This window comes from Serratia sp. PF-27, from assembly GCF_030053255.1.
GTDB classification, from domain to species: Bacteria; Pseudomonadota; Gammaproteobacteria; order Enterobacterales; family Enterobacteriaceae; genus Serratia; species Serratia bockelmannii.
The window spans coordinates 1-56,631 of the sequence record NZ_JASGBT010000019.1 but is presented as its reverse complement, the minus strand read 5'-3'; the positions used below and the strand labels follow the sequence as shown (position 1 = coordinate 56,631).

The window sequence follows — 56,631 nt, the reverse complement described above, 5'->3', positions numbered from 1 at the left end:
ACACGCAGCTTATCGCCTGCTGGCCGGAAAACGCCACCAGCCTGTACAGCGCGTTGGAAGCGGGCCATATCTTCCCGGTGGAAGAGCAAGAAACCCTGTCCGACGGCACCGCCGGCGGCGTCGAGCCGGGCGCCGTGACCTTTCCGCTGTGCCAACAGCTGATCGACCGCAAAGTGCTGGTTAGCGAGGCAGAGATCAAACACGCGATGCGCCGGATAGCCGCCAGCGATCGCTGGATTATCGAAGGCGCGGCCGGCGTGGCGCTGGCGGCGGCGATCAAACTGGCGCCGGAATACCAGGGTAAAAAGGTGGCGGTGGTACTGTGCGGCAAGAACATCGTGCTGGAGAAATACCTCAAGGCCATCGCCGATGCACATCCTTAATCGGCAGCAAATCCTCGCCGCGTTCGACGCCGAGACCATAACGCCGCTGCTGAAGCAGGGTTTTATCGCCTACTCGCAACAGCGAGTGCAACAACCGCCGGTGCAGCATTTCCTGTTCGAGCGTGCCGCCGGCGACTGCTGCATCAAGTCCGCCTGGCTGGAAGGTGACGAACTGTTCGTGGTCAAGATCTCCGCCGGTTTCTATCGCAACGCCGAACACGGCCTGCCGAGCAATCAGGGGCTGGTGATGGCGTTCTCCGCCCAGACCGGCGAACCGCAGGCGCTGCTGCAGGATGAAGGTTGGCTGACCGCGTTGCGCACCGCCCTGGCCGGCCGCATCGCCGCCGAGCTGTGCGCACCGCCGCATATTCAGGCGATCGGCATGGTCGGCACGGGTCTGCAGGCGCGGCTGCAGCTGCAATGCCTGAAACCGGTGACCGATTGCCGAGACGTATGGGTGTGGGGACGAGACGAACAGGCGCTGGCGGCGTATCGGCGCGATGCCGAAGCCGAGGGTTTTCGGGTGCGGGTTACGCAGAATGCGGCGGAACTGGCAGCGCACTGTCGGCTGATCGTGACCACCACGCCCAGCCGCGAACCGATATTGCAGGCGGCGGATATTCGGCCCGGCACGCACATCACCGCCGTGGGCGCCGACGCGCCCGGCAAACAGGAACTGGCGACCGATTTGGTGGCCAACGCAGACGCGCTGCTGGTCGATGCCCTGACGCAGTGCGCGGACTATGGTGAGATCGCGACGGCTTATCGGCAAAACAGGCTGATTTCAACGCCAATCGTCGAAATGGGCGCCGTCTTGGCGCAGGGAGGGCGGGTACGACGCGAGCCGCAGCACATCACCATCGCCGATCTCACCGGCTTGGCGATTCAGGATCTGCAGATCGCCAAAGGGGTGTTGGCGAAAGTATAAAGGGGCGCCGCAGCGCCCACGCGTTATCAGGCGTTGAGCACGAACTTCTCGATAGCGCGCGCCACGCCGTCCTCTGTATTGGCGCTGGTGACAAACTGCGCCACCGCTTTCAGTTCGGGAATGGCGTTGCCCATCGCTACGCCGACGCCGGCATATTCGATCATCGCCGTATCGTTGGCCTGATCCCCCAGCGTCATGATGTTTTCCCGCGCCACGCCCAAATGCTCGGCCAGCATTCTCACCCCGGCGCCCTTATCGACGTTCTTGTGCAGGATCTCGAGGAAATAAGGCGCGCTTTTCAGGATGGTATAACGCTCGCGCGTTTCCGCCGGGATGCGCGCGATAGCGCGGTCCAACAGCTCCGGCTCGTCGATCATCATCACTTTAGGGAAACGCATCTGGCGATCCATCTCTTCCACACTGCGGTATTTCAGCGGAATGCCGGTCATTTCCGCCTCGTGTATGGTGTACTTGCCGATATCCTTGTTCGGGGTATACAGGGTATCGAAATCAAACGCCTGGTAGTGAACGCCGAACTCGCGCGCCATCTGCTCAAAGTGCAGATAATCCTCAAAGCCCAGCGTTTCTTGCAGAATGCAGGCGCCGTCAACCGCACGCAGCACCAGCGCGCCGTTATAGGTGATACAGAAATCGCCGGGGCCCTGAATGTCCAACTGGCGCAGATAATCCTGCACGCCGACATAAGGCCGCCCGGTGGCCAACACCACATGCACCCCTTTGCGCCGCGCCGCCGCGATAGCCTGCTTTACCGCCGGCGTGATTTGGTGCTGCGGATCCAGCAACGTGCCGTCCATGTCGATCGCAATCAGTTCAATAGCCATTCAACGCTTCTCCCAGTGGTTTTTTCCCATGCTAACGCGTTTCAGCCTCGGCTGTCAGCGCCAAAAAAGGCGCAAAAAAAATCCGCGCAGGTCGCCCGGCGCGGATTTTCACAGCCATTAACGCATCAGATATCGATGTTCGCCGCTTTCAGGGCGTTTTCTTCGATAAAGGCGCGGCGCGGTTCAACCGCATCGCCCATCAGCGTGGTGAACAGCTGATCGGCAGCGATGGCATCCTTGACGGTCACGCGCAGCATACGGCGGCTTTCAGGATCCATGGTGGTTTCCCACAGCTGCTCCGGGTTCATCTCGCCCAGACCTTTATAACGCTGCACCGACAGGCCGCGGCGCGACTCTTTCACCAGCCACTCCAACGCCTGCTCGAAGCTGTCTACCGGCTGACGGCGTTCGCCGCGCTCGATGAACGCGCCCTCTTCGACCAGCCCGCGCAGCTTCTCGCCCAGCTGGCAGATCTTGCGGTATTCGCCGCCGTGGATGAAGTCGAAGTCCAGCTTATAGTCGGTATCCACGCCGTGGGTGCGGATGCGCAGCGCCGGCTCGAACATCTGGCGCTCGCGGTTCTCGAAGATAACGAAGTCATAGCTGCTGCCGTGCTGCTCTTTGTCGTTCAGCGCCTGCACCAGCGAAGCAATCCAGGTTTTCACCTTGGCTTCATCGCTGAGATCGCCTTCGTTCAGCGTTGGCTGATAGATCAGGCTGTTCAGCAGCGCGCGCGGGTAGCGGCGCTCCATGCGGCCGATCAGCTTCTGCACGCCATAGTGCTCAGCCACCAGTTTTTCCAGCTGTTCGCCACCGAGCGCCGGTGCGCTGGCATTGGTGTGCAGCGTAGCGCCGTCCATCGCAATAGCGATCTGGTACTGATCCATCGCCTCGTCATCTTTGATGTACTGCTCTTGCTTACCTTTCTTCACCTTGTACAGCGGCGGCTGTGCGATGAACACGTGGCCACGCTCGATGATTTCCGGCATCTGGCGATAGAAGAAGGTCAACAGCAGCGTACGGATGTGCGAACCGTCGACGTCGGCATCGGTCATGATAATGATGCTGTGATAACGCAGCTTGTCCGGGCTGTACTCGTCGCGGCCGATGCCGCAACCCAGCGCGGTGATCAGCGTCGCCACTTCCTGCGAGGAGAGCATTTTGTCGAAACGCGCTTTCTCGACGTTGAGGATTTTCCCCTTCAGCGGCAAGATAGCCTGGTTCTTGCGGTTGCGCCCCTGCTTGGCAGAGCCGCCCGCGGAGTCCCCTTCCACCAGGTACAGTTCGGACAACGCCGGGTCGCGTTCCTGGCAGTCCGCCAGCTTGCCCGGCAGGCCGGCCAGATCCAGTGCGCCTTTGCGGCGGGTCATCTCACGCGCTTTACGCGCCGCTTCGCGCGCGCGCGCCGCGTCGATGATTTTGCCGACCACGATTTTCGCGTCGCCTGGATTCTCCATCAGGTAATCCACCAGCTTCTCGTTCATCAGCGTTTCAACCGCGGTTTTCACCTCGGAAGAGACCAGCTTGTCCTTGGTCTGAGAAGAGAACTTCGGATCCGGCACCTTCACCGAGACCACGGCGATCAGGCCTTCACGTGCGTCATCGCCGGTGGCACTGACCTTGGCCTTCTTGCTGTAGCCTTCCTTCTCCATGTAGCTGTTCAGCGTACGGGTCATCGCGGTACGGAAACCGACCAGGTGCGTGCCGCCGTCGCGCTGCGGGATGTTGTTGGTGAAGCAGTAGATGTTTTCCTGGAAACCGTCGTTCCACTGCAGCGCCACTTCCACGCCGATGTCGTCTTTCACGGTCGAAAAGTAGAACACGTTCGGGTGGATCGGGGTTTTGTTCTTGTTCAGGTACTCGACAAACGCCTTGATGCCGCCTTCGTAATGGAAGTGGTCTTCACGGTCGGTACGCTTGTCCTTCAGGCGGATAGACACGCCGGAGTTGAGGAAGGACAGCTCGCGCAGACGCTTGGCCAGAATGTCATACTCGAACTCGGTCACATTGGTGAAGGTCTGGTGGCTCGGCCAGAAGCGCACCATGGTGCCGGTCTGCTCGGTTTCGCCCACCACGTTCAGCGGCGCCTGCGGCTCGCCGTGGCTGTAAGTTTGTTCGTGCACTTTGCCTTCGCGGCGGATCACCAGCTCCAGTTTCTCCGACAGGGCGTTAACCACCGAGACGCCCACGCCGTGCAGGCCGCCGGAAACTTTATAGGAGTTGTCGTCGAATTTACCGCCGGCGTGCAGCACGGTCATGATGACCTCTGCGGCTGAAACCCCTTCTTCCGGGTGAATGCCGGTCGGAATGCCGCGGCCGTCATCCTGCACCGATACCGAGTTGTCAGCATGGATGGTGACCTGAATGTCACTACAGTGGCCCGCGAGCGCTTCGTCGATAGCGTTGTCCACAACCTCGAATACCATGTGGTGCAGACCGGTGCCGTCATCGGTATCGCCGATATACATGCCCGGGCGCTTGCGCACCGCATCCAGCCCTTTTAATACCTTGATACTTGAGGAGTCATAAGAATTCGACATCAACGTTTCTCGCTCATTTTAGTCCTGTGGTTGAACCTCTATTTTACCCTGTTCCACGCGGAACATCTTGCCCTTTTCACCGGCCATGTCGGTCACTTGTTCAGCGCTGACTGCGCTGACAAAAACCTGGGCCTGGGTGGCTTTCAGGCGATCGGCCAGCAACCGGCGACGGCCGGTGTCCAGCTCGGAGGCAAAATCATCAATCAGATACAGGCAACGCCGCCCGCTCTGCCGGGTGAGAAACTCACCCTGCGCCAAGCGCAACGCGCACATCAGCAGCTTAAGCTGACCGCGCGATAACAAATCCTCTACCGGCGTGCCGTCGGCACGAATGCGAAAGTCCGCTTTATGCGGCCCCACCGCGGTATAGGTCAACGCCCTGTCGCGCTCAAACTGGCGCTCCAGCAGCTCGCCGTAGTCGCTCTCTTTGTCCCAGCCGCGTTGGAAGGAGAAGCTCAGGCCGAATTCAGGCAGAAACTGCGCACAGGTCGCGGTGATATCCGCGGCGATCGCGTCGCTGTATTCCGCCCGCCATTCGCTGATGCGCTCCGCGAGCGGGATCAGTTCCTGATCCCAAGCGCGGATCTGCGCATAGCGACTCACCTGGCGCAGCGCGGCATTGCGCTGCTTCAGTAACCGTTTCAGGTTGCTCCAGGCGGTGAAAAAACCGGGTTCGTTATGAAAACAGCCCCAGTCCAGGAAGGCGCGCCGGAATTTCGGCCCGCCGTTCAGCAGGGTAAAACCTTCGGGGGTGATCAGCTGCATGGGCAGCAGCTGCGCCAGCTCGGCCACCTTGTGGCCGTCGCTGCCATCGATGCGTACTTTGCTGTCACCCTGACGGCTCTTACTCAATCCTACCGACAGCTCGCGCTCCGCACCTTCGATGCGGCCATGCAACACGAACTCCGGTTGGTCGTGGCGAATCACCCGACCAGCCTGCAGGCTGCGAAAGGCACGGCCGTGGCCGAGCGTATACACCGCTTCCAGCACGCTGGTCTTGCCGCTGCCGTTGGCGCCAACCAGGAAGTTGAATCCCGGCGCTAGCGCCAAATCCGCCGCCTCGATATTGCGGAAGTCTTTAATCAATAAACGCGTCAGAGCCATGCAATCTCTTTACCGATGACGGTGCTGTAATTCAAGGTAACGAGACTACAACCGCATCGGCATGACAACGTAGGCCGCCGCCTGGCTGGCGCCGTCTTCGATCTGCACGCTGGAGACCGAGTCGGTCAACAGCAGGCGCACGTCTTCACACTTGAGCGCGTTCAACACGTCCAGCACGTAGCTGACGTTGAAACCGATCTCCATCTCCGCGCCGTCGTAGCTGACGTCGAGGATCTCTTCCGCCTCTTCCTGCTCCGGGTTGTTGGCGGTGATCTTCAGCTGGTTCTGGCTGACGTACAGCCGCACGCCGCGGAATTTCTCGTTCGAGAGAATAGCCGCGCGGGCAAACGCCTGCTTGAGCAGATCGCAGCCGGCTTCCAGCGTTTTATCCGGGTTCTTCGGCAAGACGCGACGATAGTCCGGGAAACGGCCGTCAACCAGCTTGGACGTGAAGATGAAATCGCCGACGTGGGCGCGGATGTTGTTGCTGCCGATCTGCAACTGCAGCAGCGAATCGCCGCCGTCCAGCAGGCGCACCAGCTCCATCACCCCTTTACGCGGCACGATCACCGAATGCGACGGCAGCTGCTGGCCGATCGGCATCGAGCACACCGCCAGGCGGTGGCCGTCGGTCGCGACGGTGCGCAGCTCTTCGCCTTCGGTTTCAAACAGCATGCCGTTCAGGTAGTAACGCACGTCCTGATGGGCCATCGAGAACTGGGTAGCTTCGATCAGGCGCTTCAGCGTCGCCTGCGGCAAGGTAAATTCCACCTCGCTCTGCCAGTCATCCAGGTTCGGGAAATCCGCCGCGGGCAGCGTAGACAGTGAGAAACGGCTGCGGCCGGACCGCACCAGCATGCGCTCGCTCTCCAGCGTGACGGCGATCTCCGCCCCTTCCGGCAGGCCACGGCAGATATCAAAGAATTTGCGCGCAGGCACGGTGGTCGCGCCCGGCTCATGCGGTTGGGACAGGGCGACGCGCGCCACCATCTCCATCTCCAGATCGGTGCCGGTCAGCAGCAGGGAGCCTTCCGTCACCTGCAACAGCAGGTTGCCCAGGATCGGCAAGGTCGGGCGGCCGCCCAGCGGGCTGCTCACCTGTTGCAGCGGTTTTAGCAGATGCTCACGTTCAACGATAAATTTCATAGCGCTATGAAGATAATGTTCTGATTAAATTGGAGAAATCTTCTTTGATGTCGTGACTTTCCTCACGCAGCTGCTCGATCTTCCGGCAGGCGTGCAACACCGTGGTATGGTCGCGGCCACCAAACGCATCGCCGATTTCCGGCAGACTGTGGTTGGTGAGTTCCTTCGCCAGCGCCATCGCCATCTGGCGCGGGCGGGCAACGGATCGCGAACGCCGCTTGGACAGCAAATCCGCGACTTTAATCTTGTAATACTCCGCCACCGTCTTTTGGATATTGTCGATGGTGACCAGCTTTTCCTGCAGCGCCAGCAGATCGCGCAGCGCTTCGCGCACGAAATCAATGGTGATAGCCCGGCCGGTAAAGTTGGCGTTGGCGATCACGCGGTTCAATGCCCCTTCGAGCTCACGCACGTTGGAACGCAGGCGCTTGGCGATGAAGAACGCCACTTCGCCCGGCAGGCGAATGTCGTTTTCGTCGGCCTTTTTCATCAGGATCGCCACGCGGGTTTCCAGCTCCGGCGGCTCGATCGCCACCGTCAGCCCCCAACCGAAGCGGGACTTCAAGCGATCTTCCACCCCATTGATCTCTTTAGGGTAGCGATCCGAGGTCAGGATGATCTGCTGATTGCCTTCCAACAGGGCGTTAAAGGTATGGAAGAACTCTTCCTGCGAACGCTCCTTGTTGGCGAAAAATTGGATGTCATCGATAAGTAAGGCGTCGACCGAACGGTAGTAGCGCTTAAACTCTTCGATGGCATTATTTTGCAACGCTTTGACCATGTCCTGCACGAAGCGTTCCGAGTGCATGTAGACCACTTTGGCGTTGGCCTTGCGCGCCATGATGCCGTTGCCGACCGCGTGCAGCAGGTGAGTTTTACCCAGGCCGGTACCGCCATACAGGAACAAAGGGTTGTAGGCGCCGCCCGGATTGTCCGCCACCTGGCGAGCCGCCGCGCGCGCCAGCTGGTTGGACTTACCCTCGACGAAGTTGTCGAAGGTGTGTTTAGGATTGACGTTGGAGCGGTAAGAGAGCTCGGGCTGCGCCGCCGCGTTGTCCCAGCTCGGGCGCAAAGGTGCAGCCGTACGCGCCGCCGGGGCCGCAGGGGCGCTGCTGACGCTGGCGGTCACGGTCTGGCTGATCACCTGCGTGATCGGCTTGCTGCCGACTTCAAAACGCAGCAAAGGCGCGTCCGTGCCGCAGAAATCATTCAGCAGACCATTGATGTTGTTTAAGTACTTATCGCGAACCCAATCCAGCACAAAACGGTTAGGCGCGTACAGCGCCAGGGTGTTGTCACTCAGTTCCGCCTGCAATGGGCGAATCCACATACTAAATTCTGTGGCAGGTAACTCATCCTGCAATCGGGCAAGACACTGCTGCCAAAGCGAAAGTGACACGGCGGACTCCACTCGAACAAGATCAATAAAGAAAAGAAACGGGCAACTTTTTTATAACTCATGATTTTTGACACATACCCGGCATCGGCTGTTTGCCTGTGGGGGATGCGAACCGCCTTTCACGGTTTGTGTCCCTCACGATCCCGGCATGAGGGATCGCGATCGGAATGACGGATCATAGCGCAATCCGAGCAAGAGATCCTCCCCTTCCTCACAGATTAGATCCATTTTATCCACAGGCCGCGGCCGGCGGCGATCTTTTCACCGCCAACGCCGAATGACCGCGCAGATCCCGGCCGCTGCGCCGCGTTTTTTACATTGTCAACCGGTTATACCCTGTTATCCACGTCGGATCCTGGGATCGCGCGCAAAGGATCTCACGGGGATCCTTGCGATTTCACCCCGAGTCCGTATAATCTTCGCCCTACGTGTGATACCTGGTTCCTTATGGTGCGTCATTAGCCAGACAGGATTCTGCGGTGACCACGGGCCAAGACCGGATTTTGTTCCGTTATTGGCAGACAACCAGGTAGGCTGGCGCGATGCGAATTGACTCAGGACTGTACAATTATTACAATCCCGCTTCTTTATGTATTGCGATTGAGGCGTCGGTCATCTTCACGCCGAGTAGCCAAACGCGTTTACTGATCAGTAATTATTTTAAGTTTAGGTAGAAATCGCTATGAAACGCACTTTCCAACCGTCCGTATTGAAGCGCAACCGTAGCCACGGTTTCCGTGCTCGTATGGCCACCAAAAATGGTCGTCAAGTTCTGGCCCGCCGTCGTGCGAAAGGCCGTGCTCGTCTGACTGTTTCTAAGTAATAAAGCTAACCCGCTGAGTGGTTAAGCTCGCTTTTCCCAGGGAGTTACGTTTGTTAACTCCCACTCATTTCACTTTCGTCTTCCAGCAGCCACAACGGGCTGGCACGCCGCAAATCACCATCCTCGGCCGCCTGAACCAGCTGGGGCATCCCCGCATCGGTCTTACCGTCGCCAAAAAACACGTCAAACGCGCGCACGAGCGTAATCGGATCAAACGCCTAACCCGCGAAAGCTTCCGCTTGCGTCAGCACGAATTACCGGCGATGGATTTTGTCGTGGTGGCCAAAAAGGGGATAGCGGATTTGGATAACCGCGCGCTGACGGAAGCTTTGGATAAATTATGGCGTCGCCACTGTCGCCAGGCTCCCGCATCCTGATCGGGCTGGTGCGGGCCTATCAGCTCGTCATCAGTCCGCTGCTAGGGCCTCGTTGTCGCTTCCAGCCGACATGCTCTCATTACGCAATTGAGGCATTAAGCAGGTTTGGCATGATAAAAGGCAGTTGGTTAGCATTGAAACGCGTATTAAAATGCCACCCTTTGAACCCAGGTGGCGATGATCCGGTGCCGCCAAAAACCGACGATAACAGAGAACACTAACGATGGATTCGCAACGCAATCTTCTCCTCATCGCTCTGCTGTTCGTGTCTTTCATGATCTGGCAGGCATGGCAAACGGACAACGCTCCGCAGCCGGCCGCACAGACCACGCAACAGACTTCGAACGCAGTAGCCGGTGATGCCGCCAGCCAGGCCGTGCCAGCCAGTGGTCAGGGTAAGCTGATTACCGTGAACACCGACGTGCTGTCACTGACCATCAACACCCGTGGTGGCGATATCGAGCAGGCTAAACTGTTGGCCTACCCGGATACTCTGGGTTCATCGACTCCGTTCCAACTGCTGGAAACCACTCCGTCGTTCGTCTATCAGGCACAAAGCGGCCTGACCGGTAAAAACGGCCCGGACAACCCGGCCAACGGCGAGCGCCCGCTGTATCAGGCGGCGCAGGACAGCTACACCCTGCCGGAAGGCCAGGACGAGCTGCGCATCCCGCTGACCTACACCGATAAAGACGGCGCGATCTACACCAAGACCTTCGTGCTCAAACGCAATCACTATGCGGTCGGCGTGGATTACAGCATCGACAACAAAGGCGCGACGCCGCTGGAGCTGACCCTGTTCGGCCAGCTGAAGCAGACCACCGAATTGCCTAAGCACCGCGACACCGGCAGCAGCAACTTCGCGCTGCACACCTTCCGCGGCGCGGCGTACTCGTCCAGCGAGGACAAGTACCAGAAATACGCGTTCGACAAAGACGAAAACCTGAGCGTCACCACCAAAGACGGTTGGGTCGCCATGCTGCAGCAGTACTTCGCCACCGCGTGGGTACCGGCGACCAAGGGTGACAACACCTTCTACACCGCCAAACCGGGTGACAACCTGTCCACTATCGGCTTCAAATCTACCCCGGTCGTGGTGCAGCCTGGCGCTCAGCAGCAGCTGAACGCGACCCTGTGGGTCGGCCCGGAGCTGCAGGATCAGATGGCCCAGTTGGCGCCGCACCTGGACCTGACCGTGGATTACGGCTGGCTGTGGTTCATCTCCCAGCCGCTGTTCAAACTGCTGAAGTTCATCCACGGCTTTATCGGTAACTGGGGCTTCTCCATCATCATCATCACCTTCATCGTGCGCGGCATCATGTACCCGCTGACCAAGGCGCAGTACACCTCGATGGCGAAAATGCGCATGCTGCAGCCGAAGCTGCAGGCGATGCGCGAGCGCATCGGCGATGACAAACAGCGCATGAGCCAAGAGATGATGGCGCTGTACAAGTCGGAGAAAGTGAACCCGCTCGGCGGCTGCCTGCCGCTGATCATTCAGATGCCGATCTTCCTGGCGCTGTACTACATGCTGATGGGCTCGGTCGAGCTGCGCCACGCGCCGTTCGCCCTGTGGATCCATGACCTGTCGGCGCAAGACCCGTACTACATCCTGCCAATCCTGATGGGCGTGACGATGTTCTTCATTCAGAAGATGTCGCCAACCACCGTGACTGACCCGATGCAGCAGAAAATCATGACCTTCATGCCGGTGATCTTCACAGTGTTCTTCCTGTGGTTCCCGTCCGGTCTGGTGCTGTACTACATCGTCAGTAACCTGGTGACCATCCTGCAGCAGCAGCTGATTTACCGTGGTCTGGAAAAACGCGGTCTGCACAGCCGCGACAAGAAAAAAAGCTAAGCGTATTGTAGGGGTTCGGCGCGCCGACCCTTGCAGTCACCCCAAAGGCGGTCATTAGACCGCCTTTTTGCATCTTAATCGTCAGAGAGAACCGTTATGAGCACCACCGATACCATCGTTGCCCAAGCCACCCCGCCGGGACGCGGCGGCGTCGGCATTCTGCGCATTTCCGGAAGCAAGGCCAAAGACGTCGCCCAGGCGTTGCTCGGCAAGCTGCCGAAGCCGCGCTACGCTGACTATCTGCCGTTCCGCGACGCCACGGGCGCCACCCTCGATCAGGGCATCGCGCTGTGGTTCCCGGGGCCGAACTCCTTTACCGGCGAAGACGTGCTGGAACTGCAGGGTCACGGCGGGCCGGTGATCCTCGATCTGTTGCTCAAGCGTGTGCTGGCGCTCCCTGACGTGCGCATCGCACGGCCCGGCGAGTTCTCCGAGCGCGCATTTCTCAACGACAAACTCGATTTGGCGCAGGCCGAAGCGATTGCCGATCTGATCGACGCCAGCTCCGAGCAGGCGGCGCGTTCGGCGATGAACTCGCTGCAGGGTGCGTTCTCCACCCGCATCCACCAGCTCGTGGAAGCGCTCACTCACCTGCGAATCTACGTGGAAGCGGCGATCGACTTCCCGGATGAGGAAATTGATTTCCTGTCCGACGGTAAAATCGAGGCGCAGCTCAACGACGTAATGGCGGATCTGGACAACGTGCGCGGTGAAGCGCGCCAGGGCAGCCTGCTGCGCGAAGGGATGAAGGTAGTGATAGCCGGGCGCCCCAACGCCGGTAAATCGAGCCTGCTCAATGCGTTGGCCGGGCGCGAGGCGGCGATCGTCACCGATATCGCCGGCACCACCCGCGACGTCTTGCGCGAACATATCCATATCGACGGCATGCCGCTGCACATCATCGACACCGCCGGCCTGCGCGACGCCAGCGACGAAGTTGAGCGTATCGGCATCGAACGTGCATGGAATGAGATCGAACAGGCCGACCGAGTGCTGTTTATGGTTGACGGCACCACCACCGCCGCCACCGAGCCGGCTGAGATCTGGCCGGAGTTTATGGCGCGCCTGCCGGGCACGCTGCCGATCACCGTGGTGCGCAACAAGGCCGACATCACCGGTGAAACGCTGGGTCTGACAGAAGTGAACAACCACTCACTTATTCGCCTGTCGGCCCGCACCGGCGAAGGCGTCGATGTGCTGCGCGATCATCTTAAACAGAGCATGGGCTTCACCAGCAACATGGAAGGCGGCTTCCTGGCGCGCCGTCGCCACCTGCAGGCGCTGGAACTGGCGGCACAGCACCTGGTGCAGGGCAAAGAACAGTTAGTGAGCGCTTACGCGGGTGAGCTGTTGGCCGAGGAGCTGCGCCAGGCGCAGCTGGCCTTGAGTGAAATCACCGGCGAATTCACCTCCGACGACCTGCTGGGCCGCATCTTCTCCAGCTTCTGTATCGGTAAATAACGCCGCCAGACGCCTTCACGGCCGGGACAAGCCCTTGTTCCGGCCGTTTTTTTCCGCGCTCGCTCTGCGCGCCGGCTCACAGAGCCGCCCCCGTCCCCCGCGCTATACTGGCGCGTCAGGAATCTCTCTCAGGAACGAGTCAACATGGCATTGACCCTCAAGGTACTGCTGGAAAACCGCCGCGCCGCCGGCGCTAACCCATTATTGCAGGCCAAGGCCGGGCTAAGCCTGCTGATTGAGGATGAGACGACGTCCATACTGTTCGATACCGGCCCCGACGACAGCTTTCTGCACAATGCGGCGCTGATGGGCGTCGATCTTTCCCGCATCACCGCGACGGTGCTCTCCCACGGCCACTATGACCACTGCGGCGGCGTCGCCTGGCTGCCCGATAACAGCCGCATCATCTGCCACCCGCAGGTCGGGGATGAACGCTATGCGGCGCTGAAGGTGCTGGGCCACACCCGCAAAATCAAAAAGCTCTCTTTGGATATCGACTACTCGCGCCACCGCATGCACTACAGCCGCGAACCGCTGGCGATCGGCAATCGCTTTATGTGGTCAGGCGAGATCGCGGTGCCCGCCCCGCGCGCCTACGGGGTGATCGCCGGGGAGAACGCAGCGGTGGATTACGTGATCGACGAAGGCGTGCTGATTTACAAATCGGATCGTGGTCTGGTGATCGTGACCGGCTGTGGGCACCGCGGGATCGTCAATATCGTGCGCCATTGCCAGAAAATCACCGGGATCGATCGCATCCACGCCTTGATCGGCGGTTTTCATCTGCGCTGCGCTTCCCCGCGCACGCTCTGGCGCGTCCGCCGTTTTTTGCGGCAGCATCAGCCGGAAAAGATCATGGGCTGCCACTGTACCGGCGCCTGGGGCCGGCTATGGCTGCCGGCAGGGACCTCGCCGGCCACCGGCGATAGCTGGATCCTGGAATAACGTCTGCGCCGGTCAATCGGCAACAAATCGGATAAAACGCATAGTGTTTTTTGATGATAAATCCTCAACTTAGTCTTAATCTAACACCCCTGCGTTCTTAGCGACCCTCTGTCATGGAGTGAACAATGGCGTGTCATTTTGCCCGATGGACCCCGGCCTCCGCTGTCCTGGATACCCAGAGACTCTCCGACGAAGTGATAGCCGCCACCCGCACCTTTTCCGTTAAGCGCCGCACGCGCTACCTGCAAGGGCGCATTCTGCTCGCCGAAATGATGTTCTACCTGTACGGCTTGCCGACGCTCCCCCTTATAGCCACCACGCCGACCGGCCGCCCCTGTTTCGCCGATCATCAGCTGCCCGATTTTAGCCTCGCCTACGCCAGCAACACCGTGGGTGTACTGCTTAGCGACGAGGGCAAGGTCGGACTGGATATCGAAGTGATGCGGGCGCGCGGCACCCGGCAAAGCGCGCTGCAACACGCGCATCAGACACCGGCAGAAAGTGCCTGGATCGGTGCGCAGGACGATCGGCTGGAGGCAGAAACTCAGCTGTGGAGCATCCGGCAAAGCGTGCTGAAAATTTCCGGCCTCGGTAACAGCGGCCAGTCTACGCTGCGTCTGCATCCCTTCTCCGGCCACCTGCGCTCCAGTGCCACGCCGGACGTTCAGGTAATGAGCGACGCCGACGAATACCTGAGCTGGGCCTGCGCCGGCAGCCCTGGGCTGGATCGCCTGCTGTGCTGGCGCTACGAAGAGCGCGGTGGACTGCACAAAGACGGGGAAATCTCACCGCGCAGCCCGGCGGCGTCCTCGCGCTTCGTTAAACTGACGGGCCTGAAGACGCCCGGTTAACGCGGCGCAAAGCGGATAACGCTGTCTTTACCGCTCGAGTCGCTGGATTAAATTGTAAAGACAGCTAAATGTTGAGCAATCGCCTATTCTCGACCCGCGCTTTAGCCTACTATTCGCCCATGTTGTACGCTGAATCTGCTCATTCGAAAGGGAGAATCATCATGTCAGACCAAGCCTTAAAAATCGTCACTCTGCTTGGCAGCCTGCGTAAAGGCTCTTACAACGCCATGGTGGCCCGCGCCCTGCCAGGGCTGGCTCCGCAGGGCGTCACCATTGAAGCGCTACCTTCCATCCGCGATATCCCACTGTACGACGCCGACATGCAACAGGGTGAAGGCTTCCCTGCCGCTGTCGAGGCGATCGCCGAACAGATCCGCCAGGCCGACGGCGTGATCATCGTCACCCCTGAATATAACTATTCCGTGCCCGGCGGGTTGAAGAACGCCATCGACTGGCTGTCTCGCTTGCCGAATCAGCCGCTGGCCGGCAAGCCGGTCGCCATTCAAACCAGCTCGATGGGGCCGATCGGCGGCGCGCGCTGCCAATACCATCTGCGCCAGATCCTGGTATTCCTCGATGCGATGGTAATGAACAAGCCTGAGTTTATGGGCGGCGTGATCCAGAGCAAGGTCGATGAACAGGCCGGTGAACTGAGCGATCAGGGAACGCTGGACTTCCTGACCGGCCAGCTGTCCGCGTTCAGCGATTTTATTCGCCGCGTGGAGTGACCGTCTCGCGGCGCCCACCGGGCGCCGCAACAGGACATGAAGTCCGTCAATTCATTGAAAATTAAAGCCATAGCATCATGTATTTTTTCATTTTAGCGTTATTTTTTGTTTCCATCACCAGTCCCGCTTTCGCCGCAGACATGCGTTATCCCGCCGGTGAAGAACCGCTGGAGCTGCCGGCACACAGTGCGCTCAACGCCCAGCTGTCGCGATCCGCGCAAAACCAGGAAGACAAAAAGCTGGGCGCCATGTCGCTGTACCTGACACTGATGCGCGAAGACGGCCGCAATGTCTGGGCGCCCTACCAGTTGGCGGTGTCGTCGGCAGAGAAAGGGCAAACCGAGCTGGCGGAACGCTACCTGCAGCTGAGCGCCGACCGCGGCCTGTGGTACTACTACAACCTGCTGGAGGACGACGCCTTCAACAGCATTCAACATTCCGCCACCTACCAATCCATTTTGGCCGCCACCAAAGCGCGCTATCTGCAGCACGCTCGCCGCTATGAAGGCAAAGCCAGCTACGCGATGCCGGACGGCGAAGCGCCGCCCGAAGGCTGGCCAACGGTGATCTTCCTGCATACCTACGGCAAAGCCGCCGCTATCAGCCCCGAAGAACGGCTGCTGTTCGGCGAAATGGGCGTAGCCTACATCGAGATCAACGGCACGCAGATGCTGTCGGAAAACAGCTTCCGCTGGTCGAATTACAGCGATGAGAGCACCCAAACCGCCATTCAGCGTACGCTGCAACAGCTGGCTCCGCAGCTAAAGCTGAATACCCAACGGATTTACCTCAGCGCCCGCGGCCAGGGTGCACTGCACGCCGCCAACCTGATCGCGAAGTACCCGCAGTTTTACGCCGGCGCGCTCCTGATCGCCCCCAACGGGGAGATCAAGCCGGCCCAGCAGTCGCTGGCGGCGCAAAAGAAAATCGTGATGGCGTATTACGATCGGCAGAACTTCAGCGAGCAGGCGCTGGCGTTGCACTTCGCCAATCTGTTTGGAGAGGATAACCAGGTAGAGACGCTGCACTTCGCCCAGGGCGAGGATGCCGCCGGCAGTTGGCAGGCGCGCTTCAGGCGGCCGTTGCAGTGGGTGTTGGACCAGGCGCCGGACGCGACGCCGGGAGTCTAGCGTTCAGGGCCGACAGACGTCGGCCCTTTGGCTGTCAATGGCCGTCGACAAAGACGATTTTCAGTACGAACAGCAGCGCCACCACCACCACGCACGGGCTGATTTCACGCCAGCGGCCGGTGCCGAGCTTCATCACGCAGTAGGAGATAAAGCCGAGCGCGATACCTTCGGTGATCGAGAAACTGAACGGCATCATCACCGCGGTGACAAATGCCGGTACCGCTTCGGTCAGATCGTCCCACTTCACCCGCGCCAGGCTGGAGGTCATCAGTACACCGACATAGATCAGCGCGCCGGCGGCAGCGTAAGCCGGCACCATACCCGCCAACGGCGACAGGAAGATCACCAGCAGGAACAGCAGGCCAGTGACCACCGCCGTCAAACCGGTGCGGCCGCCGACGGCGACGCCGGACGAGCTTTCGATGTAAGCGGTCACGGAAGAGGTACCCGCCAGCGAACCGGCCACTGAGCTGATGCTGTCAACGTACAACGCCTGCTTCATACGCGGGAATTTGCCCTGGTTGTCGGTCAGGCCGGCTTTATCGGTAACGCCGATCAGGGTGCCGGAAGAGTCGAACAGGTTCACCAGCATAAACGAGAAGATAACCCCGGCCAGCCCGATGTTCAGCGCGCCGGCCACGTCGACCTGGCCCACCACCGAGGTGATACTCGGCGGCAGGGAGAACAGGCCACCGTATTTCACGTCGCCCAGCATCCAGCCGATCAGGGTGGTGACCACGATCGACACCAGCACCGCCGCGTGGAAGTTACGCGAAGAGAGCACGGCGATGATGAAGAAGCCGAGCGCCCCCAGCAGCACGTTGTGCGAGGTCAGACTGCCGATGGTCACCAGCGTATCCGGGTTAGCCACCACGATGCCGGCGTTTTTCAGCCCCATCATGCCGATGAACAGACCGATGCCGCTGGTAATGCCGACCCGCAGGCTGACCGGAATGTTAGCGATCATCCAATAGCGAATGCGGAAAATGGTCAGCAACAGCAGGCCGACCGCCCCCCAGAAGATGGCGCCCATGCCCACCTGCCAGGAGATGCCCATCGCGCCGACCACCACGAAGGCGAAGAAGGCGTTCAGGCCCATCGCCGGCGCCAGCGCCACCGGCAGGTTCGCCAGCAGGCCCATAAAGATGCTGCCGAAGGCGGCGATCAAACAGGTGGTGACAAATACCGCCTGGGTATCCATGCCCGCCGCGCCCAAAATTTGCGGGTTAACGAACACGATATACACCATGGTGAGAAAGGTGGTGATACCGGCAATCGTTTCCGTACGCGCCGTCGTGCCATGTTGCTTGAGTTTAAACACACGCCCAAGCAAGCCTTGCTCAGCGTCAAGGCCAGATACTGGTTTGGTCATTATCAGAATTCCGAAAATGGGAATGGACAGTCGCCGGCTATCCTATAACAAAAAGTGGGGCTTTTGATGTCGGTCACAGGTTTTTTTCGCCGTCTTTACGGCTAAACGCGTCAACGGCTTGTATTTACAGGCATTCATCCCCCTTGCCGCCCGCTGCGTTGCCGTTTGCCGGCACGGCCGATAAAATGGCCTATCGCCCCTCTATCCCTATCCGTTAAAAACAGGAGCCCGCATGTCTTCGACCTTTATCGATAAGCTGGCGTTGATCGCGCTGAAAGATGACAAAGTGGCGCTGGTGCGCTCACACAATAAGACGCTGTTTTATATGCCGGGCGGAAAGCGCGAAGCGGGCGAAACCGACGAACAGGCGCTGTGCCGCGAAATCGACGAAGAGCTGACCGTTGCGCTGCTGTCGCAATCCATCGCGTTTTACGGCGAATTCACCGGCCCGGCGGACGGCAAGCAGGACGGCACCCAGGTGCGCATTCGCTGCTACCAGGCCGACTTTACCGGGCAGCTGCAGCCGGCCGCCGAAATCGCCGAGCTGAAGTGGTGCGACAGTCGCGATCTGCCGCAGTGCTCACACGTCGCCGCGCTGATTTTGCACGATCTCAAGGCGCGTAACCTGATCAAGTGATCGCTGAGCGGCCTCAGCGGCGTTAACCCGAAGGAACCTGTCCCGCATGAATCAGATTGACTGCATTTTGTTCGACTGCGATGGCACGCTGGTAGACAGCGAAGTGCTGTGCAGCAAAGCCTATGTGCACATGTTCGCCCACTACGGCATTCATCTGTCGCTGGAAGAGGTATTCAAGAAATACAAAGGGGTGAAGCTGTACGAGATCATCGATCGGGTCAACGCCGAGCAGGGCACTGACCTGGCCAAAGAGACACTGGAGCCACTGTATCGGCAGGAAGTGGCGCGGTTGTTCGACAGCGAACTGCAACAGATTGCCGGCGCCCGTGAGCTGCTGGCGCAGATAACGGTGCCTGTCTGCACCGTCTCCAACGGGCCGGTCAGCAAGATGCAGCATTCGCTCGGCCTGACCGGCATGCTGCCTTATTTTGATGACCGGTTATTCAGCGGCTATGACATTCAGCGCTGGAAGCCGGATCCGGCGATCGTGTTTCACGCCGCCGAACAGATGCAGGTGCCGGTGACGCGCTGCATCCTGGTGGACGATTCGCCCGCCGGCGCGCAGGCCGGCATCCATGCCGGCATCCCGGTCTTTTACTTCTGCGCCGATCCGCATAACCCGCCGATTGACCACCCGCTGGTGACCACGTTTGACGACCTGGCCCAACTGCCCGCGCTGTGGCGCGAACGAGGCTGGCGGCTCACGGCCGATTAACTGGCCGGCAACGGCGGCTTGTTGCGCCACCAGCGCCAGGACCGTTTCAGCGCGCGGGTTTGCGCGCCGAAGCGGCGGTTGACCGCGTTGGCCAGCAGATCGAGCGCCAGGCAGAACACGAAGTAGACCAGCGCCACGAACAGAAACACTTCCATTGGATAGACCATGCTGCGGTTGTTGACCTGGGTCGCCAGGAAGGTCAGTTCGCCAACGCCGACGATATAAGCCAGCGAGGTGTCCTTGATCAGGGAGATCCACTGGTTGATGAACGACGGCACCATCATGCGCAGCGCCTGCGGCAGCACGATCATGCGCAGCGTCTGCCAGCGCGTCAGCCCCAGAGAAAGCCCAGCCTGCCACTGGCCGGGGCCGATCGCGGCGATGCCGGCCTTCACTGCATGGGCCAGATAGGCCGAGGCGATCAGCGCCAGCGCGCACACCACGGTAGTGATTTCCGGGATCTCGACGCCAAAGACCATCGGCAGCAGGAAATAGGTCCAGAAGATCAGCATGATGACCGGAATGGCGCGGAAAAAGCCCAACACCGCCGCCAGCAGCCCGGCGGCGACGCCGCGTGACATCGCCAGCGCCACGCCGAGTAAGGTGCCGAGCACCGCCGAGGCCACGCCGGCCATCAGGCTGATCGCCAACGTCAGCGCCGCGCCGCCCAGCGGCCCGTCCGGCCAGGTGCCCCACAGCAGGTAACCCAGGTTGTCGTGAATCACGCTGAAATCCATCTCAATGTCCTCCCAGCGGTTTACGCTGTTGTCGCCACATGCCCCAACCTTCCAGCAGCGCGATGATGGCGATATACAGCACTGTCGCCACGCCGAACGCCTGGAAAGTGCGCAGGGTTTCGGTTTCGACCTGACGCGAGGCGTAAGAGAGTTCGGCAACGCCGATCGCCATGGTCAGCGACGAGTTCTTGATCACGTTCATGTATTGCCCCAGCAGCGGCGGCAGCGCGATTTTCAGCGCCTGCGGCAACACCACGTAGCGCATCGCCTGCCAGCCGGTCAGTCCCAGCGCCTGAGCGGCATATTTCTGCCCGCCGGCGACGCCGCGAATGCCGGAGCGGATCTCTTCGGCGATAAAGGCGGTGGAGTAGAGCGTCAGGCCAAAGAAACCGGCGAGAAACTCGAACGACGGCCACTCAAGCGGGCCGACCTGATGTGAGCTGTTCAGCCACTGCATGGCGGCGGACGGCAGGATCTGCCCGGCGGCGAAGTACCAGAAGAACAGCTGCACCAGCAGCGGCGTATTGCGAAACAGCGAGCTGTACCCCATCGCCAGCCAACGCAACGGCCGCAGGCTGCTGTCGCGCATCGCCGCCAGCACAAAGCCCAGCAACGTGGCCGCCAGGCCCGCGCAGGCGGAAAGCCACAGCGTCAGCAGAAAGCCATGCCACAGCCAGCTCAGGTATTGCGGCGCCAGCAGCCAGTCCAGGTTCATGTTCAATCCTTGTCTTGCAGAATGCATCAGGGGCGCAGCAAGCTGCGCCCCTCCGTGCCTATCTCACCGCAAGCGGTTAAGTCAGGCTTTTGGTTGCTGATCCAAAGGCGCGATTTTGAAATCGCCGCGCGGTTGAGCGGATTGGGTTTCCGGCCCGAACCAGCGATCGTAAATCTTAACCGCTTCGCCGTCGTTTTCCAGCTTGATCAGCGTCTCGTTCACCGCAGCGGTCAGGCGATCTTCGCCCTTGGGAATGCCGACCCCCTGATACTCTTTGGTCAGGCTGAACGGCGAAATTTCAAACTCCGCCTTTTGCGCCGCCGGCAGGTTGCCGAGCAGGCCGACCAGCTTGGCGTCGTCCTGAGTGATCGCCTGCACGTTGCCGTTACGCAGCGCCACGAACGCCAGCGGGGTATCATCGTAGGAGATCACTTTCGCCGTCGGGAAACGCTCGCGCAGGGTGATTTCCTGCACCGTGCCCTTGTCCGCGCCGATGCGCAGTTTCTTGATGTCTTCCGGCGTTTTCAGCACGCCTTTACGGGCGATGAATTTCTGCCCAGTGGCGAAGTACGGCACGCTGAAGTTCACTTCCTTGGCGCGCTCGTCGGTAATGGTGAAGTTGGCGGCAATCAGGTCAACCTTCTTCGACACCAGCAGCGGAATGCGGTTGGCCGGGTTGGTGGCGCGCAGCTCCACTTTCACCCCCAGCGCTTTGCCGATCGCGTCGGCGACGTCCACATCGTAGCCCACCAGCTTCTTGCTCTGCGGATCGATGTAGCCGAACGGCGGGTTACTGTCGAACACCGCGATGCGCACCACGCCGGCTTGCTTGATATCGTCAAGTTTGTCCGCGTGCGCGGCGCCGGCGGCGAAACCGGTCAGACTGGCTAACAACGTTAAGGCCAAAGCGCGATGTTTCATAGAAAGCTCCTAAGTGGTTGATGTCCTGCTGGCGGATAAGCTAGCAAGCGCCACATAGGTCAGGAAATAATATAAAAAGCTATATTTATAACCTTTTTATCTTTACGCGTTTAAGATGGAATAAAGGCGCGGGAAACCGCGCCTTGGGAGGATATTACCCGGAAAGGGTTAGTCATCTTTTTCGTCTTTACCGCCCGGAGACAGCAGCTTTTCCAGGGCGTCGCCGCCCAAATGACGGAAATCCTGCCCTTTGACGAAATAGAAGATAAATTCGCAGATGTTCTGGCAGCGATCGCCGATACGCTCGATAGAACGGGCGCAGAACAGCGCGGTCAGCACGCTCGGAATGGTGCGCGAATCTTCCATCATGTAGGTCATCAGCTGACGCACGATGCCTTCGTATTCCTGGTCGACCTTTTTATCTTCCCGGTAAATACGGATCGCCTCGTCCAGATCCATGCGCGCGAACGCGTCCAGCACGTCGTGCAGCATCTGCACCGTGTGGCGCCCCAGCGACTCCAGGCTGACCAGCAGCGGCTGGTGCTGGTGCGAGAACTTCTCCAGCGCGGTGCGGCAGATCTTGTCCGCCACGTCGCCGATGCGCTCCAGCTCGGAAATGGTTTTGATGATCGCCATCACCAGACGCAGATCGCTGGCGGTCGGCTGGCGCTTGGCGATAATGCGCACGCAGGCTTCATCGATCGCCACTTCCATCATGTTGACCTTGGCGTCGCCTTCGATCACGCGCTTGGCCAGCTCGCCATCCTGATTGTGCATCGCGGTGATGGCGTCGGTCAGCTGCTGCTCCACCAGCCCGCCCATGGTCAGCACCTGGGTGCGGATATGCTCGAGCTCTGCGTTGAACTGGCCGGAAATGTGTTTGTTTAAATTCAGGTTATCCATGATGCTTCCTATCAACCATAACGGCCAGTGATGTAGTCTTCAGTCTGCTTTTTCTGCGGCGCAGTGAACAGGTTATCAGTATCACTGAACTCGATCAGCTCGCCCAGATACATAAATGCGGTAGAGTCGGAGCAGCGCGCCGCCTGCTGCATGTTGTGCGTCACGATCACCACGGTGTAATCAGCCTTCAGCTCGCTGATCAGCTCTTCAATCTTGCCGGTGGAGATCGGATCCAGCGCCGAGCAAGGCTCATCCAGCAACAGCACTTCCGGACGAATGGCGATGCCGCGGGCGATGCACAGACGCTGCTGCTGGCCGCCGGAGAGGCTGTAGCCGCTCTGGTGCAGCTTGTCCTTGGTTTCATTCCACAGCGCCGCTTTGGTCAGCGCCCACTGTACGCGCTCGTCCATATCGGCACGCGACAGCTTTTCAAACAGGCGAACGCCGAAGGCGATGTTGTCATAAATCGACATCGGGAACGGCGTCGGCTTCTGGAACACCATGCCGACCTTGGCGCGCAGCAGTGCGATATCCGAGTTGTCGGTCAGGATGTTCTGGCCGTCCAGCAGGATGCCGCCTTCCGCACGCTGTTCCGGGTACAGCTGGTACATCTTGTTGAAGGTGCGCAGCAGGGTAGATTTGCCGCAGCCGGACGGGCCGATAAACGCGGTGACCTTGTTCTTGGCGATATCCAGCGTGATGTTCTTCAGCGCATGGAATTTGCCATAGTAGAAGTTCAGATCGCGTACCTGAATTTTGCTGCTGGAAGCGTCAGTAACCATACTCATCAAGACTTCTCTCTTTTCATCAGCGCCGCCAAAGCGGCGCTCAAAATTTTATGAATGCTTTTTCTTGGCGAAAACCACGCGCGCCAGGATATTCAGTAACAGTACGCACAGGGTGATCAACAGCACCCCGGCCCAGGCCAGCTGTTGCCATTCGGCGAACGGGCTCATGGCGAATTTGAAGATGGTCACCGGCAGGTTGGCGATCGGCTGCATCAGGTCGGTGCTCCAGAACTGGTTCGACAGCGAGGTGAACAGCAGCGGTGCGGTTTCCCCCGCGATGCGCGCAATCGCCAGCAGCACGCCGGTGATGATGCCGGACACCGACGCCTTCAGCGTGATGGCGGAAATCATGCGCCATTTCGGCGTACCCAGGGCATAAGCGGCCTCGCGCAGCGTATCCGGTACCAGTTTCAGCATGTTCTCGGTGGTACGAATGACGATCGGCACCTGCAGCAGCGCCAGCGCCACGATGCCGGCCCAGCCGGAGAAGTGTTCCATCTTCGCCACCACGATGGTGTAAACGAACAGGCCCACCACGATCGACGGTGCGGACAAAAGAATGTCGTTGATAAAGCGGATCACTTCCGCCAGCCAGGATTTACGGCCGTATTCCGCCAGGTAGATGCCGGCCATGATGCCCAGCGGCGTACCGAAAAGGGTCGCCCACAGGATCAACAGGCCGCTGCCGGCGATAGCGTTGGCCAAGCCGCCGCCTGCGGTATTCGGCGGCGGGGTCATCTCGGTGAACAGCGCCAGCGACATGCCGTCGAAGCCTTTGGTGACGGTGGCGATCAGGATCCAGATCAGCCAGAACAACCCGAACGCCATGGTCGCCATCGACAGGAACAGCGCGAGGCGGTTTTTCTGCCGGCGCCAGGCCTGCATTTTGCGGCGGCTTTCCGCCAGAACGACTGCGTTTTGCATATCCATCGTCGCCATGTTAACGCCCCTCATTCTTGGCCAGACGCATGATCATCAGTTTCGACAGCGCCAGCACGATAAAGGTGATAACAAACAGAATCAGGCCCAGCTCCATCAACGCCGCGGTGTGCACGCCGGACTCAGCTTCGGCGAATTCGTTGGCCAGCGCCGAGGTGATGCTGTTGCCCGGCATATACAGCGAAGCGCTGTCGAGCTGGTAGGTGTTGCCGATGATAAAGGTCACCGCCATGGTTTCCCCCAGCGCACGGCCCAGGCCCAGCATCACGCCGCCGATGACGCCGTTTTTGGTGAACGGCAGCACGATGCGCCAGATGACTTCCCAAGTGGTGCAGCCGATGCCGTAGGCCGACTCTTTCATCATTACCGGCGTCTGTTCGAACACGTCGCGCATCACCGCAGCGATGTAAGGAATGATCATGATCGCCAGGATCACCCCGGCGGCCAGGATACCGATGCCGAAGGCCGGGCCGGAGAACAGCTCGCCGACGATAGGAATGCCTGACAGCACGTCGCCCACCGGCGTCTGGAAGTATTCGGCGAACAGCGGGGCGAACACAAACAGGCCCCACATGCCGTAGACGATGCTTGGGATGGCCGCCAGCAGCTCAATGGCGATGCCCAGCGGCCGCTTCAACCAGTTCGGCGCCAGTTCGGTCAGGAACAGCGCGATGCCGAAACTCACCGGCACGGCGATGATCAGCGCGATGAGCGAGGTGACCACGGTACCGTAGATCGGCACCAGCGCGCCGAACTGCTCCGCCGGTGCGTCCCACTCTTTGGTCCACAGGAAGGCGAAGCCGAATTTCTGCATGCTTGGCCAGGAGGCGAAGATCAGCGAAACGATGATGCCGCCCAGCAACAATAGGGTAATCAGCGCAGCCAGTCTCACCAGCGCGCTGAAAATGATGTCACCGTTTTTGCCCGGTGCTTTGATGGTCGGCTTGTACTCAGCCATAGATTACTCTCTGTTTGAACCCTGGCAGCCCCAACCGGGATCGGAGCCTGAAGAACTGTGTGGGGCGCGGCGAACCCGCGCCCCTGCGTTGTTAGTACAGCGCTTTACCTGAACTGTCTTTTACGTTGGTTTTCCAGGCCGCGCGCACCTGCTCAACCACTTCTGTCGGCAGGGTGGCGTAATCCAGCTCGTTCGCCTGCTTGGCGCCGGTTTTATAAGCCCAGTCGAAGAACTTCAGCACTTCGGCACCCTGAGCAGGGTTTTTCTGCTCTTTGTGCACCAAAATGAAGGTGGTGGAGGTGATTGGCCACACGTTGTCGCCTTTCTGGTCAGTCAGATCCTGAGCGAAGGTCTTGCTCCAATCCACGCCTTTGGCCGCGTTGCTGAAGCTCTCTTCGGTCGGGCTAACCGGTTTGCCGTCGGCGGATACCAGCTTGGTGTAAGCCAGGTTATTCTGTTTGGCGTAAGCGTATTCTACGTAGCCGATAGAGCCAGGCAGACGCTGAACGAAGGCGGCGATGCCGTCGTTGCCTTTGCCGCCCAGACCGGTCGGCCAGTTAACGGTAGAACCGGCGCCAATCTTCTCTTTCCACTGCGCGTTGGCCTTGGACAGGTAGCTGGTAAACACGAACGAGGTGCCGGAACCATCGGCGCGGCGTACCACGGCGATGTTCTGGTCAGGCAGTTTCACGCCTGGGTTCAGCTTGGTGATAGCCGGATCGTTCCACTTTTTGACGTTGCCCAGGTAGATATCGCCCAGGGTTTTACCGTCCAGCGTCAGTTCGCCGGATTTAATGCCCGGGATATTCACCGCCAGTACCACGCCGCCGATCACGGTCGGGAACTGGAACAGGCCATCGGCCGCCAGTTTGTCGTCAGACAGCGGAGCATCGGAAGCGCCAAAGTCAACGGTGTTGGCCACGATTTGCTTCACGCCGCCAGAGGAGCCGATGCCCTGATAGTTAACTTTGTTGCCGGTTTCTTTCTGATAAGAATCTGCCCACTTGGCGTAAACCGGAGCGGGGAATGTCGCACCTGCACCGGTCAGGCTGGCAGCAGCGAACGCGGACACGGCGGTCAGGGAGAAGGTCGCTGCCACAATACTGGCGACGGTGGTACGCATCAGTTTCATAATCCCTCCTAATGGGATACTTAAAATCGACTTCGAGTCGTTTTAATCAGAGTAAGTATTGCTGCAGGAGGGAAAATAGGACAGTTTGGTGACAGAAAAATGTACGCAATATGACAGTTATATTACAGTGCGTTTGATGGGTATTGTTTTATCTATAAATCAAAAAGTTAGTTGTGAAACAGCACATTTGCCAAGCAATAAAAAAACCGTTTTGGCGCGGCCTATCCGCTTGAATATGACAACGTTTATCGCCGAATCGGTCGCGCTGTCATCTTTAAGGCCGCTCATGAAAAAAGCCGGCGCGAAGGCCGGCTTTTGCAGTTTACCTGCGGCAAATTACTCTACGGTGACAGACTTCGCCAGGTTGCGTGGCTGGTCAACGTCGGTGCCTTTGATCAGCGCCACGTGGTAAGACAGCAGCTGCAACGGCACGGTGTAGAAGATCGGCGCGACGATTTCCTCGACGTGCGGCAGAGGAATGATGGTCATGCCTTCGCTGCTGACAAAGCCGGCGTCCTGATCGGCGAACACGTACAGCTGGCCGCCGCGCGCGCGCACTTCTTCAATGTTGGACTTCAGCTTTTCCAGCAGTTCGTTGTTTGGCGCCACCACGATCACCGGCATATCGGCGTCGATCAGCGCCAGCGGGCCGTGTTTCAACTCGCCCGCCGCATAAGCTTCGGCGTGAATATAGGAGATCTCTTTCAGCTTCAGCGCCCCTTCCATGGCGATCGGATACTGATCGCCGCGGCCGAGGAACAGCGCATGGTGCTTGTCGGAGAAGCCTTCCGCCAGCGCTTCGATCTCTTTATCCATCGACAGCATCTGCTCGATACGCGCCGGCAGCGCCTGCAGGCCGTGCACGATCTCCTGCTCCACGCTTTCCGCCATGCCTTTCAGGCGGCCCAGGCGCGCCACCAGCATCAACAGCACGGTGAGCTGCGTGGTGAAGGCTTTGGTCGAGGCTACGCCGATTTCCGTGCCCGCTTTGGTCATCAACGCCAGATCGGATTCACGCACCAGCGAAGAGCCCGCAACGTTACAAACGGCCAGCGAACCAAGATAACCCAGCTCTTTGGACAGGCGCAGCGCCGCTAACGTGTCGGCGGTTTCGCCGGACTGCGACAGGGTGATGATCAGGCTACCCGGACGCACCGCCGATTTGCGGTAACGGAATTCGGACGCGATCTCGACGTCGCACGGCACGCCGGCCAACGCTTCAAACCAGTAGCGCGCCACCATCCCGGAGTGGTAAGAAGTCCCACAGGCGATGATCTGCACGTGTTGCACCTTGGCCAGCAGCTCGTCGGCGTGCGGGCCCAGCTCGCTCAGGTTGATTTGGCCATGGCTGAAACGCCCTTCCAGGGTGTTTTTCAGCGCCAGCGGCTGTTCGTAGATCTCTTTTTGCATGTAGTGACGGTAAGCGCCCTTGTCGCCGGCGTCATACTGCACCTGGGATTCGATCTCAGGACGCTCGATGGCGTTGCCCTGCTTGTCGAAGATGTTGACGGTGCGGCGAGTCACTTCCACCACGTCGCCTTCTTCCAGGAAGATGAAGCGGCGGGTGACCGGCAGCAGCGCCAGCTGATCGGAGGCGATGAAGTTTTCCCCAACGCCGCGGCCGATAACCAGCGGGCTGCCGGAGCGCGCCGCGACCAATACGCTCGGATCGCGGCTGTCCATCACCACGGTGCCGTAAGCGCCGCGCAGCTGTGGGATCACGCGCTGAACCACTTCCAGCAGCGTACCGCCCTGCAACTGTTCCCAGTGCACCAGGTGCGCGATCACTTCGGTGTCGGTTTCGGAGCTGAAACGGTAACCACGTTCGATCAGCAGCTCGCGCAGCGGTTCGTGGTTTTCGATGATGCCGTTATGCACCACGGTAATGTAGTCGGAAACATGCGGGTGCGCGTTCGCTTCGGTCGGTTCACCGTGCGTTGCCCAGCGGGTGTGAGCGATGCCGGTACCGCCGTGCAGATCGGTTTGCTCCGCCGCTTCGGCCAGTTTTTGTACCTTGCCTACGCGACGCAGGCGACTGACGTTGCCTTTTTCATCGACCACCGCCAGACCGGCGGAGTCATAACCGCGGTACTCAAGACGACGTAAACCTTCCAACAGGATTTCTGCGATATCACGTTGCGCTACTGCGCCTACAATTCCACACATCAGTTATATTCCTAATGAACGCCCTTCATGGGCGCTTTCGATGCCTTGACCTGATTTTTGCCGGTTTTTACCGTGCGTCCCCCGAGCCTGTAGATGGTGGGGGTTATTATGTTTTGTATTGGGCTCGTGAATAGAGCCCAACGCAAAACACACTATGACTTCTTCTTCACCGGACGTTGCCAGCCCTGAATGTGCACCTGCTTGACGCGGCTCAGCACCAATTCGTTCTCGGCAATATCGCGCGTCACCGTGGTGCCTGCGGCGATGGTGGAGCCTTTGCCGACCGATACCGGCGCCACCAGCTGAGTATCGGAACCGACGAACACCCCATCGCCGATCAGCGTCTTGTGCTTGTTGGCGCCATCGTAGTTACAGGTGATGGTGCCGGCGCCGATATTCACGTCATCGCCGATTTCGGCATCGCCCAGGTAGCTGAGGTGGCCGGCCTTGGAGCCTTTGCCCAGACGCGCCTTTTTCATTTCCACGAAGTTGCCGACGTGGGCCCCTGCCGCCAGCTCCGCGCCTGGGCGCAGGCGGGCAAATGGCCCCACGGTGCAGCCGACTTCCAGCACGCTGTCTTCCAGCACGCTGTAAGGACTGATCTCGCAATCATCACCGATCACGCAGTTTTTCAGCACGCAGCCGGCGCCGATTTTCACCCGATCGCCCAACTTGACGTGACCTTCGATAATCACATTCGCATCAATAGTGATGTCGCGGCCGTGAACAAGTTCCCCGCGCAAATCGAAACGCGCCGGATCCAGCAGCATCACGCCAGCCAACAGCAGCTTTTCAGACTGTTCCGACTGGAATACACGTTCCAGGGTCGCCAGTTGCAGGCGGTTGTTCACACCTTCCACTTCACTCAGGCGCGACGGGTGTACAGCCTCGATTTTCTTGCCGTCGGCATGGGCCAACGCAATGATATCGGTGATGTAAAACTCGCCCTGTGCGTTGTCGTTGTTCAGCATCCCCAGCCAGCGCTTCAGATCGCGCCCGTTCGCCACCAGGATGCCGGTATTGATCTCATTAATCTGACGCTGTGCCTCGCTGGCGTCCTTGTGTTCAACGATGCCCACCACGTTGCCCTGCTCGCGCACGATGCGGCCGTAACCGCTCGGATCGTCCAGTTTCACCGTCAGCAGACCGATGCCGCCCTGCGGCTTGGCCGCAATCAGGCGTTGCAGCGTATCCACGGAAATCAAAGGCACGTCACCGTACAGCATCAGCACGTCTTCATCGTCGGCAAAATGCGGCGCCGCCTGCTGCATTGCATGACCGGTGCCCAATTGCTCCGCCTGCAGCACCCAGTTCAGCGCGCCGTCCGTCAGCGTGCTTTTCAATAAATCGCCGCCGTGGCCGTATACCAGGTGAACATGTTGCGCGCCCAGTTTCATCGCGGCATCAATGACGTGCTGCACCATCGGCTTACCGGCCAACGGATGCAACACTTTGGGAAGATCGGAATACATGCGCGTACCCTTGCCCGCGGCGAGGATGACCACGCTCATTGCGCTGTTCGACATAAGCAACCTGATAACTCCATTTTGATAGACGAAAGTAAAACCGTTTAGCGACGATATTACTACATATTTCTCATCACGAACCCGGCGCAGGCCGCGCGCCTCTTGGCCTGCCGCCATCATGGCCGATTCGGCTTCAGGACGAAAAAACTGTCGGCGTTCGGCGACGTTTCTTTCCCGATATCAGGGGTTATACACCACACCGCCCGCCGGGCTGAAATGCTTATTTTAAAGTAAAAAAAAAGCGACCCTATAGGCCGCTTTCTTAAAGTTGGGTGCAGAGCACCCAAACATTACATCGCTTTTCTGGTGAGCTCGATAACGCGCAGTTTTGCGATCGCTTTCGCCAGTTCAGCGGATGCCTGAGCATAGTCGACATCGCCATGAGAGCTGCGAATGTGTTCTTCAGCTTTACGCTTAGCTTCCAACGCTCTCGCTTCGTCGAGGTCAGTACCACGGATAGCAGTGTCCGCCAGCACGGTAACCACGCTCGGCTGCACCTCGAGGATGCCGCCGGACAGGTAGATGAACTCTTCTTCACCGTGCTGCTTAACAATACGCACCATGCCAGGCTTGATGGCAGTCAGCAGCGGCGCATGGCCAGGGAAGATCCCCAGTTCACCTTCGCTGCCTGTCACCTGGATCTTCTGCACCAGGCCGGAAAACATCTGTTTTTCCGCGCTGACTACATCCAGATGGTAAGTCATAGCCATATCACCCTCCTCTCAAGGCGTTACAGTTTCTTGGCTTTTTCCACTGCTTCTTCAATGGTGCCAACCATGTAGAACGCCTGCTCCGGCAGGTGGTCATAGTCGCCGTCCATAATGCCTTTGAAACCACGGATGGTGTCTTTCAGCGATACGAACTTGCCCGGAGAACCGGTGAAGACTTCTGCCACGAAGAACGGCTGAGACAGGAAGCGTTGGATCTTACGCGCACGGGATACGACCAGTTTGTCTTCTTCAGACAGCTCGTCCATACCCAGGATCGCGATGATATCTTTCAGTTCCTGGTAGCGTTGCAGAATGGACTGCACGCCACGCGCTACGTCGTAGTGCTCCTGGCCAACAACCAGCGGATCCAGCTGACGGCTGGTAGAATCCAGCGGGTCAACGGCCGGGTAGATACCCAGAGAAGCAATGTTACGGCTCAGTACCACGGTTGCGTCCAAGTGCGCAAAGGTGGTGGCTGGAGACGGGTCAGTCAAGTCATCCGCAGGAACGTAAACGGCCTGTACGGAAGTGATGGAACCGGTCTTGGTCGAGGTGATACGTTCTTGCAGAACGCCCATCTCTTCCGCCAGCGTTGGCTGATAACCTACCGCGGATGGCATACGGCCCAGAAGTGCGGACACTTCGGTACCGGCCAGGGTGTAACGGTAGATGTTGTCAACGAACAGCAGAACGTCACGGCCTTCGTCACGGAATTTCTCCGCCATGGTCAGACCGGTCAGCGCAACGCGCAGACGGTTACCTGGTGGCTCGTTCATCTGGCCGTAAACCAGGGATACTTTGTCCAGAACGTTGGAGTCGGTCATTTCGTGGTAGAAGTCGTTACCCTCACGAGTACGCTCGCCCACGCCCGCAAACACGGAATAACCGGAGTGCTCGATCGCGATGTTACGGATCAGCTCCATCATGTTTACGGTTTTACCTACGCCCGCACCGCCGAACAGACCAACTTTACCGCCCTTGGCGAACGGACAAATCAGGTCCATTACCTTGATACCGGTTTCCAGCAGTTCCTGGGAGCTGGACAGCTCTTCGTAGCTTGGCGCCGCGCGGTGAATCGCCCAACGCTCTTCTTCGCCGATGTCGCCTTTCATGTCGATCGGTTGGCCCAATACGTTCATGATACGGCCCAGGGTAGCTTTACCCACCGGCACTTCAATCGGGTGGTCCAGGTTGTTCACTTTCAGACCGCGACGCAGACCGTCGGAGGTCCCCATTGCGATACAGCGAACCACGCCACCGCCCAGCTGTTGCTGAACTTCCAACACCAGTTTTTCGGTGCCGTTTTCTACCTCAAGGGCATCGTACACTTTTGGTACGGCATCCTGAGGGAACTCGACGTCCACCACGGCGCCGATTACCTGGATAATCTTTCCAGTAGCCATCTTGAATCCTCTACGTAATTCGTAAACCTAGCTTAAACCGCGGAGGCTCCCGAAACGATCTCGGTGAGTTCCTGAGTGATGCTGGCCTGACGCGCCTTGTTGTATACCAACTGCAGCTCTTTGATCAGGCTACCGCCGTTATCGGTTGCGGCTTTCATCGCGACCATTCGTGCGGCCTGCTCGCTGGCCAGGTTTTCCACGACGCCCTGATAAACCTGCGACTCCACATAGCGGCGCAGCAAGGTATCAAGCAGCACTTTTGGATCGGGTTCATACAGGTAATCCCAAGGCGTTTTCTTCAGCTCTTCGTCATCGGCTGGCGGTAACGGCAGCAGCTGAAGCACCTGTGGCTCTTGGGACATCGTATTAACAAATTTGTTGCTGACAATGTACAGCTTGTCCAAACGACCTTCGTCGTAGGCCTGCAGCATCACTTTCACCGGCCCGATCAGATCCGACAGGGAAGGTTTGTCCCCCATGCCGGTCACCTGGGCAACCACGTTGCCGCCCACGGAACCAAAGAAAGAGGCCGCTTTAGAGCCAATCAGCGCCAAATCGGTTTCGACGCCTTTTTCGGACCAGGCTTTCATCTCCGCCAGCAGCTTTTTGAACAGGTTGATGTTCAAGCCGCCGCAGAGACCACGGTCAGTAGACACCACCAGATACCCGACGCGCTTAACGTCACGCTCATCCAGGTACGGGTGCTTGTACTCCAGATTCCCTAACGCAAGGTGACCAATCACTTTGCGCATGGTCTCTGCATAAGGACGGCTGGCCGCCATGCGATCCTGCGATTTACGCATTTTGGAGGCGGCGACCATTTCCATCGCTTTAGTGATCTTTTGCGTGTTTTGCACGCTAGCGATCTTACTACGTATCTCTTTTGCGCCGGCCATCTCTGCTTCTCCTCAGTGCCAGACGGCCTGCTGTCTTTCAACAGCAGGACCGTTCGGCGTTACCAGGACTGGGTTTTCTTGAAGGTCTCGAGGACGTCTTTCAACTTGCCCTCGATCTCATCATTGAAGTTGCCAGTTTGGTTGATGTGGTTCAGCAGTTCGGCGTGCTCGCGGTCCGCATAGGCGACCAGCGCGGCTTCGAAGCTCACCACTTTGGCGACTTCGACGTCGTTCAGGTAACCGCGTTCTGCGGCAAACAGCACCAGAGACTGTTGTGCAACCGACATCGGCGCATACTGTTTCTGTTTCAGCAGCTCGGTCACTTTCTGACCGTGGCTCAGCTGTTTGCGGGTAGCGTCGTCCAGATCGGAGGCGAACTGGGAGAACGCAGCCAGCTCACGATACTGTGCCAGCGCGGTACGGATACCACCGGACAGTTTCTTCATGATCTTGGTCTGCGCGGCGCCACCAACACGGGATACGGAGATACCCGGGTTAACTGCCGGACGAATACCGGAGTTGAACAGGTTGGATTCCAGGAAGATCTGACCATCGGTAATCGAGATTACGTTGGTCGGAACGAACGCGGAAACGTCACCCGCCTGGGTTTCAATGATCGGCAGAGCGGTCAGTGAACCGGTTTGGCCTTTAACTTCACCTTTGGTGAAGGCTTCAACGTATTCGGCGTTAACGCGCGCTGCACGCTCCAGCAAGCGGGAGTGCAGGTAGAATACGTCGCCTGGGTAAGCTTCACGACCTGGCGGACGACGAAGCAGCAGGGAAATCTGGCGGTAAGCAACGGCCTGTTTGGACAGGTCATCGTACACGATCAGCGCATCTTCACCGCGGTCACGGAAGTATTCGCCCATTGCGCAACCGGCGTATGGCGCCAGGTATTGCAGTGCAGCGGATTCGGAAGCGGTCGCCACAACCACAATGGTGTTGGCCAGTGCGCCGTGCTCTTCCAGTTTGCGCACCACGTTAGCGATGGTGGACGCTTTCTGGCCGATAGCCACGTAAACGCATTTGATGCCGGAGTCGCGTTGGTTGATGATCGCATCGATCGCCAGCGCGGTTTTACCGGTATGACGGTCACCGATCACCAGCTCACGCTGGCCACGGCCGATTGGAATCATGGCGTCAACGGATTTGTAGCCAGTTTGAACCGGCTGATCAACGGACTGACGCTCGATAACGCCTGGCGCGATAGCTTCTACCGGAGAGAAGCCGTCGTTTTCAATCGGGCCTTTGCCGTCGATAGGTGCGCCCAGGGTGTTAACTACGCGGCCCAGCAGACCACGACCGACTGGAACTTCCAGGATACGGCCAGTACATTTAACCTTCATGCCTTCGGCCAGATCCGAGTACGGACCCATGACCACGGCACCGACGGAGTCGCGCTCCAGGTTCAATGCGATTGCGTAACGGTTGCCAGGCAGCGCGATCATTTCGCCCTGCATAACTTCGGCCAGGCCGTGTACGCGGATGATCCCGTCGCTGACGGAAACGATAGTACCTTCATTGTGAGCTTCGCTCACTACATTGAACTGAGCAATGCGCTGCTTGATCAGTTCGCTGATTTCGGTGGAATTCAGTTGCATGCTCCAGTCCCCTTAAGACTGCAAGACGTCTGTCAGGCGTTCAAGACGACCGCGAACGCTGCCATCAATCACCATATCGCCGGCGCGAACAACGATGCCGGCCAGTACAGACTTGTCAATTTTGCAATTCAGCTTAACTTTGCGTGACAGACGTTTTTCCATCGCAGCGGCGATTTTCGCCTGCTGTTCGTCGCTCAGCGCGCTCGCAGAGAGCACTTCGACTTCGACGGTGGATTCCAGCGAGGCGCGCAGTTCGATGAACTGCTGCAGCACGGCAGGAAGAACCAGTAAACGTCCATTTTCGGCCATTACACGGATAAAGTTCTGGCCATGTTCGTCGAGCCGATCGCCACAAACCGCGATGAACGTCTTGGACAGCGTTTCTGGCGCAACCGCGCCAGACAGCAGTTCAGAAATCTGTTCATTGCGAGTGACTTCAGCCGTAAACGCCAGCATCTCCTGCCAGCGCTCTACGCTTTGGTGCTCAACGGCAAAGTCAAAAGCTGCTTTGGCGTAGGGGCGAGCTACAGTTACAAATTCAGACATCAGCCCCTCCCTCCTTACAGTTCAGCGACCAGTTTATCAACGATGTCGCTGTTAGCAGCTTCATCCACGGAACGTTCGATGATCTTCTCGGCGCCGGCAATTGCCAGCATCGCGACTTGCTTACGCAACTCTTCACGAGCGCGCTTACGTTCGGCTTCGATCTCAGCCTGAGCCTGCGCCACGATTTTGTTACGTTCCTGCTCGGCTTCGGCTTTCGCTTCATCCATGATCTGAGCTTTGCGTTTGTTCGCTTGCTCGATGATCACCTGAGCTTCTGCTTTAGCAGTTTTCAGCTGGTCGGTCGCATTGGCTTGCGCTAAGTCCAGATCTTTTTTGGCACGCTCTGCAGAAGCGAGGCCGTCAGCGATTTCTTTCTGACGTTTCTCGATGGCAGCCATGATCGGCGGCCATACGTACTTCATGCAGAACCAGACAAACAGAACGAACGCGATGGCCTGGCCGAGGATTGTTGCGTTAAGATTCACAGCACAATGCCTCTTTAAAAGTTAATAGTTTGGTTACGTCGTAGAGGGTTACTCTACTTACGCGACGGCGAACATCACGTACAGACCCAGACCTACAGCGATCATCGGGATGGCGTCGACCAGACCCATAACGATAAAGAACTGTGTACGCAGCAGAGGAATCAGGTCAGGCTGACGAGCAGCGCCTTCCAAGAATTTACCACCCAGGATGCCGATACCGATCGCAGCACCGATTGCCGCTAAACCCATCATCACAGCGGCAGCCATGTACAGCAGATCCATACTCAGGTTTTCCATGACAGTCTCCAGTTTGTTTCAGTTTAAAAGTGCAAGTGTTTTAAGAAAATCAGTGCTCTTCAGACGCCATCGACAGATAGACGATCGTCAGAACCATGAAAATAAAGGCTTGAAGCGTAATGATCAGGATGTGGAAGATAGCCCAAGGCAAGCTCAGGACCCACTGTGACCACCACGGCAACAGGCCGGCAATCAGGATGAAGATCAACTCACCCGCATACATGTTGCCGAACAGTCGCAGACCCAGTGAAACAGGTTTGGACAGCAGGCTGACACCTTCAAGAATCAGGTTGATAGGAATGAATACAGGGTGGTTGAACGGCTGCATGGTCAACTCTTTAACGAACCCGCCAACGCCTTTCATTTTGATGCTATAGAACAGAATCAGGATAAACACGCCCAGCGCCATAGACAGCGTGACGTTCACGTCAGCGGTAGGCACCACGCGCAGCGCAGGCAGACCGAGATGCGCCCCGATGAACGGCAGGAAGTCTACCGGAATCAGGTCCATCAGGTTCATCAGGAACACCCAGACGAACACGGTCAGCGCCAACGGCGCAATCACCTTGCTCTTGCCGTGGTACATGTCGCGCACGCTGCTGTCGACGAAACCAACCACCAGCTCCACGGCGGTTTGCAGTTTACCCGGCACGCCGCTGGTGGCGTTTTTAGCCACTTTGCGGAAAATCACCAGGAACAAAACCCCGAGGACGACGGAGAAAAACATCGAGTCGAGGTTAATCGACCAAAACCCAGTCCCGACCTGAAGCTGCGTCAGGTGGTGACCGATATACTCCTGTGGACTGTTGTATCCCTCTGCAGACATGATGCCTCTACCCTTTATTTAGTTAATTTCGGTAACTGTTAATCACGGCCGGTGCCACTATCTGCACCACTAACACCGCTAAATAGGTCAGGCCAAGCGGTATAAACTCCGCCTTGAACACCCCCAGCGCCACGATCAGCAAAACGATGGTGATCACGACCTTTAGCCCCTCGCCGATGGCGAACGACCAGGCAACCCTACCGGGCGCCGGCGTTTGCGCCTGATGGCGCAAGGCAAACAGCATAAACATTGCACTCGGCAACCAGGCGGCGAGACCGCCTGCCAGCGCCGAAGCGCTCCATTCCGGGCTTTTCAGCCAGAAAGCAACGCTGATCAGAACAAAAGTCATTAACTGCAAAAACAGCAGTTTGCGTGCGACTTTCCCGCTGTAAAGGGACACAGACATGACGTTTGTTCTCTCCGTACCCCAGAGGGGGTATGCTGAGTGACGTATACAACTGTTTTTGCTGTCCTGAGTCAAGCAGCAAAAAACGAGCAAATTATACGGGGCATACCAACGAATTCAATCGATAAGTAGCGAAAAGGTGAACAATTATTTAAATTTCCCTATTCCAGCCTATTTTCACAAGAAAACGGTCGGAATAATAGGGCGCATTTAATTGTCTGATTATTCCAGCGTTGCGTTTAGAAACGCGAGGCCGATCACAGTAATGTCCCTTCCTGATTTATAGCCGATGGTCAACCAAACCGTCTTTAGCAATTTGAGCGATCAAAAGATTATATAAATCAAAACATTATCAGTTAACTGTTCAAAAACAATCCGTATACCCGATGAAAACCTTTTATTGACAAGCAGCGGGGCAATATTCCAACAGCCAATTAACATTAGCAGCAAACGCCAATCTTTCGCACATGATTGCTAACGTGACTATTTCTAAATGCAATTACTCTATTGTCGCTAATTAGCCGCGTTTTTTGTGTTAATAGAAAGTAAATTAACTAAAAAAAGCGACCAACTAATTAGCCTGCTTACCTTTCTGCTGAGTACTGCCTTTTAATTCACGCTTGTTTGATCAAAAGCAAACTCAGTTTGCCTTAAGAATCACCAGATGGCGTTCGCCTTCCAGTTCAGGCACCTGCAACCGCACGATGGACTCCAGGCTTACGCCAGCCGGCAGCTGCGTCAGCTCTTCATCCGGGCGCACGCCTTTCAACGCGTAAAAACGCCCCTGCCCTTTCGCCGGCAGATGATGACACCAGGACAGCATATCCTGCAGCGAAGCGAACGCGCGGCTGATCACGCCATCAAACGGTGGCTCAGCCGGAAACGCTTCGACGCGGCTCTGCACCGGCTCGATATTGTTCAGGCCCAGCTCATGCTGCACCTGGCGCAGGAAGCGCACGCGCTTGCCCAGGCTGTCGAGCAGCGTGAAATGCGCGTCTGGGCGCACGATCGCCAGCGGAATGCCCGGCAAGCCGGGGCCGGTGCCGACATCGATGAAACGTGAGCCCTGTAAATGCGGGTTGACCACGATGCTGTCGAGGATGTGGCGCACCAGCATTTGCTGCGGATCGCGCACCGACGTGAGGTTATAAGCCTTGTTCCACTTATCCAGCATGCCGACATAACCCAGCAGCTGCTGTTTTTGCTGATCGGGCAGCTCAATGCCTGCCGCCGCAAGCAGCGAGTCTAATTTTTTTTGCACAACGGATCCTCTGGCAGGCGCTGAACGACCAGCGGATGGTTAGCTGGCGCAATGAGGCGACTATGATAATTCAGGGCGCAAGTGATGTCAGCGGCCGTTTGGCTACGGGATGAACAAACGGCCGCCTGGATGCAATATTTATGCGCTGCGGCGCAGCAGTCCCTGCTTTTTCAGCCAGATCAGCAAAATCGAGATCGCCGCCGGCGTAATGCCGGAGATGCGCGAAGCCTGGCCGATGGAGTTCGGTTTGTGATCGTTCAACTTGGCGATCACCTCGTTCGACAGTCCCGAAACCTGACGGTAGTCGAGATCCAACGGCAGCAAGGTATTCTCGTTGCGCTGCTGTTTTTCGATCTCTTCCTGCTGACGAGCGATGTAGCCCTCGTATTTGACCTGGATCTCGACCTGTTCAGCCGCTTGTACGTCGCCCAGCGGCGGCGCGAAGGCGTCGGTGCCGGTCAACTGCGCGTAATCCATCTCCGGACGGCGCAGCAGCTCTTCGCCGTTCGCTTCACGCGACAGCGGCGCTTTCAGCAGCGCATTGACCTGTTCGACGTTCTCGGCGTGCGGGTGCATCCAGATGTCGCGCAGGCGCTGGCGTTCGCGTTCGATTCGCTCCAACTTCTCGCTGTAACGTGCCCAACGCACGTCGTCCACCAGGCCGAGTTCACGGCCTTTTTCCGTCAGGCGGAGATCGGCGTTGTCTTCGCGCAGCATCAGACGATACTCGGCGCGTGAGGTAAACATGCGGTACGGCTCTTTGGTGCCGAGGGTGCTGAGATCGTCCACCAGCACGCCCAGGTAGGCCTGATCGCGGCGTGGCGCCCAGCCTTCTTGTTCGTCGGCGAAACGCCCAGCGTTCAGACCGGCCAGCAGGCCCTGCGCAGCCGCTTCTTCATACCCAGTGGTGCCGTTGATCTGACCGGCGAAGAACAGCCCCTGGATGAATTTGCTTTCCAGCGTCGGCTTCAGGTCGCGCGGATCGAAGAAATCGTACTCGATAGCATAACCAGGGCGAATAATACGCGCGTTTTGCATTCCCTCCATCGAACGGACGATCTGCATCTGCACGTCGAACGGCAGGCTGGTGGAAATCCCGTTAGGATAAATCTCGTTGCTGGTTAGGCCTTCCGGCTCGAGGAAGATCTGGTGCGCGTTGCGATCGGCAAAGCGCATGACCTTGTCTTCGATCGACGGGCAATAACGTGGGCCGATCCCTTCGATGATCCCGGCATACATCGGGCTGCGATCGAGGTTATTGCGGATCACGTCATGGGTTTTTTCATTGGTGTGGGTGATGTAGCACGCCATTTGTTCCGGGTGTTGGCTGGCATCGCCCAGGAACGAGAATACCGGCACCGGCGTATCGCCGTGTTGTGGCGCCAGTACGCTGAAATCGATAGTGCGGGCGTCGATGCGCGGTGGCGTACCGGTTTTCAAGCGGTTAACGCGCAGCGGCAGTTCTCGCAAACGTTGCGACAGCGAGATCGAAGGTGGATCCCCGGCGCGACCACCGCTGTAGTTTTCCAGACCGATATGGATCTTGCCGTCCAGGAAGGTGCCTACGGTCAATACCACCGCCTTGGCGCGGAATTTCAGGCCCATTTGGGTGACGGCGCCGACTACGCGATCGTTTTCGACGATCAGATCCTCAACCGGCTGTTGGAAGATCATCAGGTTGGGCTGGTTCTCCAACGCGGTACGGATCGCCTGGCGATACAGTACGCGATCCGCCTGAGCGCGTGTGGCACGAACGGCTGGGCCTTTGCTGGCGTTTAGTATCCTAAACTGGATGCCAGCGTGGTCGATCGCTGTTGCCATCAGGCCACCGAGTGCATCAATTTCCTTAACCAGATGCCCTTTACCAATACCGCCAATCGCCGGGTTACAGGACATCTGTCCCAGCGTATCGATATTGTGTGTCAATAATAAAGTCTGACGTCCCATGCGTGCCGCGGCCATGGCGGCCTCGGTACCTGCATGGCCACCACCGATGATGATGACGTCAAATTGATCTGGATAAAACATGGAACTGCACCTCGCCGTATTGCGAACGATCGTATTTGCCCTGGGGTCGGGGATTCTACTCAAGTTTAGACGATCGACCAAGTGGTCAGGATCGTCGGTAATTAAAAGAAGATATTTTTTATTTAAAGATCTCTTTATTAGATCTCTTATTAGGATCGCGATCCTCTGTGGATAAGTGACTATTCACGATGAAGATCAGCAGATTAAGGAGGATCGTTTGCTGTGAATGATCGGTGATCCCGACGCAGATAAGCTGGGATCTAAAAGGCTTGTTATGCACAGGACAAAAAGCGCACTACGGTTGTTATTGGGATAACTACGGCTTTTACCCTGCTTTTAAGCTTAGTTATCCACAATCGTTCGCGCGATCTTTAGACGAATTAGAGTAAATTAATCCAGGTTTTTACCCATTCCTCGGCCGGATCCTCGGGAATTTCATGCTCGGTCACGTCGATCTCGAGACGATCGCCGATCCTTTTAGCGCCTCTGGCGATCAACAGATCGTCGATCTGTTTGATCGCGCCGCAGAAGGTGTCGTATTCCGAACTGCCCAAACCGACGGCGCCGAACTGCACTTCGGAAAGATCCGGCTGCTGATCTGCGATCTGTTCCAACAGCGGCTGAAGGTTATCCGGCAGTTCGCCGGCGCCGTGCGTGGAAGAGACCACCAGCCAGCGGCCGGTCAACGGCAGTTCATCCAGTTCAGGGCCGTGCAGCATCTCGGTAGAGAAACCCGCGTCTTCCAGCTTTTCAGCTAAATGTTCAGCCACGTATTCGGCGCTGCCAAGCGTACTGCCACTGATCAGAGTAATGTCTGCCATGAACCAACGATCCCAACCTTCTCACTCAAAGTGGCTGCATTGTACGCTGTGAATCGGCTGGGATCTACCTGTGGATAATGTGGGTATGCAATTTGGCGGGTTACGGCACGATGGTGCGCATAATGGGGTTCTGCAGCGAGATCAGCGTTTCGGTAGACTGGATCTCGTCGATAGTCTGGATCTTGTTGATAAGTACCTGTTGCAACGCGTCGATCGATCGGCACATTACCTTAATAAAGACGCTGTAGTGGCCGGTGGTGTAATAGGCTTCTACCACTTCTTCCAGGCTTTCCAGCTTCTTCAGCGCCGAAGGGTAGTCCTTGGCGCTCTTTAATATGATGCCGATAAAGCAGCACACGTCGTAGCCCAGTTGTTTGGGGCTGACGTCGATGCGCGCGCCGGTGATGATCCCGGCCTGTTTCATCTTCTCCACCCGCACATGAATGGTGCCGGGGCTGACGGCGAAGTTTTTCGCCAGTTCGGCGTACGGTGTGCGCGCATTGTCCATCAGGGCGTTGAGGATGCCACGATCGAGATTATCGATCTGATAAATTTCCGCCATTTAATCCCCCATTAATTAACGATTGTTGAATTCTGTCCGGGTAAAAATGAACGATTAAAAGTGAAAAGGCAATATTGATTAATGGATATTGAATTGATGTGTCATTTTGTTGCTTAATCGATGGCAACAGAGACAGGTTTACAAGAGATACGGCAATGAAAAAACAGTTTATCCAAAAACAACAACAAATCAGCCAGGTCAAATCCTTCTTCTCCCGCCAGCTGGAGCAACAGCTCGGCCTGATCGAAGTGCAAGCGCCGATCCTCAGCCGTTTGGGCGACGGCACGCAGGATAACCTCTCCGGCAGCGAGAAAGCGGTGCAGGTCAAAGTCAAAACCTTGCCGGACGCCACTTTCGAAGTGGTGCATTCGCTGGCGAAATGGAAACGCAAAACCCTGGGCAGCTACGATTTCGGCGCCGGCGAGGGCCTGTATACCCATATGAAGGCGCTGCGCCCGGATGAGGACCGCCTGACGCCAATCCACTCGGTGTACGTCGATCAGTGGGACTGGGAGCGGGTGATGGGCGACGGTGAGCGCAGCCTGGACTACCTGAAAAGCACCGTGCGCAGCATTTACGCCGCGATCAAGGCGACGGAAGCGGAAGTCAGCCGTGAGCATGGCCTGACCCCGTTCCTGCCGGAACAGATCCACTTCGTACACAGCGAAACCCTGCTGCAGCGCTATCCGGATCTGGACGCCAAAGGGCGTGAGCGGGCGATCGCCAAAGAATTGGGCTCGGTGTTCCTGATCGGCATCGGTGGCAAGCTGTCGCACGGCAAATCGCACGATGTGCGGGCGCCGGATTATGATGACTGGACCACGCCGACGGCGGATGGCCTGGCGGGCCTGAACGGCGATATCGTGGTGTGGAACCCGGTGCTGCAGGACGCTTTCGAGCTGTCTTCCATGGGCATCCGCGTCGACGCCACGGCGCTGAAACATCAGCTGGCGCTGACCGGCGATGAAGAACGCATGAAGCTGGAATGGCACCAGTCGCTGTTGCGCGGCGATATGCCGCAGACCATCGGCGGCGGCATCGGTCAGTCGCGTTTGGTGATGCTGCTGTTGCAGCTGTCGCATATCGGCCAGGTGCAGTGCGGCGTGTGGTCGCCGGAAGTGCGCGGGGCGGTCGAAGGCCTGCTCTAACCGCCTAGCGCCGCCAGCGGCGCATCAAACGGCTTTTCAGCCCGGTATCGAAGCGCCAGATATGATCGAAGATGCGCATGATGCCGGGTTTGCCGTAGGCGGACATCGCCACCGCATGGAAACGCTGCTGGTGGCTTTGCTGCTGCTGTTTCACCTTCTTTATTACCTCCTCCGGCAACCGCTGGGCGATAAAATCGGAAATAATCACCGCATCGGCGTCGAACCAGCCGCTCTCCGCCATTTTGGTGACGGTGGCGTTCAGGCAGGCCGCCAGATCGGTGCCGCCGCGAAACTGCTGGCCGAGAAAGCGCACCGCCTGTTCGATGCCGCTGGCGGCGGTGAGTTCGTAATGCACGATCTGGTTGGCGAACAGCATGATGTAGCAGCGGCGGTTGTCCGCCAGCGCAATGCGCAACAGCGCCAGACAGAACGCCTTGGCGCACTGTTCGTTGAAGCCGCCCATCGATCCTGAGGTGTCCACGCAGACGATAAACGGCCCGCGCGGCTGCTGATCCTGCTGCTGGTGGGTGACCTGACGGATCAGGATCTGTTCCTGCCAGACGTCGCCCTGCAGACGGTAGCTCAGCAGTCGCTTTTCCAACAGACGGCGATAAAACTCGAATTCCAGCTCTTCAATCCCCAGCGTCGCCAGCTCCGGCGGCAGCAGACGCAGGATGTCGTCGCTCTGATGAATGCCGCTCACTTCTTCCGGCAGCGTGGCCGGCACCTGCACCATGACCCTGAACGGCTCCGGCTGCGCGTCCTGTTGCTGCACCGCCTTGGCCTGATAGCTGCGGCCCAGCTGCTGCGCCAGCTTTTTCAGCTCCGGCTGTTGCTGCAAAAAGTTGCCATACTCCACCAGCCGCTGGTAATCGCCGCGCTGCAGCTGGCCTTTGCTCATGTCCCACAGCCTGCCGGCGGCGGTGTCGTTTTCCGACAGCAGCGGCTCCAGCGCGCCGCTCAGCGCCAGGCGCTCCTGCAGTTCCGCCATCAGCTGCTCGCGCTCTTGTTCCAGCAACTGGTGGTGCAGCATAGTGGCCTGCAGCGTCAGGCTGATGCGCCAGCGCTGCAAGAACAGGGTTTGGAAGCTGTCGTCAAGCGGGTGATTGGGCAGATCGGCGGCGTCCACCAGCGCGCGTGCCTGTTCATAAAACGGCGAGACCAGCTGACGCAGCAGCTCCATCGTGTCATTGAGGTTGTGATAGAACTGGGTGTTGTTCTCCAGCTGGCACTGCTGGTAGCGGTAAAACTCCTGCGCCAGCGCCGGCGGCACCATAGCCTCCTGCAGACGCTCCTTGAGCTGCAGTTTCCAGCGTGGCAGATCGCGATCCAGCGCCCGGCGAAGGGCCGGAAACTTTTTAAAGAACACCGACAGCTGCGGCGCCGCCAGCATGCCGACGATCATCTCCTCGATCATCTCGCCTTCGGTGATCGCCAGAAGCAGATCGAGCGTCTCCAGACTGAGCATGGTTACTGGCCGCGCATTTGCTGCTGTTGCTGTTTAACCTGTTCCGCCACTTGCAGCAGACTGGCTTCGATCTTGGCCAGGCCAGCGGCAGGCGTGAACAGACAGGGCTGATGTTGGCTGAAGGCGCGGCGCTGCTCCGCCAGGCGCTGGGCCAACGCGTCCATTTCATCCAGCAGCGCCTGCGGCGTGGCGGTGGCCTGTTTGCCCGGCAGCGCCAGCAGCGAAGGTTGGCGGCTGACGTCCAGCACCGTCAGGTGCAGTTGGTCATCGACGTCCAAATCGATCGGCTGCGCGAAGCCAATGCCGTTCAGCTTGGCGCGCACGTCGCCGCCTTTTTGCAGCCAGTTATCCAGCACGCTGCTCTCAATGCTCAGATGGTTGACCTGAATGTCATGCAGCTGCAGCGGTTTTTGCAGCAGCAGGGTGAGGGTGCCGCCGGCGAACGGCGTGGCCGGCGCATATTGCGGTTTGCGGCTGAACATGCCGCCCTTTTTCACCAGGCTGATGGCCTGTCGGTCGCTTTGCTGCTGCTGGTCCTGCAGCCAGCGGGTATGGATCTGTTGCAACTGGATCAGCATCGACTGCTGCTGATAGGCCGACTCGGTCAGCAGCTGATCGATCTGCTGTTGCAGCAGCTTCAGCGAGGTGAGATCGTGCCACAGGCAGTCTTTCAATAGCATCAGGTCGAGCGGGGCGATGGCATCGCGCCCGCTGAAGAAGGCGCAGGCCTGCAGCAGACGCAGGGCTTTTTTCCAGCGCCGATCGGAGACGTATGGCGCCTGCTCCAGCGCGTCCAGCCGCTGACGCAGCTGGAAAATCAGCTCAAAGCAGGCTTCCGGCAGCGCCACCTTGTCGATCTGCGGCTGCCACTGCAGAAACTCTTCGTCGCTGATGCTCAGCGCCGCCGGCACCGGGTTTTGGCTTTCGCTCTGGCGGTTGACCAGCAGCGAGCGGAAATTCTGTTTATCCTGCACCTTGTCCAGCCACAGGCGGATAAGCATGCGGTCATATAAGGCTTCGAGGCTGTTGTCCGCTTCGGGCAGTTCGTTGGAGGCGGTGACCAGCAGGCGCAGCGGGATCGGTTCTTCGCTGTTGCCGTTGCGAAAGCGCCGTTCGTTAATCGCCGTCAGCAGGGTGTTGAGGATCGCCGGGCCGGCCTTCCAGATCTCGTCCAGAAACACGATCTCCGCTTCCGGCAGGTAGCCGGCGGTCAGGCGCTGATAGCGCCCTTCGTCTTTCAGCGCCTGAATCGAGAGCGGGCCGAAGACCTCTTCCGGCGTAGAAAAGCGCGTCATCAGGTATTCAAAGGAGCGGGCGTTGCGGAAGGCAAACTTCAGCCGGCGCGCGATCAGGCTCTTGGCGATGCCGGGCGGGCCGAGCAAGAATACGCTTTCGCCGCTCAGCGCCGCCAGCAGGCACAGGCGGATTGCCTCTTGCCGCTCATAGAGGCCGCTCTCCAGCGCGCTGCTGAGGCGGGAAATTCGTTCTGCCAGAAGGGATGATGGCGTCATATAATCGTCGTATTGTCCGAGAGTTAGCCAATCTTGGTCGATAATTCGATGATAAACCACCATTATTTTTAATGGTATAGCTTATTGATTAGTAAAATTTTTCTCAGTTGAGTCGGATATCCGGTTCACATTTTGTTTATTTTTCGGCTCTGATATAAGGGTAGGCAAGCCGTATAAATGGTGCATACTGTGCGGCTTTCTGGTGGGCGTGACGGATCTTTGAGCCCGTATTTTGCCTGATGCGGATGCATCGCTAACGGATGTTCTGATAAAGAAACGAATTATGAGCGCAGAGCATAAGCAGTCCCTATCGGCGGTAACCCTGGCTGCCATCGGCGTGGTCTACGGTGATATCGGCACCAGCCCTCTCTATACGCTGAGAGAGTGTTTCTCCGGCCATTACGGCTTCGATGTTCGTCCAGACGTGGTTTTCGGCTTCCTGTCGCTGATTTTCTGGATGCTGATCGTGATCGTTTCCCTCAAATATCTTACCTACGTGATGCGGGCGGACAACGCCGGCGAAGGCGGCATTTTGACGCTGATGTCGCTGGCCGGGCGAAATACCTCGGCGCGCACCACCGCAGTGCTGGTGATACTGGGCCTGATCGGCGGCAGCTTCTTCTATGGCGAGGTGGTGATCACCCCGGCGATCTCGGTGATGTCGGCGATAGAGGGGTTGGAAATCGCCGCGCCTGCGCTCGACGCCTATATCGTCCCGCTCTCGATTCTGGTGCTGACCCTGCTGTTCGTTATCCAAAAACACGGCACTGGCAGCGTCGGCAAGCTGTTCGCCCCGGTAATGCTGCTGTGGTTCATCGTGTTGGCGGTGCTGGGCGCGCGCAGCATCATTTCGAACCCGGAAGTGCTGCAGGCGCTGAATCCCAAATGGGCGCTCAACTTCTTTATGGAATATAAGAAGGTGTCGTTCTTCGCGCTGGGGGCGGTGGTGCTGTCTATCACCGGCGTTGAGGCGCTGTATGCCGATATGGGGCACTTCGGCAAGTTCCCGATCCGCCTGGCCTGGTTCACCGTGGTGCTGCCTTCGCTGGTGCTCAACTACTTCGGGCAGGGGGCGTTGCTGCTGAAAAACCCTGAAGCGATCAAAAACCCATTCTTCCTGCTGGCACCCGACTGGGCGCTGATCCCGCTGCTGATTCTGGCAACCCTGGCAACGGTCATCGCCTCGCAGGCGGTGATTTCCGGCGTCTTCTCGCTGACCCGCCAGGCGGTGCGTCTGGGTTACCTGTCGCCGATGCGCATCATTCACACCTCGGAAATGGAATCCGGCCAGATCTATATTCCGGTGATCAACTGGACGCTGTACATCTCGGTAGTGCTGGTGATCATCGGGTTCGAACACTCCAGCAACCTGGCGGCGGCGTACGGCATCGCCGTCACCGGTACCATGGTGCTGACCAGCATTCTGGTCACCTCGGTGGCGATCAACAACTGGCACTGGAATCGCTTCCTGGCGATCGGCATTGTGACCATCTTGCTGATCATCGACGTGCCGATGTTCTCCGCCAACGCCCTGAAGCTGTTCTCCGGCGGCTGGTTGCCACTGACCTTGGCGCTGGTGATGTTCGTCATTATGACCACCTGGAAGAGCGAGCGCTTCCGCTTGCTGCGCCGCCTGCATGAACACGGCAACTCGCTGGAGGCGATGATCGCCTCGCTGGAGAAATCGCCGCCGGTGCGGGTGCCGGGGACCGCGGTGTTCCTGTCGCGCGCCACCAACGTCATTCCTTTTGCGCTGCTGCACAACCTGAAGCACAACAAGGTGCTGCATGAACGCGTGGTGCTGCTGACGCTGCGCACCGAGGATGCGCCTTACGTGCACAACGTGCGCCGGGTGACCATCGAACAGCTGTCGCCGACCTTCTGGCGGGTGGTGGCCAGCTACGGCTGGCGGGAAACGCCGAACGTCGAGGAGGTGTTCCACCGCTGCGGGCTGGAAGGGTTGCCGTGCCGCATGTCGGAGACGTCATTCTTCATGTCGCATGAGTCGCTGATCCTCACCAAGCGGCCGTGGTATCTCTACCTGCGCGGCAAGCTGTTCGTCGCCCTTAGCCGCAACGCGCTGCGCGCGCCGGATCAGTTTGAGATCCCACCTAACCGGGTCATCGAACTCGGCACGCAGGTCGAGATCTAACCCACCTGACAGGGGTTCAGCATGGCTGAGCCCCTTTTGTTTGCGCTTTTTCCGCGCGCGAACGAAACGTTTCGATAGCGATCACACTTCTGCATTGTCCCGGTTGCCTTCCCCTGCCGTTTTTTTAAACTCCTCCAGAGAGCGAAACGTTTCGCTAGCGGAGTGAGAAGATGAAAAAAGGCGTATTACTGAATTCCGACGTGTCTGCCGTGATTGCCCGGCTGGGGCACACCGATCAGCTCACCTTGTGCGATGCGGGCCTGCCGATACCGGCGGCGACGCAGCGCATCGATCTGGCGCTGACGCAAGGCGTGCCGACCTTCATGCAGGTGTTCGCGGCGGTCACGCAAGAGATGCAGGTAGAAAACGCCATCCTGGCGGAAGAGATCGTGAAACAAAATCCGTCGCTCCACGAGGCATTGTTGGCTGAACTGACCGCACTGGGCCAACGCCAGGGCAATACCATCAGCGTGCGCTATATCAGCCATCAGGCGTTTAAAGCGCAAACCGAGCACAGCCGGGCGGTGATCCGCAGCGGAGAGTGTTCGCCTTACGCGAACGTGATCCTGTGCGCCGGCGTAACTTTCTGAGGCGCGTATGCAACCTTTACTGCAACTGAAAGGGATTGATAAAGCCTTTCCCGGCGTGAAGGCGCTTTCCGGCGCCGCCCTCAGCGTCTATCCCGGCAAGGTGATGGCGCTGGTGGGGGAAAACGGCGCCGGGAAGTCCACCATGATGAAAGTGCTGACTGGCATCTACCAGAAAGACGCCGGCAGTCAGTATTTTCTCGGTAAAGAGGTGGTATTCAACGGGCCTAAGGATTCGCAGGAAGCGGGCATCGGCATTATCCATCAGGAGCTGAACCTGATCCCGCAGCTGACGATTGCGGAAAACATCTTCCTCGGCCGCGAGTTCGTCAACCGTTTCGGCCGCATTGACTGGAAGCGCATGTACGCCGAGGCCGATCGCTTGTTGGCGCGCCTCAACCTGCGCTACAGCAGCCACCGGCTGGTGGGGGAGCTGTCGATCGGCGATCAGCAGATGGTGGAGATCGCCAAGGTACTGAGCTTCGAATCGAAAGTGATCATCATGGACGAACCGACCGATGCGCTGACCGACACCGAAACCGCCTCGCTGTTCAAGGTGATCAACGAGCTGAAGGCCGAAGGGCGCGGCATCGTTTATATCTCGCACCGCCTGAAAGAGATTTTTGAAATCTGCGACGACGTGACCGTGTTCCGCGACGGGCAGTTCATCGCTGAGCGGCCGGTGAGCGAGCTGCAGGAAGATTCGCTGATTGAGATGATGGTCGGCCGCAAGCTGGAAGAACAATACCCGCGCCTTGATTTGCCGCGCGGGGAAAAGCGGCTGGACGTCAGCCACCTTTCCGGACCCGGCGTTGAAGACGTCAGCTTTACGCTGTACCGCGGCGAGATCCTCGGCGTGGCCGGGCTGATGGGCGCCGGGCGCACTGAATTGATGAAGATCCTGTACGGCGCCGCGCCGCGTAAGGCCGGCACCGTCAGCCTGGACGGCCGCGACGTGGTCACCCACTCGCCGCAGGACGGGTTGGCGAACGGCATCGTCTATATCTCGGAAGACCGTAAGCGCGACGGCCTGGTGCTGGGCATGTCGGTAAAGGAAAACATGTCTCTGACCGCGCTGCGCTACTTCAGCCGCGCCGACGGCAGCCTGAAACAGGCCGATGAGCGGCAGGCGGTGGGGGATTTCATCCGCCTGTTCAATATCAAAACGCCGTCGATGGAGCAGCCGATCGGCCTGCTTTCCGGCGGCAACCAGCAAAAAGTGGCGATCGCCCGCGGCCTGATGACCCGGCCGAAGGTGCTGATCCTCGATGAGCCGACGCGCGGCGTCGACGTCGGCGCCAAAAAAGAGATCTATCAGTTAATCAACCAGTTCAAGCAGGAAGGGCTGAGCATCATTCTGGTGTCTTCGGAAATGCCGGAGGTGATGGGCATGAGCGATCGCATTCTGGTGATGCACGAAGGGCATCTCAGCGGCGAGTTCCCGATTGAACAGGCCACCCAGGAAGCGTTGATGGCGGCAGCCGTCGGCAAGCAATACGGCGTAAAGCAGGAGTAATCAGATATGAGTTCCCAGACTATCGCAGCCAAGCGCTGGTTCAGTAAAGAGTGGCTGTTAGAGCAGAAGTCGTTGATTGCGCTGCTGGTGCTGATCGCCGTGGTCTCTTCCATGAGCCCGAACTTCTTCACCCTGAACAACCTGTTCAATATTCTGCAGCAGACTTCGGTGAACGCCATCATGGCGGTGGGGATGACGCTGGTGATCCTCACGTCCGGCATCGATCTGTCGGTAGGATCGCTGTTGGCCCTGACCGGCGCGGTGGCGGCGTCGATCGTCGGCTTTGAGGTCAACGCGCTGGTGGCGGTGGCGGCGGCACTGGCGCTCGGCGCCGCGATTGGCGCCTGTACCGGGGTGATCGTCGCCAAAGGCAAGGTGCAGGCCTTTATCGCCACGCTGGTGATGATGCTGCTGCTGCGCGGCGTCACCATGGTGTACACCAACGGCAGCCCGGTCAATACCGGTTTCACCGACGTGGCCGACACCTTCGGCTGGTTCGGCATCGGCCGTCCGCTGGGCGTGCCTACGCCGATCTGGATCATGGCGATCGTGTTCATCGCCGCCTGGTATATGCTGCACCATACGCGCCTGGGCCGCTATATTTATGCCCTGGGCGGCAACGAAGCGGCGACCCGCCTGTCCGGCATCAGCGTCGATAAAGTGAAGATTATCGTCTACTCGCTGTGCGGCCTGCTGGCGGCGCTGGCCGGGGTGATCGAAGTGGCGCGCCTGTCGTCGGCGCAGCCGACCGCCGGCACTGGCTATGAGCTGGACGCCATCGCCGCCGTGGTGCTGGGCGGCACCAGCCTGGCCGGCGGCAAGGGGCGCATCGTCGGCACGCTGATCGGGGCGCTGATCCTCGGCTTCCTGAACAACGGCCTGAATTTATTGGGTGTTTCTTCCTACTACCAAATGATCGTGAAGGCAGTGGTGATACTGCTGGCGGTTCTGGTAGATAACAAAAGCAACAAGTAACCTCCCCCTACAGGAATCACGATGATGAAAATGAAAAAACTGGCAACCTTAGCTTCCGCCATCGCGCTGAGCGCCACCCTGAGCGCCAATGCCATGGCCAAAGACACCATCGCGCTGGTGGTGTCCACCCTCAACAACCCGTTCTTCGTCTCGATGAAGGATGGGGCGCAGCAAGAGGCCAACAAGCTGGGCTACAACCTGGTGGTGCTGGATTCCCAGAACAACCCGGCGAAAGAGCTGGCCAACGTGCAGGATCTGATGGTGCGGGCGCCCAAGCTGCTGTTGATCAACCCGACCGACTCCGATGCGGTGGGTAACGCCATCAAGATGGCCAACCAGGCTAAGATCCCGGTCATCACGCTGGACCGCGTGGCGAGCAAGGGTGACGTGGTGAGCCACATCGCTTCGGACAACCGCGTGGGCGGCAAAATGGCCGGTGATTTCATCGCCAAGAAAGCGGGCGCCGATGCCAAGGTGATTCAGCTGGAAGGCATCGCTGGCACCTCTGCCGCGCGTGAACGCGGTGAAGGCTTCAAGCAGTCGCTGGATCAGAATAAATTCAAACTGTTGGCCAGTCAGCCGGCCGATTTCGATCGCACCAAGGGCCTGAACGTGATGCAGAACCTGCTGACCGCGCACCCGGATGTGCAGGCGGTGTTCGCCCAGAACGATGAAATGGCGCTGGGTGCGCTGCGCGCGCTGCAAACCGCCGGTAAAACCGACGTGATCGTGGTAGGCTTCGACGGCACCGCTGACGGCGTGAAAGCGGTCGAAGGCGGCAAGCTGGCGGCGACGGTGGCGCAGCGCCCCGATCAGATCGGCGTGATCGGCGTGGAAACCGCCGATAAAGTGCTGAAAGGCGAAAAAGTGTCGGCGACCATCCCGGTCGATTTGAAACTGGTCACTCAGTAAGTCATACCAGCGCCATCGGAACGGGGCGTTTACGATGGCGCGCAATTCAGGAATCAATGCGATGGAAACAGGTAAGCTGGTGGTTCTTGGCAGCATCAATGCCGACCATATCCTCAATATTGAACAGTTCCCCCACCCGGGCGAAACGGTGATCGGGAAACAGTATAAGGTGGCGTTTGGCGGCAAGGGCGCGAATCAGGCGGTGGCGGCCGGGCGCAGCGGGGCGAAGATCGCCTTTATCGCCTGCGTGGGCGCCGACGATATCGGCGAACGTGTCCGCCGGCAGCTGGCGAGCGATTGCATTGATACCCAGCCGATTGAAGCCATCGCCGACACCACCACCGGCGTGGCGCTGATCTTCGTCAACGCCGAAGGCGAGAACGTGATCGGCATTGATGCCGGCGCCAACGCCGCGGTAACGCCGGATTACCTGGCGCGCTACCAACAAAAAGTGATCGACGCCGATGCCCTGCTGATGCAGCTCGAGTCGCCGCTGGAGACGGTGATCGCCGCCGCCCGCCTGGCGAAACAACATCACACGCAGGTGATCCTCAACCCGGCTCCGGCGCGCGAGCTACCTGACGAGCTGCTGGGCATGATCGATATGATCACCCCGAATGAAACCGAAGCCCAGCGCCTGACCGGCATCGCCGTGGACAACGAAACGGATGCGGCGCGTGCGGCGCAGGCGCTGCACGACAAGGGCATCGCGACGGTGATCATCACCCTCGGTAGCCGCGGCGTGTGGCTGAGCGAAAACGGCAACGGCAAATTGGTGCCCGGTTTCAAGGTGCAAGCGGTGGATACCATCGCCGCCGGCGATACCTTTAACGGCGCGCTGGTGACCGCCCTGCTGGAAGGCAAGGTCATGGCCGACGCGGTGCGTTTCGCCCATGCGGCGGCGGCGATCGCCGTGACCCGCCCCGGCGCGCAGCCTTCGGTGCCGTGGCGTGAAGAGATCGACGCCTTCTTGCAGCAGCAGGGGTGATCCTTTGGCCACCATGAAAGATGTCGCCCGCCTGGCGGGCGTTTCAACCTCTACCGTTTCGCATGTGGTCAACAACAATCGCTTTGTCAGCGACAGCGTGCGCGACAAGGTCATGGCGGCCGTGGAACAGCTGAACTATGCGCCTTCTGCGCTGGCGCGCAGCCTGAAGCTCAATCAGACGCGCACTATCGGCATGCTGGTGACCGCCAGCAACAACCCGTTTTATGCCGAAGTAGTGCGCGGCGTAGAGCGCAGCTGCTATGAACGCGGCTACAGCCTGATCCTGTGCAACACCGAAGAAGACGCCGCGCGCATGAACCGCAGCATGGAGACGCTGCTGCAAAAGCGCGTCGACGGTTTGCTGTTGATGTGCACCGAAAACCACCGGCCATCGCAAGATGCCCTGAGCCGCTACCCGTCATTGCCGATCGTGATGATGGACTGGGCGCCGTTCGAGGGCGCCAACGACATTATTCAGGATAACTCGCTGCTGGGCGGCGAGATGGCGACCGATCATTTGATCGCCCGCGGCTACCGCAAGATTGCCTGCATTGCTGGCCCGGAGGATAAAACCACCGCTCGTCACCGACTGGAAGGCTATCGCAACGCAATGCGTCGCGCCGGATTGCCGGTTTCGCCAGGGTATGAAGTGCATTGCGATTTTGAGTTTGAGGGCGGGGTAAACGCCATGCGCCAACTGCTGGCGCTGGACGAGCCGCCGCATGCGGTGTTCGCTGGCAACGACGCGGTGGCGGTAGGCGTTTATCAGGCGCTGTATCAGGCCGGGCTTTCCGTGCCGCAGGATATGGCGGTGATGGGCTACGATGACATTGAGTTGGCCCGTTATCTGGCGCCGCCGCTGAGCACCATTCATCAGCCGAAGGATTCGCTGGGCGAACTGGCGATCGATGCGCTGATCAACCGCCTGCAAAACCCGGAGCGCGCGCCCCAGGTGCTGGTGCTGACGCCCGAGCTGGTGGAACGCGCCTCGGTGGGCCGCCGTTAGCTCGCCACCTTCGCTTCTTTCTTGCTTTCCTGGCCGCTGATCAAATTGCGGCCATCTTTCCTTCTCAGCAACATAAACACCAGCGCCGACGCCACGGTGACGATCCCCATGGTGATAAAGGTGTAATGGAAGTGGTCGATCATGGTGCCTAACGACAGGGATTCGTAAAAACGCAGCACCGCTGCGCTGATCGCCACGCCGAAGCTGATGGACAGCTGCTGGGTGACCGCCAGGACGCTGTTGCCGGCGCTGGCGTTGGCGTCGTTCAAATCCGCCAGGCTGATGGTGTTCATGGCGGTAAACTGGGTGGACATCGCCATGCCCAGCACGAACAGCGGCAGGATCATTAGCCACAGCGGCATGCCCGGGCTTTGCAGGGCGAACTGGGCGATCAGCACTCCGATGATAACGGTAATGCCGACCAGCGTTTTACGGTAGCCGAACCAGCGCAGCACCTGAGTGACGGTGGATTTCGCCATCAGCGAGCCGATGGCGGTTGGCGCCATCATGCAACCGGCGACGATCGCCGTATAGCCGAATCCCACCTGCAGCATGAGCGGCATTAAAAATGGCACGCAGCCGGTGCCCAGCCTGGAGGCGACGTTGCCAGCGATACCGACCGAGAAGGTACGGGTTTTGAACAGGTCGAGACCGATCAGCGGCTGAGGGTGACGGCGGGCGTGCGCGATGTAGCCGAACAGCATCACAAAGCCGCTGAGCAGAATACCCAGCGAAACGTAGCTTGCCAGTACCCGCTCGCCAAACAGCTCCAGCCCGGTGGAGATCAGCACCAGGCTCAGGCCGAACAGCATGAAGCCAAGAAAATCGAAGCGGCGTTTGGGCGTAGTGAAGTCCGGCATGTATTTGCGCGCATAGAAGATGCCGAGCAGGCCGATAGGGATATTGATCAGGAAAATCCAGTGCCAGGTGGCGTAGGTGACCAGCCACCCGCCCAGCAGCGGCCCCAGAATCGGCCCGACCAGGCCGGGCATGGTGACGAAGTTCAGCACCGGCAGCAGTTCGCTGCGCGGGTAGGCGCGCAGCAGCGCCAACCGCGCGACCGGCATCATCATCGCGCCGCCGATGCCCTGCAGCACGCGAGAGGCGACCAGCGCGCTCAACGTGGGGGAGAGGGCGCACAGCAGCGAGCCGAGGGTGAATAGCGTGACGGCGAAGATGAACACGCGCCGGGTGCCGAAGCGGTCCGCCAGCCAGCCGCTGACCGGGATCAGCATTGCCACCGTCAGCGTGTAGCTGATGACGGCCGATTGCATCGCCAGCGGCGATCGCCCCAGGCTTTGGGCGATCGCCGGTAGCGCCGTGTTGAGGATGGTGGCGTCCAGCGCCTGCATAAAGAACGCCATTGCGGCGATCCACGGTAGCCCTGCCATACTGCGCGCGGATTGGGTCATGGTCGGTCCTGGTTAAATGGTCGTCTGTCCCTCGTCTCTTTCTTCTATATATAAGCGGGGAGCGTGTCTAGTCTTTCTCTTTCAGCAGCACCTGGCAGGCGACGAGCGCGCCGGCGCTGTCCCCGGCGAGTATCGCATCGACGATAGCCTGATGATGGCGCAGCTTAATGACTTCATTGCCGGTGATGGCGCGGAAGTAGCTTTGGTACACCGAACTGAACAGGTTGGCGAACGAGGTCAGGAACGGGTTGCCGCTGGCCTCATAGATGAGCTGGTGGAATTGGGTATCGACCTGGATCCAGCGCTCGCGGTCAAACTGGGTATGCAGCGCGCGCATTTCCGCCATCAGTTCCGCCAGCAGCTTGGTTTGCTGCGGGCTGGCGTGGTCTGCCGCCAACGCGCAGGCCTGTGGCTCCAGCGAGGTGCGCAAGATAAGGAAGTGTTGCATCACCTGATCGAAGTTTTCCCGCGTCATCCACCAGGTCAGTAAATCCTGATCGAGGAAATTCCATTGGCTCTGCGGCATCACGCGGGTGCCGATGCGCGGGCGTGGTAGCAACATGCCTTTGGCGGCTAACATCTTTACCGCTTCGCGTACTGCGGTGCGGCTGACGCCGAATTGCTCGCCCAGTTCCATTTCACCGGGCAGGATGCTGCCGGCCTGATAATCGCCCGCCAGAATTTGTTGGCCGAGTTTCTCTGCAAGCAGATAAGAAAGATTGCGTTGGGCGGCCTGTTGTTGTGCATTTAACGGCATGGCTGCGGGTCCTTACTGACATCGTTATTTCTATTTTACTCCAGCGATCGCCAGCTTTTATGGCTGTTTGCCTGAAAAAGTGACATAAATTCGTCGCTTTTTCGCCCTTTTGCCGAAAAAAACCGCGCTTGAAAAGTTTTTTGCATTTAGGGGTTGCGGCCTGCCGAGAACTCCCTATAATGCGCCTCCACTGACCGGGAACAACGACTGACAAGCCGCCGGGTCAGCGAGAGAAAAGCGAAATAAACGCTTGACTCTCCGGGTGAAAAGCGTAATATACGCCACCTCGAGTTAGCAAGCGAAAGCGCCTAACTCACTGCTCTTTAACAA

At 58.7% G+C, this 56,631-nt stretch carries 54 protein-coding genes (1 of these 54 only partly in view); 21 read left to right on the top strand and 33 right to left on the bottom strand.

Going from position 1 to position 56,631, the window contains the following annotated elements; translation table 11 throughout:
- Positions 1-383 carry the end of a threonine/serine dehydratase gene (locus QMZ29_RS11865; protein WP_049295018.1) on the top strand. The gene continues 586 nt to the left of window position 1, outside the view, so only the last 383 of its 969 coding nucleotides appear in the window; its start codon lies beyond the left edge, outside the window; it ends in the stop codon at positions 381-383.
- A complete protein-coding gene (locus QMZ29_RS11860) occupies positions 370-1,311 on the top strand; it encodes an ornithine cyclodeaminase family protein (RefSeq protein ID WP_025304761.1) in 942 nt (313 codons plus the stop codon). Before QMZ29_RS11865 ends, QMZ29_RS11860 begins: the two co-directional genes overlap by 14 nt.
- Positions 1,312-1,337: 26 nt before the next feature.
- Here QMZ29_RS11860 and yidA read toward each other — a convergent pair whose 3' ends face one another.
- The 5 genes from yidA to dnaA form a co-directional block, all read right to left on the bottom strand.
- Entirely contained in the window at positions 1,338-2,153 is an 816-nt protein-coding gene (gene yidA, locus QMZ29_RS11855; protein WP_025304760.1) for a sugar-phosphatase, read from the bottom strand.
- A gap of 125 nt (positions 2,154-2,278) precedes the next feature.
- Positions 2,279-4,693, bottom strand: a complete 2,415-nt coding sequence (gyrB, locus tag QMZ29_RS11850; RefSeq protein WP_025304759.1) for a DNA topoisomerase (ATP-hydrolyzing) subunit B — start codon at positions 4,691-4,693, stop codon at positions 2,279-2,281.
- 18 nt (positions 4,694-4,711) lie between these two features.
- Positions 4,712-5,797 (bottom strand): DNA replication/repair protein RecF, encoded by a 1,086-nt coding sequence (gene recF, locus QMZ29_RS11845; protein WP_025304758.1) that lies wholly within the window; start codon positions 5,795-5,797, stop codon positions 4,712-4,714.
- Between the two features lie 45 nt (positions 5,798-5,842).
- Positions 5,843-6,943 carry a DNA polymerase III subunit beta gene (gene dnaN / locus QMZ29_RS11840; protein WP_004933892.1) on the bottom strand — a complete coding sequence of 367 codons (1,101 nt, stop codon included), beginning with the start codon at positions 6,941-6,943 and terminating at the stop codon, positions 5,843-5,845.
- 4 nt (positions 6,944-6,947) lie between these two features.
- Entirely contained in the window at positions 6,948-8,342 is a 1,395-nt protein-coding gene (gene dnaA, locus QMZ29_RS11835; protein WP_071826153.1) for a chromosomal replication initiator protein DnaA, read from the bottom strand.
- A gap of 682 nt (positions 8,343-9,024) precedes the next feature.
- Between dnaA and rpmH the strand changes: the two genes are divergently transcribed.
- The 9 genes from rpmH to QMZ29_RS11790 all read left to right on the top strand — a co-directional run bounded on the left by rpmH (position 9,025) and on the right by QMZ29_RS11790 (position 16,518).
- The gene (gene rpmH, locus QMZ29_RS11830) at positions 9,025-9,165 is read left to right on the top strand and encodes a 50S ribosomal protein L34 (protein WP_000831330.1); all 141 of its coding nucleotides are present in this window, start codon (positions 9,025-9,027) and stop codon (positions 9,163-9,165) included.
- Between the two features lie 17 nt (positions 9,166-9,182).
- Positions 9,183-9,542 (top strand): ribonuclease P protein component, encoded by a 360-nt coding sequence (rnpA, locus tag QMZ29_RS11825; RefSeq protein ID WP_004933883.1) that lies wholly within the window; start codon positions 9,183-9,185, stop codon positions 9,540-9,542.
- The gene (gene yidD / locus QMZ29_RS11820) at positions 9,506-9,763 is read left to right on the top strand and encodes a membrane protein insertion efficiency factor YidD (protein ID WP_004933881.1); all 258 of its coding nucleotides are present in this window, start codon (positions 9,506-9,508) and stop codon (positions 9,761-9,763) included. Before rnpA ends, yidD begins: the two co-directional genes overlap by 37 nt.
- A 2-nt stretch (positions 9,764-9,765) precedes the next feature.
- Positions 9,766-11,403: a membrane protein insertase YidC gene (gene yidC / locus QMZ29_RS11815; RefSeq protein ID WP_025304756.1), complete on the top strand. Its 1,638-nt coding sequence runs from the start codon at positions 9,766-9,768 to the stop codon at positions 11,401-11,403.
- Positions 11,404-11,499: 96 nt separating this feature from the next.
- Positions 11,500-12,864, top strand: a complete 1,365-nt coding sequence (mnmE, locus tag QMZ29_RS11810) for a tRNA uridine-5-carboxymethylaminomethyl(34) synthesis GTPase MnmE (protein WP_004933873.1) — start codon at positions 11,500-11,502, stop codon at positions 12,862-12,864.
- Positions 12,865-13,008: 144 nt separating this feature from the next.
- Positions 13,009-13,809 (top strand): MBL fold metallo-hydrolase, encoded by an 801-nt coding sequence (locus tag QMZ29_RS11805; RefSeq protein WP_060434919.1) that lies wholly within the window; start codon positions 13,009-13,011, stop codon positions 13,807-13,809.
- A 125-nt stretch (positions 13,810-13,934) separates the two neighbouring features.
- A complete protein-coding gene (locus tag QMZ29_RS11800) occupies positions 13,935-14,660 on the top strand; it encodes a 4'-phosphopantetheinyl transferase family protein (RefSeq protein WP_060434921.1) in 726 nt (241 codons plus the stop codon).
- A 161-nt stretch (positions 14,661-14,821) separates the two neighbouring features.
- The gene (locus QMZ29_RS11795; protein WP_025304752.1) at positions 14,822-15,388 is read left to right on the top strand and encodes an NADPH-dependent FMN reductase; all 567 of its coding nucleotides are present in this window, start codon (positions 14,822-14,824) and stop codon (positions 15,386-15,388) included.
- Between the two features lie 77 nt (positions 15,389-15,465).
- Entirely contained in the window at positions 15,466-16,518 is a 1,053-nt protein-coding gene (locus QMZ29_RS11790; protein ID WP_025304751.1) for an alpha/beta hydrolase, read from the top strand.
- 34 nt (positions 16,519-16,552) lie between these two features.
- Here QMZ29_RS11790 and QMZ29_RS11785 read toward each other — a convergent pair whose 3' ends face one another.
- Positions 16,553-17,890 carry an NCS2 family permease gene (locus tag QMZ29_RS11785; protein WP_004933851.1) on the bottom strand — a complete coding sequence of 446 codons (1,338 nt, stop codon included), beginning with the start codon at positions 17,888-17,890 and terminating at the stop codon, positions 16,553-16,555.
- 232 nt (positions 17,891-18,122) lie between these two features.
- Here QMZ29_RS11785 and QMZ29_RS11780 point away from each other — a divergent pair, with 232 nt between their 5' ends.
- Together QMZ29_RS11780 and yieH are read left to right on the top strand one after the other, a co-directional pair.
- The gene (locus tag QMZ29_RS11780) at positions 18,123-18,527 is read left to right on the top strand and encodes an NUDIX hydrolase (protein ID WP_016929609.1); all 405 of its coding nucleotides are present in this window, start codon (positions 18,123-18,125) and stop codon (positions 18,525-18,527) included.
- 46 nt (positions 18,528-18,573) lie between these two features.
- The gene (gene yieH / locus QMZ29_RS11775) at positions 18,574-19,242 is read left to right on the top strand and encodes a 6-phosphogluconate phosphatase (RefSeq protein WP_025304749.1); all 669 of its coding nucleotides are present in this window, start codon (positions 18,574-18,576) and stop codon (positions 19,240-19,242) included.
- Here yieH and QMZ29_RS11770 read toward each other — a convergent pair.
- From QMZ29_RS11770 to asnC, 23 genes are all read right to left on the bottom strand, one after another.
- On the bottom strand, positions 19,239-19,979 hold the full coding sequence (locus QMZ29_RS11770; RefSeq protein WP_004933841.1) for an amino acid ABC transporter permease: 741 nt from the start codon (positions 19,977-19,979) through the stop codon (positions 19,239-19,241). The two genes, yieH and QMZ29_RS11770, sit on opposite strands and share 4 nt — an antisense overlap.
- A gap of 1 nt (position 19,980) precedes the next feature.
- A complete protein-coding gene (locus QMZ29_RS11765) occupies positions 19,981-20,694 on the bottom strand; it encodes an amino acid ABC transporter permease (protein WP_025304748.1) in 714 nt (237 codons plus the stop codon).
- 81 nt (positions 20,695-20,775) lie between these two features.
- Positions 20,776-21,615, bottom strand: a complete 840-nt coding sequence (locus QMZ29_RS11760; RefSeq protein WP_060434924.1) for an ABC transporter substrate-binding protein — start codon at positions 21,613-21,615, stop codon at positions 20,776-20,778.
- A gap of 168 nt (positions 21,616-21,783) precedes the next feature.
- Positions 21,784-22,518, bottom strand: a complete 735-nt coding sequence (phoU, locus tag QMZ29_RS11755; RefSeq protein WP_004933833.1) for a phosphate signaling complex protein PhoU — start codon at positions 22,516-22,518, stop codon at positions 21,784-21,786.
- An 11-nt stretch (positions 22,519-22,529) separates the two neighbouring features.
- Positions 22,530-23,300, bottom strand: a complete 771-nt coding sequence (gene pstB, locus QMZ29_RS11750) for a phosphate ABC transporter ATP-binding protein PstB (protein WP_016929614.1) — start codon at positions 23,298-23,300, stop codon at positions 22,530-22,532.
- Between the two features lie 54 nt (positions 23,301-23,354).
- Positions 23,355-24,245, bottom strand: a complete 891-nt coding sequence (pstA, locus tag QMZ29_RS11745) for a phosphate ABC transporter permease PstA (protein WP_025304746.1) — start codon at positions 24,243-24,245, stop codon at positions 23,355-23,357.
- Position 24,246: 1 nt separating this feature from the next.
- Complete coding sequence (pstC, locus tag QMZ29_RS11740) at positions 24,247-25,203, bottom strand: phosphate ABC transporter permease PstC (protein ID WP_016929615.1); 957 nt, start codon at positions 25,201-25,203, stop codon at positions 24,247-24,249.
- Between the two features lie 91 nt (positions 25,204-25,294).
- A complete protein-coding gene (gene pstS, locus QMZ29_RS11735; RefSeq protein ID WP_043140725.1) occupies positions 25,295-26,335 on the bottom strand; it encodes a phosphate ABC transporter substrate-binding protein PstS in 1,041 nt (346 codons plus the stop codon).
- Positions 26,336-26,671: 336 nt separating this feature from the next.
- Complete coding sequence (glmS, locus tag QMZ29_RS11730; protein ID WP_043140722.1) at positions 26,672-28,501, bottom strand: glutamine--fructose-6-phosphate transaminase (isomerizing); 1,830 nt, start codon at positions 28,499-28,501, stop codon at positions 26,672-26,674.
- Between the two features lie 152 nt (positions 28,502-28,653).
- The gene (gene glmU / locus QMZ29_RS11725; protein WP_043140716.1) at positions 28,654-30,027 is read right to left on the bottom strand and encodes a bifunctional UDP-N-acetylglucosamine diphosphorylase/glucosamine-1-phosphate N-acetyltransferase GlmU; all 1,374 of its coding nucleotides are present in this window, start codon (positions 30,025-30,027) and stop codon (positions 28,654-28,656) included.
- 290 nt (positions 30,028-30,317) lie between these two features.
- The gene (locus QMZ29_RS11720) at positions 30,318-30,737 is read right to left on the bottom strand and encodes a F0F1 ATP synthase subunit epsilon (protein WP_004933814.1); all 420 of its coding nucleotides are present in this window, start codon (positions 30,735-30,737) and stop codon (positions 30,318-30,320) included.
- A 20-nt stretch (positions 30,738-30,757) separates the two neighbouring features.
- On the bottom strand, positions 30,758-32,140 hold the full coding sequence (gene atpD / locus QMZ29_RS11715; RefSeq protein WP_004933813.1) for a F0F1 ATP synthase subunit beta: 1,383 nt from the start codon (positions 32,138-32,140) through the stop codon (positions 30,758-30,760).
- 32 nt (positions 32,141-32,172) lie between these two features.
- The gene (atpG, locus tag QMZ29_RS11710; RefSeq protein WP_004933811.1) at positions 32,173-33,036 is read right to left on the bottom strand and encodes a F0F1 ATP synthase subunit gamma; all 864 of its coding nucleotides are present in this window, start codon (positions 33,034-33,036) and stop codon (positions 32,173-32,175) included.
- 59 nt (positions 33,037-33,095) lie between these two features.
- Entirely contained in the window at positions 33,096-34,637 is a 1,542-nt protein-coding gene (atpA, locus tag QMZ29_RS11705) for a F0F1 ATP synthase subunit alpha (protein WP_283225776.1), read from the bottom strand.
- A gap of 12 nt (positions 34,638-34,649) precedes the next feature.
- Positions 34,650-35,183: a F0F1 ATP synthase subunit delta gene (atpH, locus tag QMZ29_RS11700; RefSeq protein WP_025304741.1), complete on the bottom strand. Its 534-nt coding sequence runs from the start codon at positions 35,181-35,183 to the stop codon at positions 34,650-34,652.
- A gap of 14 nt (positions 35,184-35,197) precedes the next feature.
- The gene (atpF, locus tag QMZ29_RS11695) at positions 35,198-35,668 is read right to left on the bottom strand and encodes a F0F1 ATP synthase subunit B (RefSeq protein WP_004933804.1); all 471 of its coding nucleotides are present in this window, start codon (positions 35,666-35,668) and stop codon (positions 35,198-35,200) included.
- Positions 35,669-35,725: 57 nt separating this feature from the next.
- Positions 35,726-35,965 (bottom strand): F0F1 ATP synthase subunit C, encoded by a 240-nt coding sequence (atpE, locus tag QMZ29_RS11690; protein ID WP_004093904.1) that lies wholly within the window; start codon positions 35,963-35,965, stop codon positions 35,726-35,728.
- A gap of 49 nt (positions 35,966-36,014) precedes the next feature.
- A complete protein-coding gene (atpB, locus tag QMZ29_RS11685) occupies positions 36,015-36,791 on the bottom strand; it encodes a F0F1 ATP synthase subunit A (protein WP_025304740.1) in 777 nt (258 codons plus the stop codon).
- A gap of 22 nt (positions 36,792-36,813) precedes the next feature.
- Complete coding sequence (gene atpI / locus QMZ29_RS11680) at positions 36,814-37,197, bottom strand: F0F1 ATP synthase subunit I (protein WP_025304739.1); 384 nt, start codon at positions 37,195-37,197, stop codon at positions 36,814-36,816.
- A gap of 640 nt (positions 37,198-37,837) precedes the next feature.
- Complete coding sequence (gene rsmG, locus QMZ29_RS11675) at positions 37,838-38,458, bottom strand: 16S rRNA (guanine(527)-N(7))-methyltransferase RsmG (protein WP_015379471.1); 621 nt, start codon at positions 38,456-38,458, stop codon at positions 37,838-37,840.
- Positions 38,459-38,596: 138 nt separating this feature from the next.
- Entirely contained in the window at positions 38,597-40,486 is a 1,890-nt protein-coding gene (gene mnmG, locus QMZ29_RS11670; RefSeq protein WP_089181460.1) for a tRNA uridine-5-carboxymethylaminomethyl(34) synthesis enzyme MnmG, read from the bottom strand.
- A 380-nt stretch (positions 40,487-40,866) separates the two neighbouring features.
- Positions 40,867-41,307 carry an FMN-binding protein MioC gene (mioC, locus tag QMZ29_RS11665; protein WP_060434928.1) on the bottom strand — a complete coding sequence of 147 codons (441 nt, stop codon included), beginning with the start codon at positions 41,305-41,307 and terminating at the stop codon, positions 40,867-40,869.
- Between the two features lie 100 nt (positions 41,308-41,407).
- Positions 41,408-41,869, bottom strand: a complete 462-nt coding sequence (gene asnC, locus QMZ29_RS11660) for a transcriptional regulator AsnC (protein ID WP_004933786.1) — start codon at positions 41,867-41,869, stop codon at positions 41,408-41,410.
- Positions 41,870-42,024: 155 nt separating this feature from the next.
- On the opposite strand from asnC, the gene asnA reads away from it, so the two are divergent.
- Entirely contained in the window at positions 42,025-43,017 is a 993-nt protein-coding gene (gene asnA, locus QMZ29_RS11655) for an aspartate--ammonia ligase (protein ID WP_261426415.1), read from the top strand.
- A gap of 4 nt (positions 43,018-43,021) precedes the next feature.
- On the opposite strand, the gene viaA is transcribed toward asnA, so the two are convergent.
- Both viaA and ravA read right to left on the bottom strand, forming a co-directional pair.
- Entirely contained in the window at positions 43,022-44,485 is a 1,464-nt protein-coding gene (gene viaA, locus QMZ29_RS11650; RefSeq protein ID WP_004933781.1) for an ATPase RavA stimulator ViaA, read from the bottom strand.
- A 2-nt stretch (positions 44,486-44,487) separates the two neighbouring features.
- Positions 44,488-45,996: an ATPase RavA gene (gene ravA / locus QMZ29_RS11645; protein WP_025304733.1), complete on the bottom strand. Its 1,509-nt coding sequence runs from the start codon at positions 45,994-45,996 to the stop codon at positions 44,488-44,490.
- Positions 45,997-46,279: 283 nt separating this feature from the next.
- Between ravA and kup the strand changes: the two genes are divergently transcribed.
- The 7 genes from kup to rbsR all read left to right on the top strand — a co-directional run bounded on the left by kup (position 46,280) and on the right by rbsR (position 54,132).
- A complete protein-coding gene (gene kup / locus QMZ29_RS11640) occupies positions 46,280-48,148 on the top strand; it encodes a low affinity potassium transporter Kup (protein ID WP_049207096.1) in 1,869 nt (622 codons plus the stop codon).
- A 170-nt stretch (positions 48,149-48,318) separates the two neighbouring features.
- The gene (gene rbsD / locus QMZ29_RS11635) at positions 48,319-48,738 is read left to right on the top strand and encodes a D-ribose pyranase (RefSeq protein WP_147823466.1); all 420 of its coding nucleotides are present in this window, start codon (positions 48,319-48,321) and stop codon (positions 48,736-48,738) included.
- Positions 48,739-48,745: 7 nt separating this feature from the next.
- Positions 48,746-50,251: a ribose ABC transporter ATP-binding protein RbsA gene (gene rbsA / locus QMZ29_RS11630; RefSeq protein ID WP_025304731.1), complete on the top strand. Its 1,506-nt coding sequence runs from the start codon at positions 48,746-48,748 to the stop codon at positions 50,249-50,251.
- A gap of 6 nt (positions 50,252-50,257) precedes the next feature.
- On the top strand, positions 50,258-51,226 hold the full coding sequence (rbsC, locus tag QMZ29_RS11625) for a ribose ABC transporter permease (RefSeq protein ID WP_025304730.1): 969 nt from the start codon (positions 50,258-50,260) through the stop codon (positions 51,224-51,226).
- A 24-nt stretch (positions 51,227-51,250) separates the two neighbouring features.
- On the top strand, positions 51,251-52,138 hold the full coding sequence (gene rbsB / locus QMZ29_RS11620; protein WP_261426434.1) for a ribose ABC transporter substrate-binding protein RbsB: 888 nt from the start codon (positions 51,251-51,253) through the stop codon (positions 52,136-52,138).
- Positions 52,139-52,199: 61 nt separating this feature from the next.
- The gene (rbsK, locus tag QMZ29_RS11615) at positions 52,200-53,126 is read left to right on the top strand and encodes a ribokinase (protein ID WP_261426419.1); all 927 of its coding nucleotides are present in this window, start codon (positions 52,200-52,202) and stop codon (positions 53,124-53,126) included.
- Positions 53,127-53,130: 4 nt separating this feature from the next.
- Complete coding sequence (rbsR, locus tag QMZ29_RS11610; protein ID WP_025304727.1) at positions 53,131-54,132, top strand: ribose operon transcriptional repressor RbsR; 1,002 nt, start codon at positions 53,131-53,133, stop codon at positions 54,130-54,132.
- Here rbsR and mdtD read toward each other — a convergent pair.
- Both mdtD and QMZ29_RS11600 read right to left on the bottom strand, forming a co-directional pair.
- Positions 54,129-55,544, bottom strand: a complete 1,416-nt coding sequence (mdtD, locus tag QMZ29_RS11605) for a multidrug transporter subunit MdtD (protein ID WP_099816895.1) — start codon at positions 55,542-55,544, stop codon at positions 54,129-54,131. The genes rbsR and mdtD overlap by 4 nt on opposite strands.
- A 67-nt stretch (positions 55,545-55,611) precedes the next feature.
- Complete coding sequence (locus tag QMZ29_RS11600; protein WP_033652336.1) at positions 55,612-56,301, bottom strand: FadR/GntR family transcriptional regulator; 690 nt, start codon at positions 56,299-56,301, stop codon at positions 55,612-55,614.
- Between the last annotated feature and the right edge of the window lie 330 nt (positions 56,302-56,631).

Excerpts from the sequence above, each read along its gene's own strand:
- QMZ29_RS11860 (WP_025304761.1), top strand. The coding sequence starts at position 370 with ATGCACATCCTTAATCGGCAGCAAATCCTCGCCGCGTTCGACGCCGAG.
- yidA (WP_025304760.1), bottom strand. The coding sequence starts at position 2,153 with ATGGCTATTGAACTGATTGCGATCGACATGGACGGCACGTTGCTGGAT.
- gyrB (WP_025304759.1), bottom strand. The coding sequence starts at position 4,693 with ATGTCGAATTCTTATGACTCCTCAAGTATCAAGGTATTAAAAGGGCTG.
- recF (WP_025304758.1), bottom strand. The coding sequence starts at position 5,797 with ATGGCTCTGACGCGTTTATTGATTAAAGACTTCCGCAATATCGAGGCG.
- dnaN (WP_004933892.1), bottom strand. The coding sequence starts at position 6,943 with ATGAAATTTATCGTTGAACGTGAGCATCTGCTAAAACCGCTGCAACAG.
- rpmH (WP_000831330.1), top strand. The coding sequence starts at position 9,025 with ATGAAACGCACTTTCCAACCGTCCGTATTGAAGCGCAACCGTAGCCAC.
- yidD (WP_004933881.1), top strand. The coding sequence starts at position 9,506 with ATGGCGTCGCCACTGTCGCCAGGCTCCCGCATCCTGATCGGGCTGGTG.
- yidC (WP_025304756.1), top strand. The coding sequence starts at position 9,766 with ATGGATTCGCAACGCAATCTTCTCCTCATCGCTCTGCTGTTCGTGTCT.
- mnmE (WP_004933873.1), top strand. The coding sequence starts at position 11,500 with ATGAGCACCACCGATACCATCGTTGCCCAAGCCACCCCGCCGGGACGC.
- QMZ29_RS11805 (WP_060434919.1), top strand. The coding sequence starts at position 13,009 with ATGGCATTGACCCTCAAGGTACTGCTGGAAAACCGCCGCGCCGCCGGC.
- QMZ29_RS11800 (WP_060434921.1), top strand. The coding sequence starts at position 13,935 with ATGGCGTGTCATTTTGCCCGATGGACCCCGGCCTCCGCTGTCCTGGAT.
- QMZ29_RS11795 (WP_025304752.1), top strand. The coding sequence starts at position 14,822 with ATGTCAGACCAAGCCTTAAAAATCGTCACTCTGCTTGGCAGCCTGCGT.
- QMZ29_RS11790 (WP_025304751.1), top strand. The coding sequence starts at position 15,466 with ATGTATTTTTTCATTTTAGCGTTATTTTTTGTTTCCATCACCAGTCCC.
- QMZ29_RS11785 (WP_004933851.1), bottom strand. The coding sequence starts at position 17,890 with ATGACCAAACCAGTATCTGGCCTTGACGCTGAGCAAGGCTTGCTTGGG.
- QMZ29_RS11780 (WP_016929609.1), top strand. The coding sequence starts at position 18,123 with ATGTCTTCGACCTTTATCGATAAGCTGGCGTTGATCGCGCTGAAAGAT.
- yieH (WP_025304749.1), top strand. The coding sequence starts at position 18,574 with ATGAATCAGATTGACTGCATTTTGTTCGACTGCGATGGCACGCTGGTA.
- QMZ29_RS11770 (WP_004933841.1), bottom strand. The coding sequence starts at position 19,979 with ATGGATTTCAGCGTGATTCACGACAACCTGGGTTACCTGCTGTGGGGC.
- QMZ29_RS11765 (WP_025304748.1), bottom strand. The coding sequence starts at position 20,694 with ATGAACCTGGACTGGCTGCTGGCGCCGCAATACCTGAGCTGGCTGTGG.
- QMZ29_RS11760 (WP_060434924.1), bottom strand. The coding sequence starts at position 21,615 with ATGAAACATCGCGCTTTGGCCTTAACGTTGTTAGCCAGTCTGACCGGT.
- phoU (WP_004933833.1), bottom strand. The coding sequence starts at position 22,518 with ATGGATAACCTGAATTTAAACAAACACATTTCCGGCCAGTTCAACGCA.
- pstB (WP_016929614.1), bottom strand. The coding sequence starts at position 23,300 with ATGGTTACTGACGCTTCCAGCAGCAAAATTCAGGTACGCGATCTGAAC.
- pstA (WP_025304746.1), bottom strand. The coding sequence starts at position 24,245 with ATGGCGACGATGGATATGCAAAACGCAGTCGTTCTGGCGGAAAGCCGC.
- pstC (WP_016929615.1), bottom strand. The coding sequence starts at position 25,203 with ATGGCTGAGTACAAGCCGACCATCAAAGCACCGGGCAAAAACGGTGAC.
- pstS (WP_043140725.1), bottom strand. The coding sequence starts at position 26,335 with ATGAAACTGATGCGTACCACCGTCGCCAGTATTGTGGCAGCGACCTTC.
- glmS (WP_043140722.1), bottom strand. The coding sequence starts at position 28,501 with ATGTGTGGAATTGTAGGCGCAGTAGCGCAACGTGATATCGCAGAAATC.
- glmU (WP_043140716.1), bottom strand. The coding sequence starts at position 30,027 with ATGTCGAACAGCGCAATGAGCGTGGTCATCCTCGCCGCGGGCAAGGGT.
- QMZ29_RS11720 (WP_004933814.1), bottom strand. The coding sequence starts at position 30,737 with ATGGCTATGACTTACCATCTGGATGTAGTCAGCGCGGAAAAACAGATG.
- atpD (WP_004933813.1), bottom strand. The coding sequence starts at position 32,140 with ATGGCTACTGGAAAGATTATCCAGGTAATCGGCGCCGTGGTGGACGTC.
- atpG (WP_004933811.1), bottom strand. The coding sequence starts at position 33,036 with ATGGCCGGCGCAAAAGAGATACGTAGTAAGATCGCTAGCGTGCAAAAC.
- atpA (WP_283225776.1), bottom strand. The coding sequence starts at position 34,637 with ATGCAACTGAATTCCACCGAAATCAGCGAACTGATCAAGCAGCGCATT.
- atpH (WP_025304741.1), bottom strand. The coding sequence starts at position 35,183 with ATGTCTGAATTTGTAACTGTAGCTCGCCCCTACGCCAAAGCAGCTTTT.
- atpE (WP_004093904.1), bottom strand. The coding sequence starts at position 35,965 with ATGGAAAACCTGAGTATGGATCTGCTGTACATGGCTGCCGCTGTGATG.
- atpB (WP_025304740.1), bottom strand. The coding sequence starts at position 36,791 with ATGTCTGCAGAGGGATACAACAGTCCACAGGAGTATATCGGTCACCAC.
- atpI (WP_025304739.1), bottom strand. The coding sequence starts at position 37,197 with ATGTCTGTGTCCCTTTACAGCGGGAAAGTCGCACGCAAACTGCTGTTT.
- mnmG (WP_089181460.1), bottom strand. The coding sequence starts at position 40,486 with ATGTTTTATCCAGATCAATTTGACGTCATCATCATCGGTGGTGGCCAT.
- mioC (WP_060434928.1), bottom strand. The coding sequence starts at position 41,307 with ATGGCAGACATTACTCTGATCAGTGGCAGTACGCTTGGCAGCGCCGAA.
- asnC (WP_004933786.1), bottom strand. The coding sequence starts at position 41,869 with ATGGCGGAAATTTATCAGATCGATAATCTCGATCGTGGCATCCTCAAC.
- asnA (WP_261426415.1), top strand. The coding sequence starts at position 42,025 with ATGAAAAAACAGTTTATCCAAAAACAACAACAAATCAGCCAGGTCAAA.
- viaA (WP_004933781.1), bottom strand. The coding sequence starts at position 44,485 with ATGCTCAGTCTGGAGACGCTCGATCTGCTTCTGGCGATCACCGAAGGC.
- ravA (WP_025304733.1), bottom strand. The coding sequence starts at position 45,996 with ATGACGCCATCATCCCTTCTGGCAGAACGAATTTCCCGCCTCAGCAGC.
- kup (WP_049207096.1), top strand. The coding sequence starts at position 46,280 with ATGAGCGCAGAGCATAAGCAGTCCCTATCGGCGGTAACCCTGGCTGCC.
- rbsD (WP_147823466.1), top strand. The coding sequence starts at position 48,319 with ATGAAAAAAGGCGTATTACTGAATTCCGACGTGTCTGCCGTGATTGCC.
- rbsA (WP_025304731.1), top strand. The coding sequence starts at position 48,746 with ATGCAACCTTTACTGCAACTGAAAGGGATTGATAAAGCCTTTCCCGGC.
- rbsC (WP_025304730.1), top strand. The coding sequence starts at position 50,258 with ATGAGTTCCCAGACTATCGCAGCCAAGCGCTGGTTCAGTAAAGAGTGG.
- rbsB (WP_261426434.1), top strand. The coding sequence starts at position 51,251 with ATGAAAATGAAAAAACTGGCAACCTTAGCTTCCGCCATCGCGCTGAGC.
- rbsK (WP_261426419.1), top strand. The coding sequence starts at position 52,200 with ATGGAAACAGGTAAGCTGGTGGTTCTTGGCAGCATCAATGCCGACCAT.
- mdtD (WP_099816895.1), bottom strand. The coding sequence starts at position 55,544 with ATGACCCAATCCGCGCGCAGTATGGCAGGGCTACCGTGGATCGCCGCA.
- QMZ29_RS11600 (WP_033652336.1), bottom strand. The coding sequence starts at position 56,301 with ATGCCGTTAAATGCACAACAACAGGCCGCCCAACGCAATCTTTCTTAT.